The 57,151-nt window shown below is 51.2% G+C and carries 56 protein-coding genes, 1 tRNA gene and 1 pseudogene (1 of these 58 cut by a window edge); 20 read left to right on the forward strand and 38 right to left on the reverse strand.

Annotation, left to right across the window (positions count from 1 at the left end; genetic code table 11):
* Window positions 1-75: 75 nt before the first annotated feature.
* The 13 genes from A7Q09_RS03020 to A7Q09_RS03080 form a co-directional block, all read right to left on the reverse strand.
* A complete protein-coding gene (locus A7Q09_RS03020; RefSeq protein WP_134389836.1) occupies window positions 76-1,305 on the reverse strand; it encodes an SIS domain-containing protein in 1,230 nt (409 codons plus the stop codon).
* Window positions 1,299-2,315, reverse strand: coding sequence for a hydrogenase expression/formation protein HypE (gene hypE / locus A7Q09_RS03025; protein WP_134389837.1), 1,017 nt, complete (start codon window positions 2,313-2,315; stop codon window positions 1,299-1,301). The genes A7Q09_RS03020 and hypE overlap by 7 nt, the downstream gene beginning before the upstream one ends.
* Before the next feature lie 54 nt (window positions 2,316-2,369).
* On the reverse strand, window positions 2,370-3,476 hold the full coding sequence (hypD, locus tag A7Q09_RS03030) for a hydrogenase formation protein HypD (protein ID WP_134389838.1): 1,107 nt from the start codon (window positions 3,474-3,476) through the stop codon (window positions 2,370-2,372).
* Between the two features lie 29 nt (window positions 3,477-3,505).
* A complete protein-coding gene (locus A7Q09_RS03035) occupies window positions 3,506-3,802 on the reverse strand; it encodes a HypC/HybG/HupF family hydrogenase formation chaperone (protein WP_134389839.1) in 297 nt (98 codons plus the stop codon).
* 56 nt (window positions 3,803-3,858) lie between these two features.
* On the reverse strand, window positions 3,859-6,198 hold the full coding sequence (gene hypF / locus A7Q09_RS03040) for a carbamoyltransferase HypF (RefSeq protein WP_134389840.1): 2,340 nt from the start codon (window positions 6,196-6,198) through the stop codon (window positions 3,859-3,861).
* Window positions 6,199-6,252: 54 nt separating this feature from the next.
* The gene (locus A7Q09_RS10875; protein WP_244228481.1) at window positions 6,253-6,690 is read right to left on the reverse strand and encodes a hypothetical protein; all 438 of its coding nucleotides are present in this window, start codon (window positions 6,688-6,690) and stop codon (window positions 6,253-6,255) included.
* Between the two features lie 70 nt (window positions 6,691-6,760).
* The gene (locus A7Q09_RS10880) at window positions 6,761-6,964 is read right to left on the reverse strand and encodes a hypothetical protein (RefSeq protein ID WP_244228482.1); all 204 of its coding nucleotides are present in this window, start codon (window positions 6,962-6,964) and stop codon (window positions 6,761-6,763) included.
* Between the two features lie 44 nt (window positions 6,965-7,008).
* Window positions 7,009-7,794 carry a hydrogenase nickel incorporation protein HypB gene (hypB, locus tag A7Q09_RS03050; RefSeq protein ID WP_134389841.1) on the reverse strand — a complete coding sequence of 262 codons (786 nt, stop codon included), beginning with the start codon at window positions 7,792-7,794 and terminating at the stop codon, window positions 7,009-7,011.
* Window positions 7,795-8,452: 658 nt separating this feature from the next.
* Window positions 8,453-8,782 (reverse strand): hypothetical protein, encoded by a 330-nt coding sequence (locus A7Q09_RS03055; RefSeq protein WP_134389842.1) that lies wholly within the window; start codon window positions 8,780-8,782, stop codon window positions 8,453-8,455.
* A gap of 512 nt (window positions 8,783-9,294) precedes the next feature.
* Window positions 9,295-10,026, reverse strand: a complete 732-nt coding sequence (locus A7Q09_RS03065; protein ID WP_134389843.1) for a TonB-dependent receptor — start codon at window positions 10,024-10,026, stop codon at window positions 9,295-9,297.
* The gene (locus tag A7Q09_RS03070) at window positions 9,935-11,290 is read right to left on the reverse strand and encodes a TonB-dependent receptor domain-containing protein (RefSeq protein WP_134389844.1); all 1,356 of its coding nucleotides are present in this window, start codon (window positions 11,288-11,290) and stop codon (window positions 9,935-9,937) included. Before A7Q09_RS03070 ends, A7Q09_RS03065 begins: the two co-directional genes overlap by 92 nt.
* Window positions 11,291-11,303: 13 nt before the next feature.
* The gene (locus A7Q09_RS03075) at window positions 11,304-11,690 is read right to left on the reverse strand and encodes a Plug domain-containing protein (protein ID WP_134389845.1); all 387 of its coding nucleotides are present in this window, start codon (window positions 11,688-11,690) and stop codon (window positions 11,304-11,306) included.
* Window positions 11,691-11,704: 14 nt separating this feature from the next.
* On the reverse strand, window positions 11,705-12,106 hold the full coding sequence (locus A7Q09_RS03080; protein ID WP_134389846.1) for a HypC/HybG/HupF family hydrogenase formation chaperone: 402 nt from the start codon (window positions 12,104-12,106) through the stop codon (window positions 11,705-11,707).
* Between the two features lie 316 nt (window positions 12,107-12,422).
* Between A7Q09_RS03080 and A7Q09_RS03085 the strand changes: the two genes are divergently transcribed.
* The 8 genes and pseudogenes from A7Q09_RS03085 to A7Q09_RS11425 form a co-directional block, all read left to right on the forward strand.
* The gene (locus A7Q09_RS03085) at window positions 12,423-12,704 is read left to right on the forward strand and encodes a type II toxin-antitoxin system Phd/YefM family antitoxin (RefSeq protein ID WP_134389847.1); all 282 of its coding nucleotides are present in this window, start codon (window positions 12,423-12,425) and stop codon (window positions 12,702-12,704) included.
* Window positions 12,674-13,174 carry a hypothetical protein gene (locus A7Q09_RS03090; protein ID WP_134389848.1) on the forward strand — a complete coding sequence of 167 codons (501 nt, stop codon included), beginning with the start codon at window positions 12,674-12,676 and terminating at the stop codon, window positions 13,172-13,174. Before A7Q09_RS03085 ends, A7Q09_RS03090 begins: the two co-directional genes overlap by 31 nt.
* Window positions 13,175-13,610: 436 nt before the next feature.
* Window positions 13,611-13,865 (forward strand): hypothetical protein, encoded by a 255-nt coding sequence (locus tag A7Q09_RS03095; RefSeq protein WP_134389849.1) that lies wholly within the window; start codon window positions 13,611-13,613, stop codon window positions 13,863-13,865.
* A 101-nt stretch (window positions 13,866-13,966) separates the two neighbouring features.
* Complete coding sequence (locus A7Q09_RS03100) at window positions 13,967-14,602, forward strand: DUF6084 family protein (protein WP_134389850.1); 636 nt, start codon at window positions 13,967-13,969, stop codon at window positions 14,600-14,602.
* A gap of 236 nt (window positions 14,603-14,838) precedes the next feature.
* The gene (locus tag A7Q09_RS03105; RefSeq protein WP_134389851.1) at window positions 14,839-19,992 is read left to right on the forward strand and encodes a DEAD/DEAH box helicase; all 5,154 of its coding nucleotides are present in this window, start codon (window positions 14,839-14,841) and stop codon (window positions 19,990-19,992) included.
* Entirely contained in the window at window positions 19,959-22,802 is a 2,844-nt protein-coding gene (locus A7Q09_RS03110) for a helicase-related protein (protein WP_134389852.1), read from the forward strand. Before A7Q09_RS03105 ends, A7Q09_RS03110 begins: the two co-directional genes overlap by 34 nt.
* 2 nt (window positions 22,803-22,804) lie before the next feature.
* On the forward strand, window positions 22,805-26,905 hold the full coding sequence (locus tag A7Q09_RS11110; RefSeq protein WP_134389853.1) for an Eco57I restriction-modification methylase domain-containing protein: 4,101 nt from the start codon (window positions 22,805-22,807) through the stop codon (window positions 26,903-26,905).
* 742 nt (window positions 26,906-27,647) lie between these two features.
* Window positions 27,648-28,126, forward strand: a pseudogene (locus A7Q09_RS11425) (hypothetical protein); the annotation flags it as partial.
* Window positions 28,127-28,300: 174 nt separating this feature from the next.
* Here A7Q09_RS11425 and A7Q09_RS03125 read toward each other — a convergent pair.
* Window positions 28,301-28,657 carry a DUF4276 family protein gene (locus A7Q09_RS03125; protein ID WP_134389855.1) on the reverse strand — a complete coding sequence of 119 codons (357 nt, stop codon included), beginning with the start codon at window positions 28,655-28,657 and terminating at the stop codon, window positions 28,301-28,303.
* Window positions 28,658-28,693: 36 nt separating this feature from the next.
* Window positions 28,694-29,350, reverse strand: coding sequence for an AAA family ATPase (locus A7Q09_RS03130; protein ID WP_347877496.1), 657 nt, complete (start codon window positions 29,348-29,350; stop codon window positions 28,694-28,696).
* Window positions 29,351-29,373: 23 nt separating this feature from the next.
* Here A7Q09_RS03130 and A7Q09_RS10895 point away from each other — a divergent pair, with 23 nt between their 5' ends.
* Entirely contained in the window at window positions 29,374-29,772 is a 399-nt protein-coding gene (locus A7Q09_RS10895; protein ID WP_244228485.1) for a hypothetical protein, read from the forward strand.
* Here A7Q09_RS10895 and A7Q09_RS11430 read toward each other — a convergent pair.
* Window positions 29,687-29,884: an AAA family ATPase gene (locus A7Q09_RS11430; protein ID WP_134389857.1), complete on the reverse strand. Its 198-nt coding sequence runs from the start codon at window positions 29,882-29,884 to the stop codon at window positions 29,687-29,689. The genes A7Q09_RS10895 and A7Q09_RS11430 overlap by 86 nt on opposite strands.
* 1,392 nt (window positions 29,885-31,276) lie before the next feature.
* Window positions 31,277-31,807, reverse strand: a complete 531-nt coding sequence (locus A7Q09_RS03140) for a hypothetical protein (RefSeq protein WP_134389858.1) — start codon at window positions 31,805-31,807, stop codon at window positions 31,277-31,279.
* 1,810 nt (window positions 31,808-33,617) lie between these two features.
* Here A7Q09_RS03140 and A7Q09_RS03145 point away from each other — a divergent pair.
* Window positions 33,618-33,941, forward strand: coding sequence for a hypothetical protein (locus A7Q09_RS03145; RefSeq protein WP_166791905.1), 324 nt, complete (start codon window positions 33,618-33,620; stop codon window positions 33,939-33,941).
* Window positions 33,934-34,983, forward strand: coding sequence for a hypothetical protein (locus A7Q09_RS03150; protein WP_134389860.1), 1,050 nt, complete (start codon window positions 33,934-33,936; stop codon window positions 34,981-34,983). Before A7Q09_RS03145 ends, A7Q09_RS03150 begins: the two co-directional genes overlap by 8 nt.
* A gap of 284 nt (window positions 34,984-35,267) precedes the next feature.
* On the opposite strand, the gene A7Q09_RS10405 is transcribed toward A7Q09_RS03150, so the two are convergent.
* The 3 genes from A7Q09_RS10405 to A7Q09_RS03160 all read right to left on the reverse strand — a co-directional run bounded on the left by A7Q09_RS10405 (window position 35,268) and on the right by A7Q09_RS03160 (window position 37,000).
* The gene (locus tag A7Q09_RS10405; protein ID WP_166791906.1) at window positions 35,268-35,969 is read right to left on the reverse strand and encodes a hypothetical protein; all 702 of its coding nucleotides are present in this window, start codon (window positions 35,967-35,969) and stop codon (window positions 35,268-35,270) included.
* A 286-nt stretch (window positions 35,970-36,255) separates the two neighbouring features.
* A complete protein-coding gene (locus A7Q09_RS10410; RefSeq protein ID WP_208526665.1) occupies window positions 36,256-36,588 on the reverse strand; it encodes a hypothetical protein in 333 nt (110 codons plus the stop codon).
* Window positions 36,575-37,000, reverse strand: coding sequence for a hypothetical protein (locus A7Q09_RS03160; protein WP_208526666.1), 426 nt, complete (start codon window positions 36,998-37,000; stop codon window positions 36,575-36,577). The genes A7Q09_RS10410 and A7Q09_RS03160 overlap by 14 nt, the downstream gene beginning before the upstream one ends.
* A 34-nt stretch (window positions 37,001-37,034) precedes the next feature.
* Here A7Q09_RS03160 and A7Q09_RS03165 point away from each other — a divergent pair, with 34 nt between their 5' ends.
* From A7Q09_RS03165 to A7Q09_RS10415, 4 genes are all read left to right on the forward strand, one after another.
* Window positions 37,035-38,363, forward strand: a complete 1,329-nt coding sequence (locus A7Q09_RS03165; protein ID WP_134389863.1) for an ATP-binding protein — start codon at window positions 37,035-37,037, stop codon at window positions 38,361-38,363.
* 239 nt (window positions 38,364-38,602) lie between these two features.
* On the forward strand, window positions 38,603-39,352 hold the full coding sequence (locus A7Q09_RS11240) for a tyrosinase family protein (protein ID WP_134389864.1): 750 nt from the start codon (window positions 38,603-38,605) through the stop codon (window positions 39,350-39,352).
* A 137-nt stretch (window positions 39,353-39,489) separates the two neighbouring features.
* Entirely contained in the window at window positions 39,490-39,864 is a 375-nt protein-coding gene (locus tag A7Q09_RS11245) for an FRG domain-containing protein (protein WP_347877497.1), read from the forward strand.
* A 21-nt stretch (window positions 39,865-39,885) separates the two neighbouring features.
* A complete protein-coding gene (locus tag A7Q09_RS10415; RefSeq protein WP_166791909.1) occupies window positions 39,886-40,062 on the forward strand; it encodes a hypothetical protein in 177 nt (58 codons plus the stop codon).
* Window positions 40,063-40,730: 668 nt separating this feature from the next.
* On the opposite strand, the gene A7Q09_RS03180 is transcribed toward A7Q09_RS10415, so the two are convergent.
* The 3 genes from A7Q09_RS03180 to A7Q09_RS03190 all read right to left on the reverse strand — a co-directional run bounded on the left by A7Q09_RS03180 (window position 40,731) and on the right by A7Q09_RS03190 (window position 42,907).
* Window positions 40,731-41,375: a DUF4435 domain-containing protein gene (locus tag A7Q09_RS03180; protein WP_166791911.1), complete on the reverse strand. Its 645-nt coding sequence runs from the start codon at window positions 41,373-41,375 to the stop codon at window positions 40,731-40,733.
* Window positions 41,344-42,468: an ATP/GTP-binding protein gene (locus A7Q09_RS03185; RefSeq protein WP_134389867.1), complete on the reverse strand. Its 1,125-nt coding sequence runs from the start codon at window positions 42,466-42,468 to the stop codon at window positions 41,344-41,346. Before A7Q09_RS03185 ends, A7Q09_RS03180 begins: the two co-directional genes overlap by 32 nt.
* 193 nt (window positions 42,469-42,661) lie before the next feature.
* Window positions 42,662-42,907, reverse strand: a complete 246-nt coding sequence (locus tag A7Q09_RS03190) for a hypothetical protein (protein WP_134389868.1) — start codon at window positions 42,905-42,907, stop codon at window positions 42,662-42,664.
* 874 nt (window positions 42,908-43,781) lie between these two features.
* Here A7Q09_RS03190 and A7Q09_RS03195 point away from each other — a divergent pair.
* Together A7Q09_RS03195 and A7Q09_RS03200 are read left to right on the forward strand one after the other, a co-directional pair.
* A complete protein-coding gene (locus tag A7Q09_RS03195) occupies window positions 43,782-44,258 on the forward strand; it encodes a hypothetical protein (protein WP_208526668.1) in 477 nt (158 codons plus the stop codon).
* A gap of 83 nt (window positions 44,259-44,341) precedes the next feature.
* Window positions 44,342-44,791 (forward strand): hypothetical protein, encoded by a 450-nt coding sequence (locus tag A7Q09_RS03200; RefSeq protein ID WP_134389870.1) that lies wholly within the window; start codon window positions 44,342-44,344, stop codon window positions 44,789-44,791.
* A gap of 1,670 nt (window positions 44,792-46,461) precedes the next feature.
* Here A7Q09_RS03200 and A7Q09_RS03205 read toward each other — a convergent pair.
* Window positions 46,462-46,550 (reverse strand) — tRNA-Ser (locus A7Q09_RS03205).
* A 136-nt stretch (window positions 46,551-46,686) separates the two neighbouring features.
* On the opposite strand from A7Q09_RS03205, the gene A7Q09_RS03210 reads away from it, so the two are divergent.
* The 3 genes from A7Q09_RS03210 to A7Q09_RS03220 all read left to right on the forward strand — a co-directional run bounded on the left by A7Q09_RS03210 (window position 46,687) and on the right by A7Q09_RS03220 (window position 50,386).
* Window positions 46,687-47,319 carry a 2OG-Fe(II) oxygenase gene (locus A7Q09_RS03210; protein ID WP_134389871.1) on the forward strand — a complete coding sequence of 211 codons (633 nt, stop codon included), beginning with the start codon at window positions 46,687-46,689 and terminating at the stop codon, window positions 47,317-47,319.
* A gap of 107 nt (window positions 47,320-47,426) precedes the next feature.
* Window positions 47,427-49,397, forward strand: a complete 1,971-nt coding sequence (locus A7Q09_RS03215; RefSeq protein WP_134389872.1) for a GNA1162 family protein — start codon at window positions 47,427-47,429, stop codon at window positions 49,395-49,397.
* 41 nt (window positions 49,398-49,438) lie between these two features.
* Window positions 49,439-50,386, forward strand: coding sequence for an HlyD family secretion protein (locus A7Q09_RS03220; protein WP_244228483.1), 948 nt, complete (start codon window positions 49,439-49,441; stop codon window positions 50,384-50,386).
* Here the strand turns inward: A7Q09_RS03220 and secY are convergent.
* From secY to rpsC, 14 genes are all read right to left on the reverse strand, one after another.
* Window positions 50,376-51,866, reverse strand: a complete 1,491-nt coding sequence (gene secY, locus A7Q09_RS03225; protein ID WP_134389873.1) for a preprotein translocase subunit SecY — start codon at window positions 51,864-51,866, stop codon at window positions 50,376-50,378. The two genes, A7Q09_RS03220 and secY, sit on opposite strands and share 11 nt — an antisense overlap.
* 117 nt (window positions 51,867-51,983) lie before the next feature.
* The gene (gene rplO, locus A7Q09_RS03230; RefSeq protein WP_134389874.1) at window positions 51,984-52,427 is read right to left on the reverse strand and encodes a 50S ribosomal protein L15; all 444 of its coding nucleotides are present in this window, start codon (window positions 52,425-52,427) and stop codon (window positions 51,984-51,986) included.
* Window positions 52,428-52,470: 43 nt separating this feature from the next.
* A complete protein-coding gene (gene rpsE, locus A7Q09_RS03235; protein ID WP_134389875.1) occupies window positions 52,471-53,109 on the reverse strand; it encodes a 30S ribosomal protein S5 in 639 nt (212 codons plus the stop codon).
* A gap of 4 nt (window positions 53,110-53,113) precedes the next feature.
* Window positions 53,114-53,467, reverse strand: coding sequence for a 50S ribosomal protein L18 (gene rplR / locus A7Q09_RS03240; protein WP_134389876.1), 354 nt, complete (start codon window positions 53,465-53,467; stop codon window positions 53,114-53,116).
* Window positions 53,468-53,482: 15 nt separating this feature from the next.
* Window positions 53,483-54,022, reverse strand: coding sequence for a 50S ribosomal protein L6 (rplF, locus tag A7Q09_RS03245; RefSeq protein WP_134389877.1), 540 nt, complete (start codon window positions 54,020-54,022; stop codon window positions 53,483-53,485).
* Window positions 54,023-54,035: 13 nt separating this feature from the next.
* A complete protein-coding gene (rpsH, locus tag A7Q09_RS03250; RefSeq protein WP_134389878.1) occupies window positions 54,036-54,422 on the reverse strand; it encodes a 30S ribosomal protein S8 in 387 nt (128 codons plus the stop codon).
* A gap of 15 nt (window positions 54,423-54,437) precedes the next feature.
* A complete protein-coding gene (locus A7Q09_RS03255) occupies window positions 54,438-54,623 on the reverse strand; it encodes a type Z 30S ribosomal protein S14 (protein WP_134389879.1) in 186 nt (61 codons plus the stop codon).
* 29 nt (window positions 54,624-54,652) lie between these two features.
* Window positions 54,653-55,243, reverse strand: coding sequence for a 50S ribosomal protein L5 (rplE, locus tag A7Q09_RS03260; RefSeq protein WP_347877495.1), 591 nt, complete (start codon window positions 55,241-55,243; stop codon window positions 54,653-54,655).
* A gap of 64 nt (window positions 55,244-55,307) precedes the next feature.
* Complete coding sequence (gene rplX / locus A7Q09_RS03265) at window positions 55,308-55,622, reverse strand: 50S ribosomal protein L24 (RefSeq protein WP_134389880.1); 315 nt, start codon at window positions 55,620-55,622, stop codon at window positions 55,308-55,310.
* On the reverse strand, window positions 55,619-55,984 hold the full coding sequence (gene rplN, locus A7Q09_RS03270) for a 50S ribosomal protein L14 (RefSeq protein WP_134389881.1): 366 nt from the start codon (window positions 55,982-55,984) through the stop codon (window positions 55,619-55,621). Before rplN ends, rplX begins: the two co-directional genes overlap by 4 nt.
* 22 nt (window positions 55,985-56,006) lie before the next feature.
* Window positions 56,007-56,300: a 30S ribosomal protein S17 gene (rpsQ, locus tag A7Q09_RS03275; RefSeq protein ID WP_134389882.1), complete on the reverse strand. Its 294-nt coding sequence runs from the start codon at window positions 56,298-56,300 to the stop codon at window positions 56,007-56,009.
* Between the two features lie 15 nt (window positions 56,301-56,315).
* Window positions 56,316-56,528 (reverse strand): 50S ribosomal protein L29, encoded by a 213-nt coding sequence (rpmC, locus tag A7Q09_RS03280; protein WP_134389883.1) that lies wholly within the window; start codon window positions 56,526-56,528, stop codon window positions 56,316-56,318.
* The gene (gene rplP / locus A7Q09_RS03285; RefSeq protein ID WP_009061269.1) at window positions 56,525-56,950 is read right to left on the reverse strand and encodes a 50S ribosomal protein L16; all 426 of its coding nucleotides are present in this window, start codon (window positions 56,948-56,950) and stop codon (window positions 56,525-56,527) included. The genes rpmC and rplP overlap by 4 nt, the downstream gene beginning before the upstream one ends.
* 22 nt (window positions 56,951-56,972) lie before the next feature.
* Window positions 56,973-57,151, reverse strand: partial view of a 30S ribosomal protein S3 gene (rpsC, locus tag A7Q09_RS03290; protein WP_134389884.1) — the final stretch only. Its footprint extends 469 nt past the window's final position; the window shows 179 of its 648 coding nt (coding positions 470-648); its start codon lies off the right edge, out of view; its stop codon occupies window positions 56,973-56,975.

A 57,151-nucleotide genomic window follows, 5' to 3' on the forward strand; every position in this document is an offset into this window, starting at 1 on the left:
GCCGATGAGAGTGTCAGGGTCTATCAAAACCTCAACACCCTCATCGGAGAGCTTGCCCTGGCTAAATCTGGTCAGTTATCTCCAGGAATCCCCTGCCTTTAGGCATGGGGAGGATGTCAATGGTTCCTTTTCCATTAAAAGCTCACAGATCAAATGGTAAACGGTAGCCTGCACTTCTTGGATTCGAGGAATGTAATCAGAACGAACGATAATGGATAGGTCAGCAAGCCCCCTGCGAACGATCTCCCCTCCATCGTATCCCAAAATGGCAATAGTAGAAAGCCCCTTTTTCCTTGCTTCCTCAAAACAGGCCAAAACATTGCGTGATCCCCCACTGGTCGAAATTCCAATGACTACATCCCCAGATTCCAAATGGGCCATCAATTGACGCGAAAAAATGACTTCTGCTCCCACATCATTTGCCAGGGCAGAGAGCACCGCTGGTTCTATAGATAATGAATAGGCAGTTAAAGGTTTGGGCCATTCTAGAGAGATATTCAGTAGGTCTAAAGCAAAGTCATTGGCATCCGTAGCTGATCCTCCATTGCCAAAGAGAATAATTTTAGCCCCCTGTTGACCTTTTTCTTTAAGTAGTTTTGCTGCCTGAAGAATCTTTTCGCCCTCTTCTTCTACCAACTTTAATCTTAATCTTTCATCTTCTTTGGCTTTTTCTTGTATTGACCAACTTACTTCCTCAATAATCCCTGCCTCTGGCTGTCCATCCATACCCAAAAAGGGATAGAGAAACTGTGCTTCTCCTCCTGATTGTCCCAACTGACGGTGTTCAAAAAAAAGATGCACTGTTTCCCATAAGGTGTGATAAAGGATTTCGACGATCTCTTGAAATATAAAAGGATCTTCAGAAGGATTCTCTATAAAATAACTTCCTTTCTTTCCAGGGAGCGCTAAAGTCAAAGCCCCCCTTCCCATTGCTAGATCAATGGCCTTTTCAACTAAAACATCTCCTTCAATTCCACTGAATCCAAAAACAATATCATTAGCCTTGCAGATGGCCTTAAGCCAATTAAAAAAATCCGCTGAGATATCTAAAGCCGGCAGCGCTCGTTTGCCAACGATTACAGGATGGACAAACTCTACCGAAACATGCTGTGCATCCGTTTGAGAAGAGCCTCGACCAAAAGCCAAAATTCTACCTCCATTCAAAAACCGGCTAGCAATCTGCTGGCAGATTGTAGCCAATGATAAAGCTTCTTTTTGGAAAAACAGGGTTGAGAGCCCGTTCCGCTTCTCAACCCGTTGCCTTATCCAATTAAGCTCTTTTGTTATTTTTTCTTTCCTTAACATATCCTTGGCAAGGGATCTCCTACAAGCATATCAACCATCCGACTCCCGCCATATGCAGAAAGAGTAACCACTTTCCCAGAAGGTTTGTCCGAAATTACCCCAATAATTCTGGCTTCTTCTCCTCCAGGAATGTCATTTAGCAGCTTTTGAAAATCAACGGCCTTCTTCTGATCCACAACAGCAACAAATTGCCCTTCAGAAGCTATGTGCAGAGGATCCAGACCCAAGATCTCACAAGCTCCCCGAACTTCTTGACGAATTGGGATCAACTCCTCTTCGATCATAACGCCAAAGCCAATGTCATGGGCAAGTTCATTAAGGACGGAAGCCAAGCCTCCCCTTGTCGGATCCCGCATCCACTTGATAGCCGAAGGCTCCAATCTAATCATGGGTTCAATCATTGGCCAAAGAGGGCGGCTATCTGTTTTAAGAGTTGCTTCCAGTTCTATTTCTCCCCTGGCTAAAAGAACTGTAATCCCATGGTCACCGATAGGACCTGAAAGTAAAATTTTATCTCCAACTTCCACTCTATGAGGATCTAAATTCACCCCTGGTTCCACAAGCCCATACCCAGTCGTTGTAATATAAAGCCCGTCTCCTTTTCCGTGCTCAACGACTTTTGTATCCCCACCAGCAATAATAACCGAGGCAGCTTTTGCAGCCCGAGCCATGGCTTTGACTTCCCGTTGAAAAACCTCCATCGACAGCCCTGCTTCCAGAATCCAACTGGATAAAATAACAAGCGGCTTTGCTCCCGAAACGGCCAAGTCATTCACAGTCCCGTTGACCGCAAGTTCACCAATGGACCCACCCGGAAAGGCTAAGGGGCTGACCACATAACTGTCTGTTGTGAGCGCATACCTGGTTTTATCCCATTCGATAATCGCAGCGTCAGCAAGAGGCTCTAAAAGTGGGTTCCTGCATTCAGCCAATATCACCTGTTCAATTAACCTCCTACTCGATTTACCTCCCGCTCCATGAGCCAGTTCTATGCACTGTTCCAGTTTCATTTTCCAATTCTAAGGCAAAACCTAATTAACTTGAAAGCCCACTTGTCCCTCTGCCTAGAGCTCTGTTTTCTGATAGACGTGATGGAAGTAGGCTGCACACGCTCCTTCAGAAGAGACCATCAAGGCTCCTACTGGATGTTCTGGATTGCAGCTTCTTCCAAAAAGCTTACACTGATAAGGCTTAAGCACTCCTTTAAGGACTTCTCCACACTGTGCTGCTTTTGGATCAGTAAGAGTAATGCCTTGAGTGCCAAAACGCAGTTCAGCATCCCAATAAGAAAATTCCTTTTTAATTTTAAGGGCTGACTGAGCTATGAATCCCAGTCCGCGCCATTCGAAATACGAACGAAGCTCAAAAACCCGTTCAAGCAGCTTCAACGCTGTGCGATTACCTTCCCAAGGAACAACGCGGCCATACTGATTTTCCACCTCGCTCTTTTTTTCTTTTAACTGGCGCAAGATTCGTAGAATGGATTCTAAAATATCTAAAGGTTCAAAACCTGAAATCACTATTGGTTTCTTATAATTTTGAGCAACAAATGCATATGGCCGACACCCAATCACTGTAGACACATGACCAGGACCAATAAACCCATCAAGTCGCATATCTGGCGAATCTAGAATCGCTCGAATGGCAGGCAGAATCAACACATGGTTACAAAATACAGAAAAGTTTTTTATTCCCCATTCCTGTGCCTTTAAAAGCGTTAGAGCCGTTGCAGGAGCTGTAGTTTCAAAACCAATTGCAAAAAAAACAACCTCTTTTTTAGGATGTTCTTTAGCCAGCTTCAGGCTGTCTAATGGGGAATACACCATTCGAATGTCTCTGCCTTTTGCTTTCAGGACCAAAGGACTGCCTGTTTGACCTGGCACTCGCATCATATCCCCAAAAGCGGTTAAAATCACTTTTGGATCTTCAGCAATTCTCAGCCCCTCGTCAATTCTTCCCATCGGCAATACACATACAGGACATCCTGGACCATGGATCAATTCAACATTTGAAGGAATAAGAGCATGTAGGCCAAATCGGTAAATAGAAAAAGTATGGCCCCCGCAGACTTCCATGATCCGGTAATGTACCGTAGGATCAGCTAGCTGTTGAATCGTTTCTATTGTCTTTTTAATAAGTCGACTGTCCCGAAATTCATCTACATATTGCATCTAAATCAGATCCTTCAAAGAAGTATCTTTTATGTTTTTTTTTCTTCTTCCATAGAATAACCTTGAAGCTCTTCCATTGCCTGTTTATCTTCTCCAAGCATGGAAAGAATCCGCAACTGATCCTGAGCTTCACGTTCAGATATTTTCGCCAATGCAAATCCGACATGAATTAATACCCAATCCCCTGGTTTCGGCTCTTCGTCCTTTATTAATTCAATGTTGATCCTCCTCCTCACTGAAGAAACCTCAACAAGAGCTGTTTGAATAAAAGGCATTTGATCATAAGGATCCATTTCAACTATTTTTCCAGGAATTGCTAAACACATATCCTTTTGTAGGCTATTCTTTTTCTCATTGATGTCAATGCCAAGTAAAGAAGGCTTCAGAGCTTTTTCTTTATCCAGTGATTTTCATAAGCAAGGGCAATGAGCTGACCAAAACTGATATTTTCGTCATTGGGACAGAGAGCCGTATGAAAATAGAGTTCAAATTTGTCTCCCCACAAAAGCTTCAAAAGGTCAACTAATAAGCCATTTTGAAAGACTCCGCCAGAAAAAGCTATTTTCCGCACTCTAAACTCGTTGGCTAGTCTTCCGACCAGCAGGGCTAGCCAATAGTGTAGTCCAAAAGCGATCTCCTCCTTCGGTCTTTTATCTTCTGCCATCTGCCTCATCCATCGGATCAACTGACCTAGTTGAACCACACTGTTATAAAGCTTAGCCTCAGGAACTTTCCAATTTTTTATTGCCTGCATGTTGTTCCAAAGACCTGCAGATAAAGCGTACCGGGTAGCTTGTTTTTGCAACTCCATGGCTGCTTGACCTTCAAAAGTAGTATAATCGCAAAGACCAAGTATCGAGGCTACTCCATCAAAAATTCTGCCAACACTTGAACTTAAAACATATTTTCTTGCTTCAATCATCTTCAGATAGGTTCTCCATTCAAGAGCTGAAAACTTCGGTCTTAAAAAATTCAGTTCATCTAATGTTCCAACCTGTGATGACCACAAGCCAAGAGCAGAAATACGCGGTTCTTTAATGCCCTTGTCGGCTAAGAGAAGAGGGAAATATTCGAAATGAGCTAGCCTCTTCATTTCTTGATCCCTTTGAAAAAGAAAAAATTCTCCCCCCCAAATTCTTCCGTCTTCCCCATATCCAGTCCCATCCCACACGACACCCAATACAGGCTGCTGTTGCCAAAGAAGGTCGTTTTCGGCTAAAACCGCCCAAAAATGGGCTTTATGATGCTGTATAAAAACAGGGTTGAGTTTATAATTCTTTGAAATCTCCAACCCCAATTCAGTCGAATGATACCGAGGATGAAGGTCCACAGCGAGAGCTGTGGGTATAAAATCAAAAAGTTTTGTAAAATGAGACAGGACTTTCTGATAAGTTTCATAAGCATTCCAGTTGCCCAGATCACCTAAATATTGAGAAACATACAGGTTTGATTCGTGACAAAGACTGAAAGTAGCTTTGAGATCCGATCCCAAAGCCAACAGAGAAGCTGACTGTGAAATTTCGTAAGAGTCTAAACTATAAAAAGGAGCAAAAGAACGACTTCTTCGGAGCAAAATCGGCGTCTTCGTCACAGGGGAACATGCCATGACGGAATCATCCTGAGGAACAGCAATGTCTCTGTTATGACTAAGAACTTTATCAACTACCCCTTGGAGTTGAGAGAATACTTCTTCCTCTGTAGTTAGTATGGGAGAGCCGGAAATGTTCGCGCTGGTTGCTACCACTGGATGTTGGATGAGATCAAGAAGCAAAACGTACAAGGGAGCATAAGCAAGCATGATCCCAAGAGTATCTTGCAAAGGTGCAATGTGCTCAGAAAGGACCAAAGAGAGGTTTATTTTTTTCCTTAGGAGCATAATTGGCTTTTGACGGGATGTCAGCCACCTTTCTTCTTCATCGGAAATTTCAGTATGTTCTTTGACAGTCTTAAGGTCTTGAAACATTAAGGCAAAAGGTTTATGAGCCCTTTTTTTGCTTTCTCTCAGGCGCAAGACAGTCCGATCGCTGTAGCCGTCTGCAATAAGTAAAAAGCCTCCGATACCCTTCACAGCGACAATTTCTCCTGCTAAGATTGCCTTTGCCGCTTCGTCAAGCGCAGCCTGATTGCAGCCCAATTCATTTCTTTGTTTATCATAAAGTCTTAGGGTTATCCCGCAGTCTTTGCATGAATTGGTTTGAGAATAAAATCGGCGATCCAGTGGCTCCTCATATTCCCTTTGGCATTCATAACACATCTTAAAAGAAACCATCGTCGTTCTCTGCCTGTCATACGGTAACGAAAGGGTGATGGAGAAACGTGGCCCGCATTGCGTACAGGTTATGAAAGGATAACCAAAGCGCCGATTGGTTGGAGAACGAAGCTCCACCAGGCAATCCTCACAAAGATCAAGATCAGGCAAAAGAAGGACCGATGGTTTACCTTCTTCTTGACTTTGTTCGATGGTAAAATACTCATAATTTTTGATTTCTGTTTGTTCGAAGACCGACGAACTGATAAATGCAATAGACGGAGCTTGATCGATGAGATCACGACAAAAAGTTTCAACATTTTCTTGAGGCCCCTCGACATGGATGTGGACTCCACTTGTCGTATTGTTGACCCAGCCTTGCAGTGCAAGTCTTTGAGCAAGCCTGTAAACAAAAGGCCGAAAACCAACTCCTTGAACTTTGCCTTTTAAATGAATGCGTAAGGCTTTTTTCATTACAGGTGCTTTGACATCAGCTAGGTCGTAAACGAAAGGCTGAGCTTTTTAGCTTCATTCTCCTCCTCCAAACAACCAGAACAAACCCACTCCTATAGCCAAACTGCCAAAACAGATATTTAACCATTTCCCTTTCCTTTGCGTATCTAATAGTCGACTAAAAACCATCCTGGATAAAAAGAATGAAAAAACGATCATTCCCAATATAGCTCCTACCCCAAATCCTAAAACATAAAGGGCTGCAAGTGTTTGAGTGGGAAATGCCAAAACGGGAAGGGCACCGAGAAAATGGTTGGATCCCGCAACACCATGCAACAACCCTATCCCTAGGGATGCATGGGTATGATAATGTGGACTATGCTCGTGTACGAGGGAAGTAGAGGAGACAGACGGAGTTTCCTCGTGGTAGTGAATATGACAATGTTCTATCCCCTCATGATGATGGCTATGGATATGAATTTTCTTTTGAAAGACTCGGCGAATGGTCCACATCCCTATCCCAATCAAGACAATCCCAACCGCTTTTTCCGACCACCGAGAAAGCTGAGCGATCGGGAAGAGATTACGAAAAAAAAAATAAAATAACCGCTAAAATCCAGATTCCTCCGCTATGTCCTAGGCCCCAGAACAAACCAATTTTCCAGGCTGCCTTCCTGCTTTCAATAGCCAAGGGAGCAATGGCGCTCAAATGATCCGGTCCTGTTAAAGCATGAATGAATCCAGCAACTAGGCCAGTAATCAACACAAGTTCTGGGGATAAATCCACAAAACGCCTCTAATCAAGTTGGTAAAAATTCAACAACTAGATCCTTATCCTCTAATAGTGGCCAATTGTTGATTAACCCAATGAAACCACTTTTCTATTCCTTCTCCTGTTTTTGCTGATAAGGCAACGACTTCCATTCCTGGCCGAATCCTTCGAAGACCATCCATACATTTTTCCACTGAAAAGTCGACATAAGGGAGCAAGTCGATTTTGGTCAAAACCAATAAATCAGCTCCGTAAAAAGCTTCAGGATATTTAAGGGGTTTATCATCCCCTTCAGCTACAGACAAAAGCAACACTCTCTTTGTTTCACCTAAATCAAAAAGAGCAGGACAAATCAAATTACCCACATTTTCAATCCATACGATCCCCTCCGAAGGTAAAGGGATCTCTTCTAGAGCATGACCAATGGTATGGGCATCCAAATGACATCCTTTGCCTGTTTGGATTTGTACCGCTTCAACACCAGTCTGCCGAATTCTTTGGGCATCTATTTCACTCTGCTGATCCCCTTCGATGACCGCTTGAGGGAATTTCCCCTGAAAAGCCTCAATGGTTTTCACTAAAAGAGAGGTTTTCCCTGAACCTGGGCTTGAAATTACATTTAGAGCCAAAATTTTTCGGGCAGAAAACAAAGAGCGGTTCGCCTTTGCAAATCGGCTGTTTTTTTCAAGAACATCCATTTGAAGTTTCACCTGCTCTCTTGGTTTCTCAGCCTTCTTCTCATTGTGATCATTATGATCATGGTGAGAATGAAGTAATTCCGGATGGTGGTTTGCTGACTGAGCTGATTGATGAGAAGCAGGCTGACAACCGCAATGTTCGCACATAAGTCTATCCTCCCCACAATAAACAATGGTTGTTTAGAATATGAGTATAAAGTATAGGTCATTTTCTTTTTTTCTAAAGTGAAATTTGTGGCTATGGAGATTTTGTCGACCACACTCAAGCTTTCTATCCTTTTAAGGATTCAGGGCATAAGCTAAAAAAATAAGTGGAAAAGACCTAGATCGGCTTTTTAGCTTCTTTCAAACTAATTGTCGAAGAGCAGCTTACCTTCTAAACTCATTCAGTTTCACTTATTTGCTTCAGTTTTTGGAAAACAGGTTTTCCATCATTCTGAAAGTGTTGCTCCTCATACATAGGTAACAGCAAGCTAAAAAAATATACCTTTAAACCTCATTCAACCGGTCTTGAAGATCACATTGCCAATGGCACTTTTTGTCGCAATATTTTGCCTCAAGCGATGGATAAGTGAAGACATGGGAAATCAAAGTCCAAATAAAACTAATGTCTTTGACTTTTTGCTAGTGTAATTTCATTACGCCATCAGAAGACCATGTTCCAGTCACTACACCATCAATGTATTATGGAAGATTAGCTTCAAGATTGTTAAAAACAGTTCTAAAAGCTTTTAGGCATTCTTAAGAAAAACTAGTTACTCCCTATAGAGCATATTCGAGGAACCATAATAAAGAAAAAACGGCATTAATTAGCCGCTGGCGATTCGTTCTCCCTGGAAGGACCATTGGGAGTCTCTGATGATGTCTTGGAATCCGTTTCTTGACTATCTTTAATTATTATGTTCCATAATTGATGAAGAATATAATAAAAGAAACCGATTCGGATCATTTTGGAAAGTATCCACCGGAGAGAATATAAGAGAAGACCTATAATAATTCCAATGATCAAACTGATCCAAAGGAGGTTTTCATTAGGTAAGTTTTTACTAACCCGCTTTAAAGATTCCAAGAAGCGGGCTTGAGCTTCTTCTAGCCTTAATTTAAAATCTTGTGAGCTATTTTTCGTATTATCCATAAAAAAAATCCAGACAATAACATTAAGAAGGCGCCACAGAGAAATGCTCCTCCAATTTTTCCTATTCCTGCACTAAAAAGAAGATAAAGACCCCATATTCCATAAAAAAACCCAATAAGAAAAGAAATTGCCGAAAATATAATAAAAATTAAACTGATTAAGAGAAGAATAAGAAAAGCCCAAGCCTTGCTACCAAGATAATTTAGCTCCGATTCCAAAAATTCGAAAAAGTGGAGAACTAGCTGGCCAATTCCCCAAAATGGCTCTTTTCTTCCTGAAGTCTCGCCTTCTTTGTTTGCCATCAAAATCTTGATCAATTGAGAAGTATATTACAGAAAAAAAAACTGAATTTAAAGAATCATTTCAGGAAACACACTCATAATTTTGGGTATCTACAGATAATTTTTGAAATAAATGATAAAGTCAGACTCCCGTATTCAACCAGAGTGCCCAAATTTTTTTTCTAGAAAGGACAATGATTTATTAAAAAAAGATTTGCAATGTTGCCTGAATCAAAAAGGCATTTGCAAAGCGGCATAATCGTAATCTAAACTTGCAGCTGGAGTAAATCCAGCTCCTCCTGCCAGCAAATAATGGTTGTTGGTCAGATTATAAATCCAAAGACTGGCTTCCCATCTTCTTGCTGTATAAAACAATCTACCATTCAGCGTATACCATGAAGGGGTGCGCAAAGCATAATTAAATCCCAACCACTGACCTGTCTCCGCAATGGCCCATAGCGAAATACCAAATCCATTATCCATTTTGTATGTTGCTATCCAATTAGCATAGTTGGAAGGAAATCCCGGGAAAGGATACAGGCCAGGAGCCAGAGAAACAATAGGATCAACAGGCAAATGGTACAATGCTGCCACACGGGTCGAATAAGGTTGGTTAACTGTTGGCCCGATAGGATCCGAAGACCAGTTTTCAAAGCCATCAATTAGGTTGTATCCAAAGTTGATCCACAACTGTTTACAGGGTTGGTAACTTCCTTGGATCTGAAAGCCTCTGACCGTAGCTGAAACTGTTGGAGTTATCCCGCTAGGTAAAACAAAAGCAGGTACAAAACCCGTCTGATTATAGACAGAAAGAGCTAAGAAAAATCGATTGTTCAATAAATTGCATTTGACACCAATTTCCTCTAACTCATTAAGCTGATGGTAATAAGACCCCAGTGAATTCTGGAGCAAAAGCTCCAAATTGAGATTGAGCAGTAGTCTGCCCAAAAAAGCCTGTTGCATAAAGACTCATCCACGGATAAGGTCTGTACGAAGAGCTGAATGTTAACTGCGGTAATATGGCTGTTAGTTGAGTACGGTCATAGGGTTCAAAAGGTTCAAGAAGAATGGCTGGCGTTCCATCTGGAGGACTAGCATCAACATGGTAAAAATCCATCCTTCCACCAAAAAGCAAAGAAAGCTTGGTGCCAATCTGAATTTGATCTTGAAAAAAAGGAGAAATTTCAAAAAAACGACATTGAGTAGAAAGAAAATTATCAACGTTAAAAAAACCTCCAGGAAATCCAGGAATAGGAACGTCTGTTAAAAATGGATTGCCATAGGCAACCGCTGTATCATAAGAAACAGGAGAAGGATCATCCTGTCCTCCACTAAAAGGCTTGGTCATATCCACCTGATTTGCAGGGCCATGCCATGTTCCAAAGTATTCCAAATCGGATAAAAATCTAAAAGCCATCCCAGAATCAATCAGTTGTTTGATTTTATTGTCTTCCAAGGTAGTTATGACTTCGAGACGATCGGCTACATTATAGCCATAAGGCAGAAAAGCCCAGGTGTCCATGGGCACCGGTTGGCCAATTTCCGTTCGAAAATATTCTATCATAAGGTTATTAACAATCCGCAGCCGATCATCAATCTCCAACCGGATAATCGGTTGAAAAACTCCATAGGTTTGAAGTGTGAAATTCAAAGGACTATTGAAGATGTTGTTTCTGCGGCTAATTGGAACTTCAGGCCCAAAATCTATCACGTATCCTCCCGAAGGAGGCGGGGTAACATGACCAGGAATAAAAGCTCCTGTAGGACCTATTGATCCAATCCAACTCCCTGTCTGGTAAAGTCCGTCATGGATAAGAGCAGCATTAGGTCGATTAAGTCCTGCGTAAGGAACAAAATTGTTGAGATCCACTTCTCCATTCCAGTCGATCCAAAGATTTTCCCATGGATGGGCACTAAAAGCCAAATAGAAGGCCTCCCTTTGCATATATGCCCCATCGTAGTAATTAAAGGGTGCATAACCAGCCTGCCCAAAATAATCTATTCTGAAAGCGGCTTTTTTGGTTTTCCCGACTGGTCCTCCTAAATCTACATTCCAAAAGCTATCCCCATACATGCCAAAAGTATAGGCAGCATTTCCATGAAACCGGTCGAAATAAGGCTGTTTAGTTAGCTCATTAACGTAACCCCCAGCAAATTCTTGAGGGCCGAATATAATACTTACTGGACCAGTCACTATATCCATAGAATCATAAGCCATCATGTTCATTAAAGGACCCCAATTACCCCCCACTTGAAAAGCCCACTAACATTCCATTACGAAACACTGTTCCTGGCAGGCCCCGGATGATAGGTTCACTAACAATATTACCAGTCGCTTGAGTGGGATTTATCGAAGGGCTAAATGCAGCTAAATCATTTACAGTTAAAGCCATGACCGTTTGCATCTCCTCTTGACTTACAGGACGAATGTCGCGAGGAATTTCTAGGATGTTCATTTCAGGACCATAAGAAGAAATCTGTCGGCTGGTAGGCAAAATAGTAGGCTCGGAAGAAACAGTCTGAGCACTAACGGTAACTTCAGGTAGAGAAATGGTCGGAATGCTTCCTGGAGGTTTATTTGAATCTTTTGAATGCTTTTCTATGGCCCCATCGATTGGATCATCCATTACTTGTGCCCAAGCTACAGATTCAAAATAAATTTCCAGCTTAAAGAAAAGAGAAAGATTAAAAAAACCAGGCAAAAAAACAAAGGAGGAAGAGGATCCAAAGAGAAAGATCCGTAACAACAAGCTTCAGCTTCAATCCAAGGTCCTTCATGTAAAAAAGTCGCTAATTCTTTAAGCAAAAGAATTTCATATGCAGAAAACTTAGCAAAATCGACTTTGGTTTTGGCAAAACCAAACTGCACAATAACCCAATCATCTACCTGGATTTCGGGTATAAAAGAAAAGCTAATCCTGCTTTTTCTACCTCCACACTGCACCCAGCCAACCAGATCTTTTTGCATAGGATCATAAGTAATGGAGAGAACTTGAGCAAAAAAAGGACAATTTCCAGGATAAAATTCTTTTATAAATCTCATTTTCCGGTAGAATAATACTTTAAAAGAATATCAATATAGTAAACCAAAAGAAAAAAAATTAAACTAACCAACAGTGCACTCGCAGCAGCCGGTCTTTATGGGTGATGACCAGCGGCCAAACTAGCCTTTAATCGCCTACAGCAGCCTTTCTTGTTGGAGTTTATACCAAAACCAATCTCAGCAACCAGCTCGAACGTCCAGCCCTTATGGGGCAATAGAGTTCCAGCACCTGCTTTTGCTGCTCTAGAGCACATTTCTTGACATTCTCATAAAGAGTAGCTACTATATTTTGGAAATAGCTACTTAGAGGCAAATCATGGAAGGAATCAAGATAATGACGGCTAAAGAATTAAAGAACAAAACAGGTAGCGCTTTACGATATGTGGCTAAAGGTGGAAAGATATTGATAACCTTGAGGGGAAAACCCATAGCGATCATATCTCCCCCGAATCTTGAAGGATCACTACAACAACCCCTGTTACGCTCCTTTGAGGAAGCGTGGAGAGACATAGAGGAAACTTTGGAAAAGACAGAACCCTTCTTTATAAACTGGAAGGAGGCTGAGAGTTGGTCAAGAAGAAAAGAAAAAAAGAGGTAATCTTTGTAGATAGCAATGTTTTTATAATAGACTTGCGATATAAAAAGGATAAAGATTATAAGATCAACAAGAGTTTTTTGGATTACTTGTATGAGAAAAAGACAGGAATTACAAGTGTATTCAACCTCCTGGAAATATGTGGGATCCTTTCCTTCAACCTAAACGAAAGGCAGATTGTAGAGCTTTATCATTACTTCCCGGATAAATATAATGTTGAAATAATACCTTCCCCACTACTGGAGTTATCCTTGCCCCAACTTGCCATAAGAAAGGTTTTTGAAGTTATAAACAGAAAAGTTAGCTTCGGGGATGCATTAATTATATCTCTAGTTGAAAGCTATATTCCCCATATCACTCATTTTCTTTCTTGGAATGCGATTCATTTTAAAAAGAAAATTTCAGTGGAAGCATCACTAAAAGTCTTAACACCCAGGGAATTTTTAACTCCTCCGGGAAATCCCCTTCCATAAGGTAGCATTGGGAGAGGCGAAGGTTTTTAGAGATGTTTTGAAGAAGTATGGAGAGGAGCAAGGAAAATGAGAGTCTCTTATAGATTCAGGGCACATAACCTTCTAAGACTACCCAACAGATTCTTGAGGAATATCTTGAGGCGTGTAGGTAGCTTTATGACAGGTTGCTTGATGAGATAAAGAGGGCTAGAGAAGAGAGCAAGAAGATTTCTCGGGAAGAGACTCAAAAGTTCATTGTAAGGTTTATAGAAGAGAAACCAGAGCTTAAGGGTGTTTATTCCAGGCTACTTCAGATGATGAACTAAGTAATCATTCAAAAGAATTCTAGAAAAATGGTTAAACCAAAATCTGAGTATCGGTAATGTAGTCAGAAGGATGGAATATGTTGAAGCAAAGGATGAATTGCACTACGTAAAACAAAAAGAACAGTTCAAAGGTGCTGAAAAAGCCTGTAAAGATGCTTGAAGAATTAGCAAAAGATGAAAAAAGTCATGCTTCTACCTTACGTAATCTCCTTGAAGAAAGTCCCTTACCTAAAAATAGAATAGAAAGCATTTTGATTAGAGAAAAATGGCATGGCAAAGGAAGAAACTGGATAACTGACTCCATTTATTGTATAAATAATGGGTTAGGAGCTGTTTTTGGCAAAGATGCTTGGGTAACTGGCGCTACTGTAAGGGACAGAACTTGAGCAAAAAAGGACAATTTCCAGGATAAAATTCTTGTATAAATCTCAACTATTTTGAAAGAATATCAATATAGTAAACCAAAAAAAAATTAAACTAACCAACAGTGCACCTTAATTTTGAAATCCTAAAAGCCCTTCCCAAAACGCAATGTTTGTCTCCTACTCTAAATTTTTTAGTCCAAGTCCATTATCTTGGAAAAGAATGTCTTGATTCGGCTCTTCTGCAAGTACGGGTTATGATAGAGCCGAAAATCAAAGATTACAGCTTATCGGAACTAAAAAGGATAGAGCGTCGTTTTGGTCCACCCGAATCTCTCAATAGTATTTTGTGGTGTGAAAAGATGCTGCTTTTAAATCGAATCAATTCGATCCAGACCGTAGATCTACCCATTGAGATTAGAGATGATCATGAATCGGCTATGTGGTATTATTTTTCCTCGTTAGAAGGAGGAGAAATCTTTTTAAAATTTTTTTTCAGTGGAATTTGTTATCTTTTAGCTGAAGACAAAATAACAGTCCGATCTATTCCTTGGAGTTCTGAATGCAGCTATCTGATGCCTTACGAAATCTGGAAAGAAACACTTTTTCGATACTATCCTGATTCCCTTTGGATCCGATTGGATCATAGCCTCTATGAAAGACCTCAGGATTATCAATTATCCCATAGACTTCCTTCGCTGCAAACGGCCTTAGAAAGGCTATTAGATAAAGAGCAAACTGAAACAAGGAGAATAGGTTGACAATAGAACAAGCCCGTCTTTTATCTCAATCTCTTCTCTACGAAGGCTATATTCTATGGCCTTATCGAGCCAACGCTTTAAAGAATAACCCGGCAACCCGATTTCAATTTGGGGTTCTGATGCCACAACTCTCTGATCCTCAATTCCAACAGGAACCATATTCTGCCTCTTACGGGTGTGGATCCTTCCGCTCCTGCCATCGTCTGTTTGGAAACGTGGTCCGGATGGGGAAACCCATGGACGTTTTTCGTCTGAGAGACCGCCTGGTCAAGGAGTACAGCGACTTCGTCAGGAGCTTCCTGACCGTTCGCGACGAGCGAATCTGCCAGCTCGTCGAGGATGAGCTCGAGCAGGGCCTCCTCTGGCCGGAGGCTCTGGTCCAACTGAACCCGGGATTCGAGATGGCGGAGACCATCGACGAGCTCGTTGACCAAGGGATGCTCCACGAAACCTGCCGACAAATCTTCCGGATCAAGAGCGAGGCCGACCCATATGGGCGTCCCCTGCGGCTGTACCGGCATCAGGCGGACGCGATCCGGGTGGCACGGACGGGCGCGAGCTACGTGCTGACGAGCGGCACGGGATCAGGGAAGAGTCTTGCTTACCTCGTTCCCATTGTGGACGCCGTGCTGCGCGAGGGGCCCGGGAAGGGCATCCGGGCCATCGTCGTCTACCCCATGAACGCCCTCGCCAACAGCCAGGCTAGCGAGCTCCGCAAGTTTCTGGAGCTGGGGTTCCCCAACGGGCGAGGCCCCGTCCGTTTCCGCCGCTACACCGGTCAAGAAACGGACGCCGAAAGGCAAGAGATCGTCAAGAATCCCCCGGACATCCTGCTCACTAACTACGTCATGCTCGAGCTCATCCTCACCAGGCCCATCGAGCGGGGCCTGGTTGAAGCAGCTCGGGGTCTCCGCTTCCTGGTACTGGACGAGCTTCACACCTACCGCGGCCGCCAGGGATCCGACGTGGCGATGTTGGTTCGTCGGGTCCGGGAGGCCTGCCAGGCACGGGAACTCCAGTGCGTGGGCACCTCTGCCACCCTTGCGGGGGTCGAGGACCTGAGCAAGCAACGCGCCCGCATCGCTGAGGTCGCCACTTTGCTGTTCGGTACGGAGGTGCGTCGCGGGGCGGTCATCGTGGAGACGCTCCGGCGCGTGACCGATGCGTGGGACGCATCCGACCCTGCCTTCCGCCAGGAGCTCCGGCGTCGGGTGGAGGACGGGGCGGTCCCCGAGAGCGTCGACGCCTTCCGACGGGATCCCCTGGCCCGCTGGATCGAGAGCGCCCTCGGCATCGAAGAAGTGGGCCACGAAAGGCGGCGGGCACGGCCGCGGCCCATCCGGGGCGAGGACGGTCTCGCCCGGAAGCTGGCCACACCGACCGCGCTTTCGGAGGACCGGTGCGCGGAAGCTATCCAGCGGACGCTTTTGGCGGGCTGCACGCTGCGTGACCCTGAGACCGACGCGCCTCTGTTCGCGTTCCGCGTGCACCAGTTCTTCACCCGGGGGGATACGGTCTACGCGTCGCTGGAGCCGCCTGAGGCTCGCTACCTCACCTTGCGTGAGCAGCAGTACGTCCCCGGAGATCGGACGCGATGGCTCATTCCCCTAGTCTTTTGTCGAGAGTGCGGACAGGAATACTACGCGGTACGAGAGATCCGCGACGATGGAGGGCGCACGGTTTTTGAACCCCGAGAGCCATGGGAGCGAGAGGAGGGAAGTGCATACCTCTACCTTGCCCCGGATGATCCCTGGCCTGAGGAGCCTGAGGCCGTCTTGGAGCGCATCCCCGGCGATTGGTTCGACGCGTCAGGACAGCTTCGGAATTCCCGCCGGGACTGGCTCCCTCGCCCGGTGCGCATCGGCACGGATGGTCGGGAGACACCTGACGGGTCCACGTTCCTGCTTATTCGCGCTCCCCTCCCCTTTTGTATGCGTTGCGGGGTCTCCTACGAGGGTCGAGAGCGGCGCGACTACGCGCGATTGGCCACCGTGGGCGAGGGGGGCCGCGCCACCTCGACAACGATCCTCGTCGCCGAAGCGATCCGGAGGCTCGCCGAGGACGAGGAGCTACCTGCGACCGCGCGCAATATTTTGAGCTTCACCGACAACCGGCAGGACGCCTCGCTCCAGGCCGGTCACTTCAACGATTTCGTGGAGGTGGGACTCCTCCGTGCTGCGCTGTACCGCGCAACCCAGCAGGCCGCCGCCCCAGGAATCCGTCACGACGAGCTCACGCAGCGTGTCTTCGAAGCACTGGCGCTCCCCATCGAGGGCTACGCGCGCGACCCCTCGGTCCGGTTCGCGTTCCGCGAGGAGACGGACAGGGCCCTCCGAGACGTCCTCGGCTACCGCCTCTATCGGGATCTGGAGCGCGGGTGGCGCCTGACAGCCCCCAATCTCGAGCAGTGCGACCTCCTCAGGATCGAGTACCTCTCCCTCGACGAGGTGTGCGCAGCGGAGGACATCTGGCGCGGCCTGCATCCTGTCCTGACCGGAGCCAGGCCCGAGGAGCGGCAAGAGGCGGCTCGAACGCTCCTGGATTTGCTACGCCGCGAGCTGGCCATCAAGGTGGACTACCTCGACCCTGTCTACCAGGACGGACTCCGCCAACGCTCCAGCCAGTACCTCGCCCCGCCATGGGCCTTCGACGAGGACGAACGGCTTGTGAGCGCGGCTGTCGCCTACCCGCGCCCGCGCCGCAAGGAGGACTACGGGGGACATCTCTTTGTTTCCCCCAGGAGCCTGTTTGGTCAGTACCTCCGCCGCCCGAGCACCTTCCCTGGAAACCGGACTCAGCTTCGGCTTGAGGATACCGAGCGGATCATCCGCGATCTCTTCGCGGCCTTGAGAGAGGGCGGCCTGGTGGCGGCGGTCGACCAGCCGCTCCGCGACGTCCCCGGGTACCAGTTGCTGGCAGCCTGCATGATCTGGAAAGCAGGTGACGGGAGCAGGCCCTACCAGGACCCCCTGCGGCGGGTCACGGTCCGCGCCGCGACGGGCCGCCAGGCGAACCCGTATTTCGTTGACCTCTACACCGGGGTGGCGGGGACCATGGTCGGCGTCGAGGCCCGGGAGCACACCGCCCAAGTTCAGGCGGAGGTCCGCGAGCAGCGCGAGAAGGACTTCCGGGAGGGCCGGTTGCCTATTCTGTTCTGCTCCCCCACGATGGAGCTCGGCATCGACATCGCCGATCTCAACGTGGTGAACCTGCGGAACGTCCCTCCGACACCCGCCAACTACGCCCAGCGGAGCGGGCGCGCGGGCCGGAGCGGCCAGCCGGCCCTCGTGTTCACGTACTGTGCCGCCAAAAGCTCCCACGATCAGTACTTCTTCCGCCGTCCCGAGGAGATGGTGTCGGGCCAGGTCCAGCCGCCCCAGCTCGACCTCACCAACGAAGATCTTCTCCGAGCCCACGTCCACGCCGTCTGGCTTGCCGAGACCGGGGTGGACCTGCGTTCGTCCCTCGCCGATGTCCTCGACACCGAGGGCGAAAATCCCACGCTGCAGATCCGCCCCTCCCTGCGTGACGCGCTTGCCAGACCCGAGGCGCGTGAGCGCGCCCACGAGCGGTGCCGCCGCATCCTCCGTAGCATCCGCGGACTCGAGGAAGCCGACTGGTACCACCCGGACTGGCTTGACCGGGTCCTCGACGGGGCCCTCGGGGCCTTTGACCAGTCCTGTAACCGATGGCGTACCCTGTATCGAGCGGCCCTCAAGACCCGCGAGGAGCAGAATCGGGTCATCGGAGATGCCTCCCGGAGTCCCAAGGACCGCGACCGCGCCAAGCGCCTGCGGGCCGAGGCCGAGTCGCAGCTTGAGCTCCTCCGGGCCGACGTCGAGGGCGCCCGGCCCTACCAGTCGGACTTCTACAGCTACCGGTACTTCGCGAGCGAGGGGTTCCTGCCTGGCTACAACTTCCCGCGCCTGCCGCTCTCGGCCTTCATCCCGGGTCGCCGGGGCACCAGGGGTCGCGACGAGTTTCTCTCGCGCCCCCGCTTCCTGGCGATCTCCGAGTTCGGGCCTCGCGGGATCGTCTACCACGAGGGATCGCGGTACGTGATCCACCGCGTGCTGCTGCCGCCCGAGCGGACGGGCGAAGGGCGGCTCGTGACCCACACCGCAAAGCAGTGCGGGGCATGCGGCTACCTCCACCCTATCCTCGAGTCCCCCGGGCCCGACCTCTGCGAGCGCTGCGGCGCGGTGCTCCCCGCTCCCGTCGAGCGCCTCTTCCGCCTCCAGAACGTCTCCACCAGGCGGCGAGACCGCATCAGCTCCGACGAGGAAGAGCGGCTGCGCATCGGCTACGAGATCCGCACGGGGGTGCGCTTTGCCGAGGAGAACGGCAGGCCACGCGCCAGGTCTGCCCGCGTCGTTCTCGACGGCGAGCCCCTGGCTACTCTGACCTACAGCGGTGCGGCCACCCTGTGGCGGATCAATCTGGGCTGGGCCCGGCGGAGCAACCCTGACCGCCTGGGCTTCCTCCTCGACACGGAGCGGGGGATCTGGCAGCAGCACGAGGCCAAGGAGCCGACCGAGGACGAGGATGCCGCCACAGCGACAGAGCGGGTCGTCCCCTTCGTGGAGGACCGCCGCAACGCGCTGCTCTTCGAACCTGCCAGCGAGCTCTCGGAGGAAACCATGGCCTCTCTGGGTGCTGCCCTCATGAAGGCCATCCAGGTCGAATTCCAACTGGAGGAGCAGGAGCTGGCCGTCGAGCCCCTGCCCACCCCTGAGCGCCGCCGGCTGCTGCTCTTCTACGAGGCCGCCGAGGGCGGGGCCGGGGTACTCCGGAGGCTCGTCACAGAACCCGAGGCCCTGCCCCGGGTCGCTCGGGCCGCGCTCGCGCTCTGCCACTTCGACCCCGAGACCGGCGAGGACCGCCGCCGCGCCCCGCGGGCCCGCGAGGACTGTGAGGCCGCCTGCTACGACTGCCTGATGAGCTACACCAACCAGCCGGACCACCGGCTTTTGGACCGTCGCCTCGTACGGGATGTCCTCATGAAGATCGCCCGGGCTCGCTGTGAGCCGTCGCCCGGCCCTGGCCCCCGCGCCGACCACCTGGAGGCGCTGCTTCGTTCCTGTCAGACGGAGCTCGAGCGGCGGTGGCTCCGGTTCCTCGACGCTAGGGGCCTTTTGCTCCCTTCGCGGGCCCAGGTGCTCATCCAAGACGCCCGCGCGCGCCCGGATTTCGTCTACGACGCCGACCGGGTAGCGGTCTTTGTCGACGGACCCGTCCACGATTACCCGGACGTGGCTATCCGCGACGCGCGGGCCGCCGAGCGCCTGGAGGACCTCGGCTACACCGTGATCCGCTTTGGTCCCAACGAGGCCGCCTGGGAGGAGGTGATCGACCAATGGCCCAGCCTTTTCGGGAAGCCTTCCCGGTAGGCTCACTGGTGCGGGCGCGGGGCCGGGATTGGGTCGTGCTCCCCCGGTCCGACCCCGAGGTCCTCGTCGTCCGGCCCCTAGGCGGCACCGAGGACGAGGTCACCGGGATCTACCTTCTGTTGGAGCATGTCGAGCCGGCCACCTTCCTCCCGCCTGACCCCTCGGACCTCGGAGACTTCCTCTCCGCGCGCCTGCTGCACGACGCGCTCCGCTTGGGCTTCCGCGAGACCACCACGCCACTGCGCTGTCTCGCCCGTATTGCCGTAGAACCTCGGCCTTACCAGCTTGTCCCGCTTCTCATGGCCCTTAAACTCGACCCCGTCCGTCTGCTTATCGCCGACGACGTCGGAGTGGGAAAGACCGTCGAGGCGGCCCTCGTGGCGCGAGAGCTTCTGGACCGCGGGGAGGTGCAGCGGCTTGCCGTCCTCTGCCCCCCGCACCTGGCCGAGCAGTGGCGGCGGGAGCTTAAGGAGAAGTTCCACATCGCGGCCGAGGCGGTCCTGGCCGGCACTACGACGGGCCTGGAGCGAAGTCTTGGGCTCGGCGAGAGCCTGTTCGAGCACTATCCCTTCGTCGTGGTCTCCACGGACTTCATCAAGTCCGAGCGGCGCTGGCAGGAGTTCGTTCGGACCTGCCCCGATCTGGTCATCGTTGACGAGGCCCACGAGTGCGCCGACCAGTCGGGAGGACGCGGCGCCCACCTGCGGTACCGCCTCGTCGCGAAGATCGCCGAGGACCCCCGCCGCCACCTGATCCTCGTGACGGCCACGCCCCACTCGGGGAAGCAAGACGCTTTCCGGAACCTCCTCAGCTTCCTCGACCGCTCGCTGGCCACCATCCCGGAGGACCTCTCCCCCGAGGCCCGGCGGGCAGAGCGGCAGCGCCTGGCCCGCCACTTCGTCCAGCGCAGGCGCGCCGACGTCGAGCACTACCTCACCACCGAAACTCCGTTTCCGAATCGGGAGGCTAGGGAGGAGACCTATACCCTCTCGGCCGAGTACAAGGACTTCTTCCAGCGGGTGCTGCGCTGGTGCCGCGAGAGGGTCCGCGACCCCTCAGGCGGTGCCCACCGTCAGCGGGTGCGCTGGTGGGCGGCCCTCGGCTTGCTCCGGGCGGTGGGGTCGAGCCCGGCGGCGGCCGCTGGCACCCTGCGCGAGCGGGCCCAGGGGTCACACACCTCTACCCCCGAGGAGGCCGACGAACTTGGCCGCCGCACGGTCATGGATCTCACCGATGAAACCGCCGAGGCGACGGACGTCACCCCGGGAGCCGACGCAGAGGACGAGGCCCCGACGTCACCGGAGAGGCGCCGCTTGCTGGAGCTGGCCCGCGCCGCGGACGCCCTGCGAAGGCAGGCCGACCGAAAGCTCGCTAAGGGCATTGAGCTCGTCCGCGGCCTCCGCGAGGACGGCTTCTACCCCGTCGTCTTCTGCAAGTTCATCGAGACGGCCGAGTACGTAGCAGCGGCCCTGCGCGAGGCGCTCCCCGGGGTGGAGGTGGAGGCCGTGACGGGCCGGCTCCCTCACACCGACCGCGAGCAGCGTGTGACCGAGCTCGCTACGCATCCCCGGCGGGTGCTCGTCGCCACCGACTGCCTGTCGGAGGGGATTAACCTCCAGGACCACTTCGACGCTGTCCTCCACTACGACCTCGCCTGGAACCCCACTCGTCACGAGCAGCGGGAAGGCCGCGTGGACCGATTCGGCCAGCGGCGCCGGCTAGTCCGCACGGTGATGGTCTATGGGGCGGACAACCCCGTCGACGGGATCGTTCTTGACGTGCTCCTGCGCAAGCACCGGGAGATCCGCAGGAGCCTCGGCGTGAGCGTGCCCGTCCCGGAGAGCGAAAGCGTCCTGGAGGCTATTCTCGAAGGTCTACTCCTCCGAGGCAGGCCGGACGATGTCATCGAGGCCAAGCTGCAGCTTTTCGAGACGGAGGTCATCGCGCCCAAGCGGACCGAGTTCCACCGACGCTGGGATCGGGCCGCCGAGCGGGAGCGGCGCTCCCGCTCGATCTTCGCCCAGGAGGGGATCAAGGCCGACGAGGTGGCCGCCGAGCTCCAGGCTCACCGCCGCACCCTGGGCGGACCCGAGGACGTGGCCCGCTTCACCCAGGACGCCCTCCACGCCCTCGGGGCTGCCGTCGCCATCCGCGACGGGGCGCTTGAAGCCGAGCTGCGCGAGACTCCCCAGGCGCTGCGCGACGTGCTCGGGCTCGACCGCGACACCATCCGAGGCCGCTTCGACCTCCGCGTGGGGGATGGCGAGTTCCACCTCTCCCGCACCCACCCGGTGGTTGAGGGCCTCACATCGTTCGTTCTCGACACCGCCCTCGACCCGCATGCACCCGAGGAAGTCCGGGTCGCCCGGCGGGCGGGCGTGGTGCGCACCCGGGGAGTGGAGCGGCGCACCACCCTGCTGCTCGTGCGGCTGCGCTTCGACCTCATGACCCGCAGGCCCGACGGCACAGAGCATCGCCAGCTCGCTGAGGAGGCCTCGCTCGTGGCCTTCGAAGGTCCCTCCGACGATCCCAGCTGGCTCTCCGACGAGGACGCCGAGCGGGTGCTGGCCATCACGCCCGACGCAAACATTACCCCCGAGCAGGCCCGCTACCACTTGAGCCGCGTGCTCGAGGGGATGTCCGCACTCCAGCCTGCCCTGGACAAACGCGCCCGCCGCCGGGCCGAGGCTATCCGCGAGGTCCACCAGCGCCTCGCCGCCGGCGCGCGCCTGCGCGGACTACGCATCACGGTCGAGCCGAAACTCCCGCCAGACGTCCTCGGCGTCTACGTCTACCTGCCGGTAAGCTAGCCATGCGCGCACGCCAAGAACGCTTCACCACCGTCCGCACCGAGGGCGGGGTCCTCCCGCCAGACCTCCTTGCCAGGGTGGCGGCCGGCGATCCGGGCCTCCCCGACCTTAAGCCCGAGGCCTACCACCTGGACCGCGGCGACCGCCTTAACGAGGCCATCACCCGCTCCTGGAACCGCCTCCTCGGCACCTGGCGGACGTTCCAGGAACAGCTGGCCCGGCTCCCGGAAGCGGACCGCGCCACCGGCCTCACCCGCGAGCGCTGGCTCCTGCCGCTCTTCGCAGAGCTCGGCTACGGCCGACTCGCCCCAGCCCGCGCCGTGGAGCTGGACGGCAAAAGCTACGCTGTCTCCCACGCCTGGGGGAAGGTCCCCATCCACCTCCTTGGATGGAGAACCGATCTTGACCGGCGGGAGCGGGGTGTGGCGGGGGCCGCCGCCCAGAGCCCCCACGGACTCCTCCAGGAGCTCCTCAACCACTCCGAGGAGCGGCTCTACGGCTTCGTCTCCAACGGGCGCGTCCTGCGCCTGCTGCGGGACAACACCTCCCTCACTCGCCAGGCCTACGTCGAGTTCGACCTCGAGGCCATGTTCTCGGGCGAGGTCTACGCCGACTTCGCTGTCCTTTGGCTCGTCTGCCACGTCTCGCGCCTCGAGGGCGAGCCACCCGAGACCTGCATCCTGGAGCGCTGGCGCGAGGTCGCCCGGGAGCAGGGGGTGCGGGCCCTCAAGGCCCTCCGGGGCGGGGTGGAGCGGGCCCTCGAGGCTCTCGGCGCGGGCTTCCTCGCCCACCCCGCCAACGCGGTCCTGCGCGAGGACCTCCGATCCGGCGCCCTCGACCGCCAGGATTACTACCGGGAGCTCCTGCGCCTCGTGTACCGGCTCATCTTCCTCTTCGTGGCCGAGGATCGAAAGGTGCTCTTTGACCCCGGGGCCCCAGCCAAGGCCCGCGACCGCTACCTCTGCTATTACTCTACCGAACGCCTGCGGCGCCTCGCGGCCCGCCGTCGCGACACCCGACACGGGGACCTCTGGGAGGGCCTTAAGGTCGTGATGCGGGCCTTGGCTGCCGGCGCCGGCGCGCCCGGCCTGGCTCTTCCCGCCCTTGGGAGCTTCCTCTGGTCGTCTCAGGCCATCCCGCACTTAGAGGGCGCGCAGCTTGCGAACAAATACCTGCTGGCTGCCGTGCGGGCGCTCTCGGAGGTGACCGAGGGCGGGATTCGCCGGGCTGTGGACTACCGGAACCTCGGCACCGAGGAGCTGGGGAGTGTGTACGAGTCCCTCCTTGAGCTCCACCCCGAGGTGAACGTGGACGCCGCCACCTTCGGGCTCAAGGTGGAGGCCGGCCACGAGCGCAAGACCACCGGCAGCTACTACACCCCGTCCCAGCTCGTCCAGTGCCTCCTCAACACGACGCTGGAACCAGTCCTCGTCGAACGCACCCGCGCCCCTGACCCCGAGGCTGCCATCCTCTCCTTGAAGGTTCTGGACCCCGCCTCGGGCTCTGGCCACTTCCTGGTGGCCGCGGCCCACCGCATCGCCCGGCGCCTGGCGGCGGTGCGCACCGGGGACGTCGAGCCCTCCCCGGAGGCGGTCCGCCAGGCCCTCCGCGACGTGGTCTCCCGCTGCCTGTACGCCGTCGACGTAAACGAGATGGCCGTCGAGCTCTGCAAGGTGTCGCTCTGGCTCGAGACGCTCGACCCAGGCCGGCCGCTTTCCTTCCTAGACGCCCACATAAGGCGAGGCAACAGCCTGCTTGGGGTGACCCCGGCCATGCTCGCATGCGGCATCCCCGACGCCGCGTACAAGGAGGCCCACGCCCTCGAAGACAAGGAGGCCTGCCGGGCTCTGGGGAGGCGCAACCGCGAGGAGAGAAGGCGCCTGGAGCAGGGGACGGTGCAGCTCACGTTGGAGGAGGCGGCGGCGGAGCGGGCCCGGGAGCTGGACGAGGCCGCAAGGCGTCTCGCCGAGGCCCCTGACGACACCTCCGAGGCCCTCGCCGCGAAGGAGGAGGACTTTCGCAAGCTGGTGGCAAGCGACGCCTACCGGCAGGCCAAGCTCGCCGCCGACGCGTGGTGCGCCGCGTTCTTCCTGCCCAAGCGGAAGGGATCCGACGGCATCACTACCGACACCGTCCGCCGACTCCTGGAAAGCCCCGACTCCGTCCCCGAGGCGTTGAGGCATGAGGTCGAGCGGGTCGCCTCGGAGCTCGCCTTCTTCCACTGGCACCTGGAGTTCCCCGAGGTGTTCCGGGTGGGTCAGGGAGTGCCGGAGAACCCAGAGGCCGGCTGGTCGAGCGGGTTCGATGTGGTGCTCGGCAACCCGCCGTGGGAGCAAGCGCAGCTGAGCGAGAAGGAGTTCTTCGCTACACGTGATCCCGACATTGCCGCCGCGGCGGGAGCGGAACGCAAGCGCTGGATCCAACGCCTGCGCGACGACGACCCTGCCCTCTACCGCGCCTTCCTAGCGGCGACGCACCAAAGCGAGGCGTTCAGGGAGTTCCTAGCCCAGGCCGGCCGCTACCCTCTCACGGGGCGCGGCAAGATCAACACCTACGCGGTCTTCGCAGAGACCTTCCGGACACTCCTTGCGCCCTCAGGCAAGGCCGGGATGGTGGTCCCCACTGGCATCGCCACCGACGCCACCACCCAGCGTTTCTTCGCCGACGTGGTGGAGCGTCGGCAGCTCGCGAGTCTATACGACTTCGAGAACCGGAAGGGGCTCTTCCCGGGTGTGCACCGCAGCTACAAGTTCTGCCTCCTCACCCTCACCGGCGCCCTCCGACCGGCCCGCGCCGCGGAGTTCGCCTTCTTCTGCCACGACGCAGCCGACCTCACGCATCCCGAGCGCCGCTTCACCCTTTCGCCCGAGGACCTGCGCCTGGTCAACCCCAACACCCGCACCGCGCCCATCTTCCGCTCCGCCCGCGACGCCGAGCTCACCCGCCACATCTACCGCCGCATCCCGGTGCTGGTGGAGGAGGCCAAAGGCGAGGCGGGCAATCCGTGGGGCGTGTCGTTTTCGCAGGGCCTGTTCAACATGACGAGCGATTCGCATCTCTTCCGCACCCGGGATCAGCTCGAGGCCGAGGGCTATCGTCTCGAAGGGAACGTCTTCTTGCGCGGACCTGAACGGTATTTCCCGTTGTATGAAGCCAAGATGGTCCACCAGTTCGACCACCGGTTTGGTGACTACGCGGACCAGCCCCCCCGCTCCAAGGACACCCAGCTCCCTGAGGTACCATTGGAGCGCCTGGCCGATCCGGCCTACCGGGTGCTGCCCCGCTACTGGGTGCACGAGCGTGAGGTGGAGGCGCGGCTCCGAGGCCGGTGGGACCGGGGCTGGCTGCTGGGCTGGCGGGAAATCACCAACGTTACGAACGAGCGTACTGTCATCGCCGCTGTCATCCCGCGGGTGGGGGTGGGACACAAGTACCTCCTCATGCTTCCCACTCCGCCCGAGAACGCCACGCTACTTCTGACGGCGCTCGATTCGTTGCCGTTCGACTATTGCGCGAGGCAAAAGGTCGGGGGAACGAGCCTGACGTATTTCACCATGAAACAGCTTCCGGTCCATCCGCCCGAGGCGTTCGACCATCCTTGCCCTTGGTCGCCGGGGGAGAATCTGGCAGACTGGATCCGGCCCCGGGTGCTGGAACTCACCTACATCGCCTGGGACCTTGAGCCTTTCGCCCGCGACCTGGGATACTCTGGTCCTCCTTTCCGCTACGACCCATTGCGCCGGGCGTTGCTCCGCGCCGAGCTCGACGCCTGTTTCTTCCACCTCTACCTGGGGAGCGCCGACGCCTGGGCCCGCGAGGCCACCGACGACCTCCGCCGCCTCTTTTCCACCCCCCGCGACGCCGTGGCCTACATCCTCGACCAGTTCCCCATCCTCAAGCAGCGCGACGAGAAACGCTACGGCGAGTACCGCACCGCCCGCCTTGCGCTGGAGGCCTACAACCGGATGAGCGAGACCGCCACCGGTACCGCCTACCGGACCATCCTCGCACCGCCTCCCGCCGACTCCTTGGTCGCCCACCCGACGGGGGCAGCGAGGCCTGGGGCCGGAATCGCGCACTGGCAGCAAACTGGTGAACGGTAGGATGGGAGAAAGACGTGGAGAACCCGAGGGCAGCAGCCGTTTCCGTGACACAAACGATGAGTTACAGCGCTCGATCGCGGAACGGATTCCGCAATCCCGGAGTCTTGACTACAAGGAGCAGCTGGAGCTCGATACCGATAGCCAGAAGCGCGAGCTCCTCACAGACCTCACCGGAACGGAGAACGGTGGTGGGGGTAAGATCATACATCGTATGCGGGAGGCTGCTGATCGATCTGGCCGTCCTGTCGAACTCATGCCCCTCACGGATCCAGCTCCGCCCGGCCGCCGCTCATCATGGAACTGCAACGGATCAAAGTGAACACCCATGAAACGGCGGAAACCTGTCTTCCGCAGCATAATAGACGAAATCATGACGAACCCGCCTTTAATTAAGGCGACGCGGGATTTGGCTCTGTTTCTCGGTACAAGACTCCAGAATCCTGTCTTGTCTCTAGAGATTAGCCGGCATCCCGACGATGACGGCACATACGTGGTTTTATATGCACGGTTTAACAATTATGACGACACGGTAATGAAAAGGCTGCGTGCCGTTCGAGAAGAGTTTCTGTCAGGCTTGGGGAATCAGAGCGAATGGCCCTTGCTGACGACGGACTTCCGCAGCCCCTAGGAAGGGGTGCTTATCTTACGGTGGTGGGTCGAATTGGGTTTCCGTGGCCGACGTTTCCCTCGCAGGAGGGTTGCCGCTTCGACGTCCGCCGGCGGATCCGGCTCAACCTCAAGGACGTCGGAGGTCCTCTTCTGCACCGTTACGTCCTTGCGTAGGCACCACCAAAAGCCACATCAGCCACGTGGTGCTCGACGCACCCGGATAGGAACATAGCGTAGCCTACCAGCTTGAGCAGATGCCGGAGGTCATTGCCTATGCCCGAAACCATCACCTGGACTTTACGATCCCCTACGAATGGCAGGGTTTCCAACATGAATACCGGCCCCGATTATCTAATCCGGTGGCGGAGCGCAGACGGGTTGGACATAAAGGTCGTCCTAGAGGTCAAGGGCTTGGAGATGGAGCAGGACCGCCAGAAAGAAGTTGCAGCCGGGCGCTGGGTGCGGGCGGTAAACCGCCACGGTGAGTTCGGCTGGTGGGTTTACGTTGTGTGCAAGGACGCGCTTCAGGTGCAAAGCGCCACCACTAAAGTGATGCCTCCTGAGCTTGATCCCTCGCAAAAGCATGCAACCGTCTCAAAGTACCTTCCATAAAACACCGCCGCCGCGTTTGCGTCCATCTAGAACACTTGCTGCCGGCTTTTACTTCTAGCAATAACAAGCTTTGACATACCCTTTCTTCTGCGCACATTCATTTAGAGCGCTGTTACCCATCCACATACTGGCGAGAATAAAGCACTGTACGGGTTTTTTAGACAATAGCTTCGCCTATAAAAGTGTGTCTTTAAACGTCTTAAAGGACTGGCAGCGGTTTAAAACCTTTTCAACATCGAGTCCTTCTGCTAGCATCTCAGCTATCTTTGGTATGTAATTAATGCCTTTGCTGCGCAAGCGCCTTTTAAGCTCCTCCTTAGGGTTCAAAACGTCCTCTGGGTTTTCGTAGTCCGATCGGCAAACCTTTGGATGTGCAAGCAGCCACGCTTCGATGGCACGGACTGGGATCACCACACGAACTGAAGGAAGGGAACCCATGCGATTTTGAACCGTATTTCTTAGGTCGGAAGGAAGAGCGCGCACGATTGCCTCGTCATAATCGCCCTCAACAACGATTCCGATACCAGACATTGGCTCGATGGTTTGCCCCAGGGCTAGCCGAGCTCCTCATCTTGCGGGCAAACTATCCTCGTCAAGAGCTCCTGAGTAAACAAGGTCGCTAACCGAAAGCTCACGCCGAGAAAGAAGCTCCCTGGCTTTATCTTTGGAATCCGCTGGCTCTAGCTGCGTAGCTCCGTTCATTTTTCGTACGAGGAAGACGTCTTCGAGCTCCAGAAAATTCAATAGCTCTGTGGAATGGGTTGTCGCGAACAACTGAGGGGAGCGCGGCTCCTTAGCTCTCTGTTCTTGGGTTAGGAGCTCCACCAGGACTTCCAAAAGGGCCGGGTGGAGATGATTTTCAGGTTCCTCGATAAGGAAGACCGCATCCTGGGGATTCATCAAAGGACCAAAGAGAAGCGAAAGAAAAGCCAACAAGCAAAGGACGCCGTTAGCCACGTGCTCCATGGGAATAGGCCTGCTATAGTCGCGCTCGAAGAGGGACAGCGCCGAAAACCCCACCTGGTGCCTTGGGGGAAAAAGGATTCGGTCCACAGGCAGAAGGTCTTGGATGACCTTTAAGATTCTTTCGTAGCTTTGCGGATATCGGTTCTGCAGGTTGAAAAGCCATTGCGTGAGGTTCTCTCCCCTTGGGCTGAGCCAGGGGCTTGGAGCAAGGGGGGTTGGATTCCGCATAAGCTGGGGGTCTAGGTGGTATAAGTACATTCCTTGTGTTAGGAGGCGTTTAAATGTCAGCCCTTCCCAGTTTGGCACCTCATATTCGAGCAGGGATTTTCCCTTGTGATCTTTTGGGATTGCAAAGGCCTGACTCCCATCCACCCGATAGGCGGATCCGCCTTCTTCTGACCGGCAAGCAAGTATTAGTTCCTTGTTCTCCTGAAGAAGGAGAAGGCGTTCCTCAAGAATCGTTGCGTCCCATTCCTGCAATCGGAACCGGAGGGTATATCTGTAGCATATTTCCCCCTTATCCGATTGTTCAAGCGGTTCCGCCAGTCTCCAATCAAGCTCAAAGCAAGCCTCCCGGGAAAAGCTCTCCCCTTTTCAGAAGCATTCTTCTCCTCCAAACTGCAAAAGCGACTGAGAAAGACCTCGGCTTGCCATGGAAGAAAGAAAGAGGATGGCTTTAAGGAGGTTGCTTTTGCCCGACATGTTGGGACCTACCAACACTGTCCGAATGCGAGGGGAAACGCAGAGATCTTTAAAGCTTAGAAAATTGCAGATTCGAAGGTGCGTAATCATGCGCAAGTCAAAGGTAAAAACAGAAGGAGGGTTTTGCAAGGAAAAGGGCCCCTGGGCCAAGACGGCGAAGGCTTTTGTGGATCATCTTGTTTGTGCGGCTTGGCGGAATCCTTTTTCCCTTGGCTTCCTGTAATACGGCTCGAGGCTGGGTGACACTCCCAGTCCCCTAAAGGGGACAGGCTTCTAGGCAACTTTCGCAGTGTAGCCTGCCTCTTGCGAGACTCTGGCGCAGAGCAAGCCTGCGGCAGGTGGTTGACCTGCGAACTTCTCATCCCGACCCTCTAAAGAGGGTGGGGATTCCCGCGCTGTTCTCTAAAGAAGGCCTTTTTCGCGGAGTTTATCTCACCAAAAATGCCGCCGCCCGTCCGTCAAAGGGTCCGCCGAGGCCCCAAAAACGGAGCTTCTCCCGAAGAGAGCGTTGTAGCGCTTAACGGCTACGCTGCGGCCAGGGAAGGGAAGCGGCAACGCTTTGCCGCACCCGCGGTCGCCCTCTGGCTGTACCCAGAGGCTGGGACTGAGTTTCGCGGAGAAGGTGCAGGGAATAGTTTTGCGAGGTCCGGAGGAAGGGAAAAGCGTTCCCATGCACAAGAACTGGCGAAAAACCCGCGCAGCAAACCGGTCCGTGCGTCTTAACCTAACCTCCGTCGTCGTTCCATGAGGCCCTAGTCGGTAGAGCTTTGCGGTGCCAACCTCTCTGGCAACAGCCGGACCCAAGCAAAGCCGACACTGTCTCGGTCTTGGAGATCCACCGGTCGCACGCGGCAGGGTTTGCCCGGCCGAAAACGGAGTACCGTGCTTCGGTTCATCTTCCGAGTGACACCCTCCAAGGCGTTTACTCGCTGGGTTGTTGCCTCTTTTGCCCAGCCTAGCTCGGCCTACCTGCCCCGAAAACGGGCCAGTAAGCAAAAGCTTCCGCCTGACGAAGATGCTCCAGGATCTCTCCAGTATTCCGCCGCCCCGCCGCCTGGAGCTCCACCGAAGGCCCCCTCCCCATGGCTCTTAGACGGAGCCCGGATTGGCTGTACTCATGATCCCTCGGTGCCAAACAAAGACTGCCCGGCCCTGGGCCAAAACGCTTGTCTTAAAGTCCTTGTTTACTAACAAAAATCGCCTTCTTTTCTGGAGCACCATCAAACTCAGGCTATTTTTACCAAACACGGGCTAGGAAAACCCTGCATCTTAAGCCCTCCGGTCCTCCTTCGAAACGGCATCCTACATTGCACCCAGCACCCCTTAAGCCCAGGGCTAAAGAGGGCAAAATCCCCACGTTTTCCACTCTCCCACATGCGGCCTGGCTTTCCCAATAAAGCTATCCAGATATACTGGCTACAGTTTACTATATCCTTGGAAAGACCTCGCCGGTTAGTTTCGTTTTGTAGACGAGGCAGCGATTTAATCGTCTTCACCAGTCATCCGGCGTTCTCTTTCAAGTTCGCTTCTCCTTTCTTGAATCCAAGAAGATACTTTGCTCTCCAATTCCCGACGGAGCTCAACAATGGCCCGATGAACCTGCATCTGCTGCAGCCTTAAATAATCCCTGAGTGTTTGTAAAAACAGATTGCGATCTCCGCGAAACGCTTGCGCATATGGCGCTAGGGGAATCTCAATCTTTTGACCCATTAGCTTGCCCACCAGCGGTACCCTGTCGAAATGGCTTATCGGAAAATACTTGCCAGTATCCCAATCCAAGTAAAGCTCGGCGCCGCGAAACTTAATGACCACCTGCCCCTCCTGGACTTCGACGTTATCGAGATCGAAGGCCAGAGGCTCTGGCAATCTACGTTGTAGCAGCTCTTGACAAAGCTCCGCGTCCGTATGCTGGTTTAATTGTTCCCACGTAAGAGAAGGGACGTCATCATTAAAAAGTTTCTGCCGAATCTCCAGAAACTCATCCTGTATCGGCTTGCTTGCAAAAAGTTTCATAGCAGTCTACCACACCTCCTTTCAGTTTTCATAAGTTAAGCCAGTCAATGTTTTCGTCAATAGTAATCAGAAGATCTGATCGCCTTTTACGCTGTTTCTATCTTTGGGAAGGCTCGAGGCTTTTGTGACCGGCAGGATGATGTCCTTCAAAAAGCCGGTACTTAAGTTTCTCCTGGATCGGTTCCTCTTAAAGCTCACTCTAAAAATGCCTTTCGTAATCAGCCTTTTGCCACCCTTCTTACCTACACTTTACCAGCCGAAGCACCAGCACCTCTCCCCTCCGGATGTACACAAGGTAAACGCCCACGGAAGATTTGGTAGTGGATCTAAACGTTCCCCAATTATAGGTTTGGGTGGAGCCAAACCCTGAGTAGCCGGCAACTTCCCTTTGTTCGGTTATGATCCATACAGCGTTTCCCCCAAGTTTCTGCACCTCCTCCATCCATTGATGAATAAGTATTGAATGGGCCAAGGGACGGGGGCCTCGCTTGGCCACGTGAAGAACCCAAGGATCCGATAGGGACGGTCCGGTTCGTAGTAGTAGACAGGGATTCCTTCCACCTGCTCGACAAAAGCTCCCCTTCGATTCTCCGGATGCACAGCTGCCGAACCCGAGTAGGGTGTAAACCGTGTTGCAACCCCGACACAACCGCCAAAAGAAAGCACTGCCAGACAAAGAAGGAGCCCTGGGAGAAGCGCCAACGCCCAGCCGAAACAGCTCCTCCTTAAGTCCGCGCCGTTTTGAGAGAGGAACTCCCCCAGGCCCAGCCCCCAAAGCTTGCTCCTTCTTGAGTTGCAACGAAGTTTCCGGAAGACCGGTTTAGGCCCAGCGACGTTTTTGCCTGCCGGCAAGAAGGATCGTTGTGCGGAAGAAACACCGAGGCATGCCACCAAAGCCGGCCGCACCACCGCGGTATGATTTTCCAGAGGCACATGCTCGCTAACCAAGGCTTCTTGCGTCCAACACCGCTCGTCAAAGCCGTCAAGGAGAAAAAAGCGGCCGCGAAAGCCTGCAGGGGACACTTGCGGGCGCTGAAACACCCCTGGAGCCCTGTCAGGAAATCTCAGGGCAATGCCCCGCGGCTCCATAAAGAGGCCCCAGCTCTCCAAAAGGCACCAAGGCCTTGGCCCTTCTTCCCATCTCACGGGAGAGGCCCCTATGACCGTCGCCGGCAAACCGTCGGGTCCGTTCTCTGTGGCTGCCACGGCCAACCGGATCCAGTGGGCCCTTCCTACCAGCAACCTGTTCCTCCGCCGGCAAGCCATACAGCTCCTTTGTTAAAAATCCGGCCCTCACCATATCCCACCCGGTAGGACAAATACGGTCCCACCAAAAAATTTTTGCCGCTCGACGAGCTGTTTTCCCTCCGAAGGCTTTTGGTCTAGAAAACCGCACCCTGCCGACTCTATACGCGTGCTTTTGGTTCCCCGCGGCGCTTGAGTACCTGTGTTAGCCCATGCTCAAAATTTGGGCTCGCCCTTCAAGCACGGGGGCCCCTTCTTCTTTCCGATAGGTGGAACGGCGACCGAAGGCTTTTCCAGGTGCGCCTGGGGCGCATAGTTCGGGCACAAAACGCCGTTTGAAAACATCGCAGCCCGCCCGCCAGTAGACATCACAACCTTCGCGCGCACTCCCCTTCTTGCCCGCAAGAGCCAAAGGCAGCTAGCCCATGTTTCGTGGAAGTTTCGTAAGTCGTTGAATTTCCATGCTCATTTTTCTAAGGCCCTAAAGGGCCAACTTGGAGGGCGGAAAAGAATTCCGATCATAAGGTAAATTCTCGACTCGCCGGTCGATAGCCTCTAGAAACTTGTGGTCGGCATGATCGCGCAAACGCCTAACGTTGGAATTGCAGAAGTTCGCTTCACCAAGTCCGGTGCCCTTGAGAGCCCGTTCGACAAAGGAAAGCTTTCAGACTGCCAGCACGTCTTTCTCCTTAGCCACGGGTGGCTTAACGACCCCCAGTCCGCTCGTCAGGAGCTCTACGAGCCCCTCGTTGGCTCAATCGAAAAGGTAAAGAACCAATTGTTCCAAGGAAAGTTTGGCAAAATCGAGTTTCTTTTTGCCTACTGGCGCGCCAAGGAGTTTCCTCCAGGAGGAGACCCTTTTCCGGCTCGCGGAGGTGCACATGCCTAAAAAGGAGGAAGGCATAAGAGCGCTAGAAACGCTCTTATCAGGTTATTACTCTCCCGTTTTATTCGCCGGGCTGTCCTCTCTTATTACAGATTCCCCAGAATTTGTGCATGAATTCAAGGATCAGCTCTTGTGGGTCCTGGAATTGTATGCCGAAAAGCTCGAGGGTGATCGCCGCCTAAGAGAATTCCTTTGGGCGAAAATGGCCAAACCCCTTGTAGAAAAAGAACCACGACGGGTTTGCCTGGCTGCGATCAAAGCGTGTAAAGGACACCCCTATTCTTTTCGTCCAGACATAAAGCCCCGTATTTTCCCATTGGTCCCTCTACTCGAACGCCTCTGGAACGATCCACAGGCTCGCGAGCTCCTCATAGAGGCAGCTCAAACCGGTCAGGGCGGGTTTTTGTTGTTAAGCTGGGTCAAACACAAGATGCCAACGGAGGAAGCTCCGATCCAGGGGGAGGCGCGTGGACAGAAGAAGCAGCAAGAGGAAGGCATTCTCTGCTGCCTTTTTGACTACCTGGGCTGCCGCCCCACCCGAATGAGCATGGGCGAATCTCCGGATTGTGTCGCAGAAATTGCAGGAAAACGGATTGGGATCGAGGTAACGATTCTACACCCGGCAGAGAAAGAAACCGGCGGCAGTCCTCTGCGCCGCCAAGAGGAGGAGACAGTTCGCCGTATCGGCCTACAACCATACCCAATGTGGGCATCGCTCGACTGGAAACGAGCCTTACAAAGACTAACCAAGCAAAAAGTTCGGGCCGCTAGCCGGTTCAATCGGTCCTCCATTGATAAACTGTGGCTGGTTGTTGTCGCCGCATCGGCGCCCATCTGGGGAGCAGCTGTCTCAACCTGGGTGCCCGCGTTCGACGTCACGGCGGAGAAACTGTGTAACCTTACTGCCGGCGTCCTGGAGGAGTCTGCTTACGATCTTGTCTTTTTTTACATCATCATGCAGAAGAAGCTCTTCCGTTGGAAAAAAGGCAGCTCCTGGAAGGAAATGAGGCAACGACGGAACCTGAGTACGGGCGAACTCGCGTAGCAATGTAACCGGTCAAAGAAAGCCGAGGCAGACCTCGGAGGCACCAAACACCGTGGGTCACTGCAGGAAAGGGAGCAGGCGCGTCACAATCCTTTCCGCCCTCTAAGTCGGCTCCTTAGAGCCTTGGAAAAAGAAGAAATAGCTCCGAAACCGGCCACATCGTGACACATGAAAAAAAAATAGGCATGGATAATCAACACCTTACGAAACTTCTACCAAACATGGGGCAGGAGATCTTCCATCGCCCCTCGAGAAGGTAGCCAGCCACTCGCTGCACGCTTGCTTTAGGCCCCCGAACCGGCCGGTTGGGGCGGGGAGGGGACGGCCTGCGGAACCTGGACAGCCAGCTTCACGTAGGCCCGACCTAGGTGGTTTTCCACGATCTTAACGGCGGGACCCTGGAAGGTGTGCATCGTCGCATGGTGCACGCTGAGGACGGCGTCTTCGAGCTCCCGATCGTCTTCGAGGTTAAGGACCATAACACCTTTCTCCCTGGCTGAGTCGCGGTCGATTCCGAGGGAGTGAGACCGGTGCAGGGTATAGTCGCCGAAGAAATCGGCGATTTCCGCCGCCTTCCTCTCACGCTCTGTCTCCGCACAGGCAGCCAGCATCCACCTGGTCAGCCACTCTCTGGTGAGTCTCTTCGCCAACACCTCTGCGTCTTCGCACTGGCTTAAGAGGCCTGGGCCGTACTGCTGGAGGATGGGAAACCAGGCGGCTAGGAGCGCGGGATCGAAGCACTCGGCCTTGGCCTTCTCGAACTGCTCGATGATGGCGCGGGCCGGGACGTAGCGGTACACAACATGCTGACCTACCGCCACCGGGACGGCGATCTGCGGATCGATGGGCCCGAGCTGGGAGTGCTTGCCCATCACAATCTCGTTGGCTGCCAGGGCCCACATCGTCCCCGCCGACATGGCAGCCACTGGCACAAAGGCGCGGATGTGCTGAAAGCTCTTGCGTAAGTACCGGACGACTGAATCCACGGCCTCGGGACTTCCGCCGGCGTGTGAAGGATAAGATCCAGCATTCCAGACCTGAGGTCCTTGCAGACCTCCATTATAGCCTGGATGTCCTCGAGGGTGATAGAGGTGTGGATCTGATTCCCCGAGAGCCAGTCCGTGTAGTAGATGATGATGTCGCGGCAAGTGCGTGCGTGAAGCTCGGCCAAGTACTTGCGCCGGACGCCGTCGAAATCGGGCGCACCTCCCCGCGCCTGTGCTGACTGGCGAAGCTCCGCGAGGATCTCGCCCCAGGTGGGCATCGGCCTGGCTAGCTGTTGGCTCCGACCGCGTACCGGATCGCGGGCTTGACGGGCTCGGTCTTGACCCGAGGGATCCGGGCCACAAGCTCCTCCAGGTCGCTGACGCCCGAAAGCTGTATCGCGCGCTGGAGCATGTCCTCCAGCTCTCGCTGCGGGGTGTGGAGTGCATCGGGAGGCTCCTCGATCTTTCGAACTGGCTCGATCACTTCAGTCACCTCCTCGTCTCCAGTCCTACCGGTCTGCCACACTACGTCGATTTCCTCTGACCGGTTGGATGAACCGAGCGAATTTTTCCTTGAACATAGCAGAAGCTCTGGAGAGGTATGATTAGTTGTCGTCATCGTCATCTATCTCTTCTGAATATGAAGAATCCATATCTTCGTCATATCCACCAATCATCCATTCATTCCCATTGTTCAGCCAAATATTCTCTTCCCCAATTCGACCGACAGTCATAGTCGTTCCAAAAGTAGGTTCATAGAAGAATATGTTTTCCTTTCCCACATGACCTAAGCCAACTGGACCGACTTGATTGATCCAGAAGTTTTCTCCATTGAACTGACCAAAAGCAGTAGTGCCTACCTGGTTCAGAATCAAGTTCCCACCGGCATATGAAGTGGAACACATGACGAACAACATCAGCTGACGCTCCCTAGAATTTGGGCACATTGCCATTTGCCCATAACATTCCCATTTGCCACTTACCACTCGCTGCCCGGCTGTCTCCTTGTGGCAAGGACAATTCTCGCGCATTATCTCCTTGTCATAAGGACACGAATTTAGTAATATGGCCTTCATGGCACTACACCCAGTGCTTCAAGAAGAGCTCGTCGCAGGGTTCGAGCCGGTGGTTCTGGAAGGCCTCACCCAGCGGGATACGCGGCTTCCTGCCATCAAGAACAAGGTCCATGCAGTGCTCGGCATGCGGCGGGTCGGCAAAACCACCTTCTTGCGCCAAGTGCAGCAGGAACAGCAGCAAGCGCTTGCCCCAGAACGGGCGGTGTACGTGAGCTTCGATGACGATCGCCTGGCGGACCTGCCGCTTTCGCAGCTCGATGCGCTCTTGGAAGAGTACTACCGCACCTTCCCACAGTTCCGTGGCCGCGAGCTCGTGTGGTGGTTCTTCGATGAGATACAGGTGATTTCAGGCTGGGAGCGATTCATCCGCCGCTTGATGGACACGGAGAAGGCCGCGGTGGTTGTCTCTGGTTCCTCAGCTCGTCTTCTCTCCCGCGAGGTCCATACTTCCTTGCGTGGCCGCGGATTCGAGACGGTTCTACGCCCCTTTAGCTTCCGCGAATTCCTTCGTCACCGGAATGAGGAGCCGACCAAACCCGTCGCCCGACTGAGTGCGGCCGAGCGCTCGCTCATCGAGAAGCGCTTGCTCGAATATCTGCAGGTTGGTGGTTTCCCCGAGGCTCAGGGGCTGGATATGCGCCTGCGCATTCAATTGCTCCAGAGTTATGTGGACACGCTGCTTCTGCGCGATGTGGTCGAGCGCTACCAGGTGAGCCAGATCGCTGCCCTTCGCTCGATTACTCGGACTTGTCTGCGCAACCCTGCCGCGCTCCTCAGTGCGCACGCTATCTACCGCGATCTCAAATCCCAGGGATATGCCGTTTCCAAAGACACGGTACACGCCCTTCTCGGATACCTGGTGGATGCCTTTTTGCTGACGCTCGTGCCGCTGGCTACGGACTATGAACGGCAGCGTAATGCCAATCCGCGCAAAATCTATCCTGCTGACCCAGGGCTGATTCATGCGTTCGATACGAGCGGTCGCGCTAACCTGGGGCGTCCCTTGGAAACAGCGGTGCTGAACGCCCTAGTCTCACGAGGGACGAAGGTGGGCTACGTGAAGACTGATGAAGGATTCGAGGTAGATTTTCTCGCGCGCGCCCCCAGCAAGAGGGAACTACTCATCCAGGTATGCGCGGACCCGACCCAGCCAGAGGTTCTCGAACGCGAATTGCGTGCACTCGACGCAGCGGCTCGCACCCATCCTCGCGCCAAGCGGATTCTGATTGTGCTGACGCGAGACCAAGCAATTCAGGTGTCAGCTGACACCATTCGGGTGTGTGCAGCATACCAATGGTTTCTGGAGGAAGATCTATGAACACTATTTTTGATCTTCATGGCAGTGTACCTCCTCCTTTCTTCTCTCAACATTTTCCTCTTAGAAGGGCGGATACACCGCCTTGCGCGAATTTCCAGAGCTTTTGATGTTACCTCTCCCCCCAAAAAAGCTTGTGGTTTCTTTTCTTGCCTTTGAGGCATTAGCCCGCGCACGGGTTTGCGCACCTTCTGGCAGAGGCAGAAATCCCCGGGGAGAGCTTTCCGGCGTATTCGCGGGGTATGCCAGACGGGGATGGCTCATCCAACGGAGGTCTCAAGCGGCCCTTAGCCCAAGGGAGCAGGAACGCTTTCTTTGCGCCTACCGCACGCTTTCTTGGCAAGGCGTGCTTGGCCGCTTTGTGGACATCCACGCCGAAATCACGCACCACATGCACACGATGCCAGCGTCGGGGGACCCAAGCGGTCAAGCTCGGCAGAGAGCGCTTTCTTCCATGGCACCGGATCTACCTCTTTCTTTTTGAAAAGGCTTTGCAAGACCTAGACCCAAGCCTTGCTATCCCCTACTGGGATTGGAAAAGTACGAGCCAACAGGATTTACCGCACTGGGTAAGCGGGTTCACCGATCCGGTTAAGACTCCGCTCCAAGCTGAAATCCCAATGTGGGTTGCGCCGGGGGATCCTAAGGAGCTTAACGCGATCGCCCAGACAATCCCTACAGTCTTGCAGCATAGCGCCTACACGGAGCTTACCCGCTCTCCAGAGATCGCCCGCAACCTTGTGCACCTATGGGTTGACGGAATCATGGCCCAGATCCCCACAGCGCCTGTGCACCCGATTTTTTGGATGCATCAGGCCAATCTTGACCGGCTGTGGTGGACATGGCAGGAGAGCAGGGTTGGCCAGGGGAAACATCCAAACTTACCCGGAGGCCGTGCAGTGCTGGACCCATGGGGCTACCGCGAGGAAGACACCCGTGATATCCTCCAACTGGGCTACCAGTATGTTGGAGCTCCTTTTCCCTCGCAATAGATCCTGCGGCCAAAAGAAAGTCGCTTCTTGTGCACCCCTCCCTTAGAGGGAAAAAGGATAGGCCAGGATTCTTAGGAGACTTCCAGGCAAGGCCATGAAGGCGCACCGAGACCCCGTGACAAGCTTACCCCGAGTTCCTGGAGGTACTTGAAGAGACCCGCTCCTCCTGGGCCCTAAAGGAGGAGGATGAGCTTTGGTTCCGTGGCGAAGACAAGGAATACCCCACCCGGCTCATGCCGAAGGCCTGGAGACATCCTAATGCTCACCGATTTGAGGAAGTCCTTAAGGAAGAAAACCGCATCTATGAGGAGTTCTGCAGTCGCGTCTTACCTGTGCGACCTCACTACTGCGACGCGGAGGAGTGGGAATGGGACGCCTATCTTCTCATGCAGCAGCACGGCGCTCCCACGCGAATCCTAGACTGGACGGACTCTGCGCTCGTTGCCTTACACTTCGCTGTCCGCGGTCCAGGAGCAGGCTCCGACGGCCAGAACGCCTTTGTTTACGTATGAAACCTAAAAAAGGCAACGGACTTGCTTGAGGATGAGCACGATCAAATCGAAAAGCGCTGGAAGGAAGCCTGCTGCAAGCAGTGGGATGAGCAGGAGGATCGCCACAAGTGGGAGAACGCTTGGCTGCCGGCGCCGGAAGCAGATCGAAAAGACTTTGAAATCCCTAAGGCGCGATTTTTCTTCTTCCCTTCCATGTGAGCCACAGGATGGCGGGCCAAGGATGGCAACCGATGATTTTCGGGACCGACCGGGAGTAGCTCATACGGAAGGTGGAGGGAGAAGAAGGGGAAAGCCCGATCCTTCAGGCAATCCCGATCGCCGGCGAAGCTGTGAAAAAGATCCGCTGGGAACTGCGCTGGGTTGGTGTAACGGACTTCCTAATCTTTCCCGATCTTGACGGACTGGGCAGAGAGTTTGCCCAAAGATGGGAGGATCTTTTTGGAATGCGTTAACCCATGTTTGGTGAAAATTTCGTAAGTTATTGATTATCAATGGTCCTTTTTTCAATGTGTCACGATCTAGGGGGTTTTGGAGGTTCTTTTTTTCGGTTTCCAAGGCTCCAAGGAACTGATTTTGGAGGGCGGAAAAGATCTGACGGCCTGCTCGCTTTCCAGCAGTGACCCCGCGGTGTTTGGCGCCTCCGATGTCTGCCTCGAACGTCTTTGGACGGTGAGCAAGTGGGCTAGGGTCTCTTAGGTGGGAAAAGAGAGCTTGGCCTGCCTGCCTCGAAAACCGGTTGATAGGCGAGCTGCCTTTAACCCTTTTAAGAGTAGCCCCAAGCAAAACAGTCAAGGCGACAACAAAGGGACCAATCGAGATCCTACCATCCCGAAAAGTCAAGAGTCACGACCTTGGGGGTAGACGTATTAACGTATTTCCAGCAGAAAGCTCCTAACCTTTTCAAACGCTTCCGAATCCAGCCGGATCTCGCTCGCCTCGGCAGCCTCCCCGAGCCGAAGCCCAGGCTTCTGCCGGGACGCCAAAAAAACCTGGAGCTTAACTTTTCCCAATTTTGAAGATAACTGAACGTTCTTTTTTCGCAGGCAATCGAGGTACTGGTCAACACATTCTAACGCTGCCTTCTCATGCTCGGCCACCGCACGGATGCAAAGATCCTCCAGTTCACCCTGCTCAGAGCAGTCGGGTAGTACGAACACGCCCGTCCGTGGCCGGCCTCCCTCTGTCCAGACACCGGGCTGCTGTGGAGCTTCCCAACCTACCCTTATCAAAGTGTCTCTCACGCTTTGAAATCTGGCTGAAGCGTTCTTGTCTGCGTCCACAATGATGCCCAAGGTCTCCAGATCGAATCGAACGCTAGATTCGCCCCTGATTAACTGAAGGGTACCACCCAAATTGTTGCGCCCATTAAGGGGAATGATCTGGATTCTCTGCAGTTCCAGTTGCCTCACCAACGCAGAAAAAAAACGCTTATCGTCCTCTCCTTCTACAAGAAGCAAGTTGGGTTGAGAGATTTGAGCTCTACACTTCTCCATCAGCTCCGACGTCGCCATTGCGAACCTCAAGATTCGTCTCTATTGCCGCCGCTAAAGCTTCGCGGCCCAAAACAGCAGCAACGATATCCCCGTCACGGCGACCCAGTTTGTGAACCGCAAAATCGTATTGCCCCTCTTCCGGCGAGGATTCTTTCGACGAAAACGCCTCATGCGCGGACGTCACACACTCCCAGCTGTGGGTAGTCGCAAAGACTTGGACGTCAAACAGAACAGCGGCTTTCTTTATGGTTCGCCACATCTTTTTTAAAGCGGAGTAATGTATGCCGTTTTCAATTTCGTCTATCAATACCACCCCTCCGGAGGCGTCCACAATTGCAAGGACTATGCTCGCCAAGCGTGCAGCACCGTCGCTTATCATCGTCAGCGGGAGCCAATGCGCCGCCCCGATGTCGGCAAAAATGGCAAGCGAATCGCCTAAGAGGCCTATCCGGACATCTTTAAGACGCGGCTCGATGATTTGTAGCGCTTTTAAGAGGTCAACTTCCCTTTTATCTAGGACAAGCCGTGAAAACCGCTGAACGTCTTCGGCTACAGGGACGCGGTTCCTGGCACCGATGAATATCCCTGGGAACGGCGGTGAGGGTAGTGGGGTCGGCTGAACGGAGACACCCGCTGGCGTAACCACAAAATAGGATACCTTATCCTCCTTGCCTGATTGCTTATATCGAAACTCAAGCGCGTGCACGTCGCTTGCCACTGCAAGGGAACCAGGTCGTGACTGCGTCTGCCATGATATCGGAAAAAGGGACAGCTCCGGCTTCTGCGGCTCTTGAACCTGCACAATGTGTGTCTGCTCCTTCTCATCGGTCGCGATCAGCTCAATCTTCTGGGAAAGATTGCAGTCGAAAAAAAGCCATCGCCAAGGTACTTCCGCCCGGGGACTAAACTCAACCTTGACCTCCACTCCGCGAAAGGCGTTGACCCGCACGCCTAGCTCCGCGTTATAGGCACCGGAGTGCAGAAAGATGGCCTCAAGAAGGGCCGTCTTACCTACTCCATTGCGTCCTATAAATAAGTTAATCCGCTCCAGGCCTGTGAGTTTGGTAGCCTTGAAGCACCGAAAGTTCCTTATTTCGAAGGTCCGGTACATGCAGCCTCCAGGTAAACAATTCCCCACTCAGGGCAAGTTAGTACGCTGGCTCCCCCTGTGTCAAGATTAAACAACCGATAGCCGAGCTTAGCGTCGTAGCGTCTTTCCCCGAAAGACTTCGAGATCACCCGGGAGATCTGTGCAGGAGAGCCGCGCGGTTTAGTTCGTGGCTCCCACGCCCACCCCCTCAAGGCTAGCAGAAAGTCACACGAGGATCACTCGTCTTTGTCGTCCTCGTCGTTGGGATCGTGGAAGGTTCAGACATGGTCATCGCCGATCCAGCCGGAATCCAAGCCCAACCCGTGGTCAATGAAGACGTGCTCGTCACCAATCCATAAACACGGCTTAAGGAAAAAGTGACCGTAAGCACCTGCCGATCGGCTTGTCCCCAAAACCCTTGCGCAACTCCGCATCTGCGTGACACACCGTGGATGGTCACGTCCCGCGTATTACAGAACTGGTTTTCGGTTCTTTAAACGTTGCCTTTCCGGGGCAATCGCTGCTACAAAGAAGCCCACAAGCTCAAGGTGACCTCTGTTCGAAGCCTTGCCTTGGCCGTCTATCTTGCCGGTGGCGTTTCTGTTCCCGCGACGGCGGCCGCTGTGGCCCCGACACACTTCAAGCAACTGCTCCCTAGCGAACTCCAGCAGGGCTTGACCCTTGCTGAGCGGAAACTCCTTCAATGTGTCGAACAAGGTAAGGAGGCAGACTTCTCATCGGCCGACGCCAGCGAAAACGATCCGCAGCAATGGTCCCGGTGGGGGCCTGAGCGTATGATCCGAGGACGGCTACTTTGTTGGCTCTGCACGGACCGGACTGTAGCTCGATATGTTTCTCCAAAAGGGATTTGCGTCCGGGGCGCAAAGATTGCCGGCTCCATTGAGTGTGAAGGAGCTGAGGTTCTGTATCCACTTGCGTTACGCCACTTTGCACTTCCTGAGGGAATCATCCTCACCAGGGCACGGGCAAAAACGATGGACTTTTCTGGATCCTATGTTCGAGGGCTCTGGGCAAACTGGACTGTGCTCGAGGGCGACCTTGTCCTTTCCGGAGCCACCTATCTCGGCGAGCTTCAGCTCCGTAGCGCGACGATCAGAGGAGACTTAAATTGCTCCGGTGCCCGGTTCGAAAACCCGAGTGGCTACATCCTTCTGGCTCCCGGAGCTAGCATTACAGGAAACGTGGACCTGCGGTGGCTTCGCGGATGGGGATGTGAGTCGCTAATGGGAGCCAATATCCAGGGAAATCTACTTTGCATGTGAGCTGAGATATCAAACCCAAACGATGCTGCATTTGTTGGGAACGGAATGATCGTGCAAGGGGATGTCGATTTTGCTGACGCGTTTCGAACCCAGGGCATGGTATCGTTGTTCGGAGCCCGAATCGATGGCGCATTGATATGTATAGGAGCCCAACTGGAGAACCCCGGAGGACTAGCTCTCAACGCCGATGGAGCCACAATCAAGCGGGGCGCTTTCTTTACTAGAGGCTTTCGTGCCGAGGGAGTTGTTGCGCTTGATGGTGCCAACATCGGATCTGTACTACTCTTCGAAGATGCCCACGTAGAAAACCCTACCTCGATTGCATTGCAAGCAAGCAAGATGGCCGTGCAAGGCAATGTCTCCTTTTCGAATGGGACGTTTAAGGGGTCTATATGGCTCTTAGGGGCCAAGATTGGCGGGAGTCTACGCTTATCGACGACGATGTTGCGAGCTGGCCGAAGCCAGGCCAGCTCTGGCTCGATGGACTCGAGTATCACGGCTTTGGCGGCGATCTTGTCCCCAACGTGAAAGTAAGGCTCCAGTGGGTCCGCCGGCAGCTACCCAGGTTCCGCACCCAACCTTACGACCAGCTTGCGAAGGTCTTTCGTCAGATGGCACGTGAAAAAGATGCCATTGAGGTAATGCTTGCCAAAGGGGATGATTTTACACAGTACGGCTGGTTAAGCTTTTTTGGGAAGGTGCGGCAGGTGATATCCCGATGGACTATCGGGTACGGCTACCGTCCATGGCAGTCGCTTTGGTGGATTTTGGGCTCGGTCAGCACAAGCACTTTTCTATTCCAACGGGCCCGGAGGAGGGGCTTAATCGTACCGGCAGATCCGAGCAAAAACCCCCCACATGCCGTGTTTCAACCTCTTGCGTATGCCTTGGAGACGTTCATACCCCTCCTTGATTTTGAACAAAAGAAATTTTGGGTTCCTGATGCGACTAAGCCCATGGAGAGGTATCTTCGAAGGTATCTCTGGGTCTATAAGTCCCTAGGGTGGATTCTTTTTACCCTCTTTGCTGCCGGCGTGAGCGGACTGGTTCAGAAGCTGTAATGGTGGGCGGGTCAGGAGACTGCTCGGCGGATTCTGGGATGCGAGAGTCCCGCCACAGGGCCGATTTATACGAATGTACAACCCAAGCGGGAGGTCTAGCCACCTCTTAATGTGCGGGGTCAGGAGCCGTTCACTTTCCAGTGTACCCTGGAAGGGTCTTGTCAAGTCTGTTGAAGTCCCGCGATGTCCGTGAAGCCAGTGTCGGAGTGGTCAGTTTTTGTTGGTCGGCGCAGGCCGGTGGTTGTGTCGCGTCGTGCGAGGGTGAGGTTAGCCCTATCAGAGCGATGCAGGTGGGGTGGATTGAATTCCTTCTCAGGTTGGATGCGGCCAGTTGCCCTATTAGCCGGGGTGCACTGCCGACGGCGCAAGCTAAGCCCCTACGCCCAGCACTTTTGAGCATCTGACACAAAGCCAAAGGAGCGGTCATTAGTTCCATCTGTTTTTTTCACCATTGCAAACGGGGACAATTTTTGCTCAGACTGGCTGACTTCGCTGGTTAAGTGGGCTTCTGGGGGTGAGCAGAGGCAGTTTTTTTCGATCCCTACATTCACTTTTGCAGTCGGAGCACCAACACCTCCCCGCTTGTAGCATAGTTGGGATAAGCATGGATGGACGATTAGGTTGTGGAACTATACCCCCCAACTGTACGTGCTGGCCAAGCCATGCCAAGTATAGCCCACAACTTTTGTTCGTTCAGAGACGAGCCACACAGCGTTACCCCCGACTTTCCACACTTCATGCATCCATTGACCGGTAAGTCTTGAATGGGCCAAAGGACGCGGGCCTAGCTTGCCTACATGAAGAACTCCCAGGACTCGATAAGGGCGGTCCGGTTCCGAGTAATACACTGGTATCCCCCCCACTAACTCAACAAAGGCCCTTGCCGGCTGCCTGGGTGTACAGCCATTGAACTGGAATAGGGGGTAAAGTAGTAGAAACGCATCCAGCCAAAGAAAGGCATGCCATAAGAAGCCGGAGACCCCGAAGGAAGCGGCTCGCTGTTGATCGGGAGCATCTTAGTTCTTGATTATCAAGGCGGTTTTTCAATGTCTCGCTACGTTGGGGTTCTGGGGGCTATCTTGCCCTATCTTGACATATCACTATCTCAAGAGGGGTCTTGTGGCAAGAAAATTTCCCTCAAAAAAAACAACAAGGCCGTGTCGCCATTTTGGTTTTCCGGGATATGAACGTGCTGCCGGTTTTCAATGGTCCAGTGGCACCAGCCGGGGTGGAAAAACTTTTTGGAAAAAGACAAGACGGGATGCGCTTATTAAGAGGCGGGAGAGAGATAGGGAGCATCCCACCCGCGCGCGTCTGCCTAAGGCGGATCGTCCTACAAACCAAGTTTGTCACAGCAAACGCCGGCCACCCCTAGATCGGACGCAAACCAAAGACAAGACCCGCACCGAAATTCGAGCACCCCACTCTCCTGGCACGGGTGAGGAGAGCTCTGCCTGGACATCCTCCAATCGGCAGCTTTGGGGCACCTTGCCCCGCTTCGGCTAGCCAGCCCTCCCCATTCCCAGTGTCGTTGGTTTGTCGTCAACTTTGTTGTGCATTTATGCACACGTGTGTTAACGTCTACGCAATGCCTTCCAGAGGAAAAATCCCGTGATTCAATATAGAATGAGGATACTTGGCTAAGATTTGGTCTCCTACCAGAGGAAAATCGGAGCCGGAGGGATTCGAACCCTCGAAGGGATTTTGGTCCCTTAACGGTTTAGCAAACCGCTGCCTTCAGCCACTCGGCCACAGCTCCAATTTTATCCATAAACTATATTTTAAGCTTTTAGACTACAAACAAATATCTTAAACTTTAAAAAAATTTCGAAAAAGAATGAAGCATTAATTAGGTAAAAAATTTAACTTTAAAAGAAACAAGGAAAATGCAGCCTATGAAATACCTTCTATTAGAAAAGCTATCGTCGGCACCAGTGATTATGGATCCTTTTGAATATATTATCGTCAAAGGGTTCGTTAATACCGAGATCAAAGCAGCTTTGCTTTCAGATTTTCCGAAAATCCAAAAACCTGGTGTTTTCCCTCTCTCTGAGTTAAATTATGGTCCCGCCTTTGCTTCGTTTATAGAAGAACTGGAAAGCCCGCAACTCACTGAAATCATTCAAGAAAAATTTAGAATAGACCTTCAAAATAGACCCATTTTAACAACAGTACGAGGTTGGTGTTCAAAAGACAGAGATGGCAATATCCATACGGATTCTGAATGGAAACTCGTGACGCTACTTATTTATTTGAATGAGGAATGGGAACCTCAAGGAGGGAGATTACGCCTTTTAAGAAGTAAAAATATCAATGATTTTGCAGCTGAAGTGCCTCCAGATTGGGGATCTCTGATTATCTTCAAAAGATCCGATAATTCGTATCATGGCCATTTGCCATTTGAAGGAGAAAGAAGAGTGGTTATGCTCAATTGGGTAACCGATCAAGAGAAATTGAAAAAGGAATTAGAAAGACACAATTTTTCCAGTTTGTTTAAAAAACTAGTGCCTTTTACAATTAAACGTTAAAGTCTTTTTTCTTTAAGTAGTATTTTGAATTGCGCTAGCAAGAGCCATTTGTTCTTTGTTCTTGCTTTTCAATAAGTTAATGTCAAAATTATTCGACTTTTCCAACTATGCGCAATTCCATTTGCATCCTTGCTGTTTTTTTTCTTCTTTTTGGATGCTCTGGTATTCGAACTCCTCCTGAAGAACAAAAACTTTTTTTAAAAGAACCATCCATTTCCAATCATGGGAGAAAAACTCTTTACGATCATGTTGTCGATATAGATCCTGGACGTATAAAAAGCAGAACAAGTAGCTTATTTTACGAACTTCCTCCCAAATCGATTGCTGTTCTACCTTTTGTCAACAAAGATAGTGGGAATTTTTATTTAGACAAAGTTGCCCTGACTAATCGAAATCCTCAATGGAAAGAACAATATCGGTGGACAAGAGCGCAAAGAGTTAGAAAACTAATCTACGGCAATCTGGCTCAAAGAGAATATTATCCCATTAAGTTAGAAAAGGTCGATACGGTATTAAAAGAACATGGAATCAAAAATAGCACAGATCTTTCGAAGATATCTCCTGAAGTTTTAGGCGCATGGCTTAATGCAGATGCAGTGATATACGGAATAGTCAAAAATTATGAAAGTTATTATGCGGGAATTATTTGTGGTTACAGTATTGCTACAGATGTACAAATGATCTCAACAAAAACGGGTGATCAGCTCTTTTATTCTTCAGCCTCTAGAAACCAAGTGGGATTTGATTTTGGATTGAACCCAACTGATTTAGCTATAAATATGATTGCCAATGGGACCTATTTAAGAGATGTGGTCTTGAGAAGAGCAGAAGAAGATATTTCAAGAGAAATTGTTTTAAGAATTCCAACTAGAAGGCCATTGCCCTATTTTCCTCAAACGGAAAAAACAAAGCTTTCTGAAAATCAACCTAAAGCAAAAATAAAGAAAAAAGAATCTCTCAACCATTCTCTAAATTTCCAAAGTCAATTGTTGGCCAATAAAAAAAATGAGCAGCAACCCATTATGAGACATTCTGTTGGAAATATTCCACAGAATGATGTTATAGCCTTTAATCATCCTACCTTTTCTGCTCATTTATTCAGAAAAGAAAAAGAAACTAAAAATGAAATAAAAGAAAAAGAACAAATTAGAAAAGCAGATTTCGCCCTAGCACCAATAGAAGAAGCAAGGGGGGACCATAACAAGAAGGAACTAGCCTTGCCACCAAACCTTCTCAATTCTGTCTCTCAACAAAGTTTTTTCCTGCCCGAAATTGCTGAAAAACAACATGGAAAAAAAACCATGTTTGATCGGTTAATTGAAATGGACATTCAAAAACCTGAGGTAATTGTTCATCCCAGTTATTCCAGTAAAAAGTGCGGTACAATTGCTATCCTTCCTTTTTCAGATCAAGCAACCGGAGGCAACTTACTGATAAATCACATACCACTTTTCCCAAAAACAAAGGAACAAAAGCAAAATTGGAGATGGACAGTAGGAAATAGAATACGCAAAGCAATTGCGTGCTATCTTGCACAAAGGGATTTTGACATCCTTAACATTGGCCAAACAGACACGATTTTAAAATCTCATGGTCTATCCACTATGAAGGATCTACTTAGGGTTCCTCCAAAAACACTAGGCAGATGGCTATCAGTAGACAGTCTAATTTATGGGGAAGTCACGACCTATGAAGGATTCTATTCTATCGTATGGGCAGCATGGCGGGTTGGGGCAAAGCTTAATCTTGTCTCTACCCATTCGGGGATCACACTTTTAACTACACAAGCAACAAGAACCTCTAATCGTTTCATTCCAGCCATTACTCCTATTGATCTAGCTATAGCAGGAGTAACTACCATGACCACTATGATGCGCGATTACAAATTACGACAGGCTGAAGAAGAATTATCACGGGAATTGGTTTTGAGTTTTCCAAAGGAAGATAATCTTTCTGAAGCAAAAGAGCCAGGAAAGATCCCTAGAAGAACAGCCCATAAAATTTCATTTCTAGAAAATTCCTCAAGCAAAAGAAAAGATCCATTTTTGGCTTTAAATGATAACAAAAACGAATTTTAGTTAATGAGTCGTTTGATAGTACAGTAAGCAATTACTTACTTATGAAATTAACAAAAAAATATCCATTGTTCATTCTCATGGCTTTCATTCTTTTAGAAGGGATAGTATTCATTTTTTGGAAATATTTCTTGGAGAGGGGGTGTTATCAAAAAACGAAGGATGCGTATATAGCAGCCCATGTTCTTCGCATTGCCACTAAGGTTTCTGGTTACATTGAAACACTCCTTGTTCAGGATAATTGGGAGGTAAAAAAAGGCGAACTTTTAGTAAAAATTGATAGTAGAGATTATATGTCCAGAGTAGCTGTGGCCGATGCCATAAGAAAACTTGCTCAAACTGAATGGTTAAGAATCCGCCAACTAAGCGTGATCAATGCGTTAAGTGCTTTCAATTACGATCTAGCCTTAGCCACTAACGTAATTACTCGTTCTATTTTGCGACTAGAGAGCCTCTCACTGGGTTATACCAATATCTATAGCCCAATAGAAGGAAAAATCACAGCCCGAAGTATTGAAGAAGGAGAATATGTAAGGGAGGGCCAGTATCTTTTGTCCATTATTTCTGGAAACTACTACTGGATCATTGGTAATTTTAAGGAGAACCAATTAGAGAACATTCGTCCTGGGCAACTGGCCAAAGTCAGAATCGACGCCTATCCTAAGAAATGGTTCAGAGCTCATGTTGATAGTGTACAAAGAGGGACCAAAGGAGCTTTTAGCCCTTATCCTTTGGAAGATCTTTCCCTTAATTATGTGAAAACTACGCAACGAATCCCAGTCAAAATCCTTTTCGATGACAATCAAAAATTCGATACTTCTAATATTGGCCCTTGGATGACCGCAACAGTAGAGGTAAAAACAAAAGACTGCAAAGCCGTTTATATATTAAGTGTAGTATATTCTTTTATAACTCTTATTGCTTTTGTTATCCTTGGTAAGATTATGAGAAAGAATATTTTCAAAAACTCACTCCCAACCACTACTTTTTAAACAGAGACACAGTGATGCCAGCAATTACAAGAATACCAATAAAAGTATAAATCCACACCAACGTTCCTTCTTTTGTAACATTTGCCACCACTGGGCTTCCAGCCACTTTCCCAACCTTTTTCTTTCTAAGAAAACCATCGTAATTTCTTTGAAGTAAATAGGTTTCTGCTTGTCGCATTGTATCCAATATTACTCCCACAACAATGAGCAAACTTGTCCCGCCAAAAAATTGTGCTGTGATAGCAGGAATGCCCAGAAGAGTTTGAACTACCATAGGTAAGACAGCTAAAATAGATAAAAAAATAGCTCCCGCTAAGGTCAATCTTGTCATCGAGTAATCAAGGAACTCAGCGGTTGGCGCTCCCGGTCTAATTCCAGGAATAAAGCCACCATGTTTTTTTAAATCATCAGCAATCTGAACAGGATTGAATTGGGTCGCCACCCAAAAATAAGAAAAGAAGAAAATCAACACCACTGAAAGGGCATAATAGAGGCCTCCAGCAGATAAAGAATTAGCAATCCTGGCGGCAACGGCAGAATTGGGGACTACAAATCCTATTATAGTCGAGGGGAATAACAGAATGGCTTGAGCAAAAATGATAGGCATCACCCCTGCATAATTCACTTTCAGAGGCAAAAAAGAAGTCTGTCCGCCATAGACCCTATTCCCTCGTACCTGCTTAGCATAATGAATAGTGATTTTTCGCATAGCCTGAGTCATTGCCACCGTTGCCGCAATGACACCAAACAAAAAGAGGAGAAGTAGGGCAATTAAAAAGGGACTTGATGCGGTGATGCTTGAGGGGGATATCAGTTTTGACCATCCTTGAACCAGTCCTGCAGGCAATCTGGCCAGAATCCCTATGGTGATAATCAAAGAAACCCCATTACCAATTCCTTTGTCGGATATTTGTTCCCCTAGCCACATGAGCAATAACGTCCCTGTGGTCAAACTGATCATAGTTATAAGTCTAAAGCTCCAACCCGGTTCAGGAACCAGTGGACTCCCCAGTTTTTCTATTATCCCGTGTATCCCATGAAGCAAAGGTATACTTTCAGGATTTTCAAAACCTATGGCAAGTAAATATCCTTGGAAAAGACATAGTAGAACGGTTAAAAGCCTGGAATATTGGGTTAATTTCTGCCTACCCCCTTCTTCTCTTGCAAGCTTGCCAAGAGTCGGAACAACGGTAGTCAACAGTTGCATCATAATGCTTGCACTTATATAAGGCATGACACTTAAAGAAAAAATGGCACAATTTTCAAGTGCTCCACCACTGAAAAGATTCAGCATCCCCACCACCGAACCCTGAGCTTGTTGGTCAACAACGGTCCGGAAAAATTCTCCTAGGACATTAGGATTGACCCCTGGACAAGGTATAGCTGAACCAAGCCTTATAATTATGATAACTCCCAAAGTAAATAGGATTCTAGATCTTAGTTCAGGAATTTTAAAAATATTGACAAAGGCATTAAGCATGGACTTATCATCAATATAATTTTAAAGAATTTTACAATTCCACAGTTTTTTATTCATTCTACCCAGAGAACATTCTAGACAATTACTCCAGATTATAGATAAAAATGGAATAAAAACCTATTGAATCAATACAATCTTGCCGCCTACTTTTTCGATTTTTTCTTTTGCAGAAGTACTCACGGCATGGACTTTAAAAACATAGGCTCTACTGATTTCTCCTTTTCCTAATATCTTTATCCCCTCGACTCTTCCTTTGACTAATCCCAATTTCCTTAACAAGTTTTCGTCTATTATCTCCTCAGTAATTCCCTCGATGGAGCTAAGATTAACAGGTGCATACTGAATATGAAAGCGCTTATTATTAAATCCTCTTTTGGGGATTCTTCGGATAAGTGGCATTTGACCGCCTTCAAAACCTATTCGTATCGATCCCCCAGAGCGTGCTTTCTGTCCTTTATGCCCTCTGCCACTAGTTTTGCCATGACCTGAACTTTCTCCACAGCCAACCCTTTTTTTTCTCTTCTTGGCTCCTATTGCAGGTTTGATATCATTAAGCATCATAACTGGTTCCTTATAAAATCATTCTCATTGTCAGCTTACATTGTTATTTTTTAGAGGAAAGATTTATTTCTTTTCCTCTTCTCTGAAAAACTTCGTCTCGAGATTTCAATTGAGCTAATGCTTTAAAAGTAGCTTTAGCCACATTGTAGGGATTCTTTGAACCTAACGATTTCGTTAAAACATCCTTGATACCTGCTGCTTCCAATATAGAACGAACCGTAACCCCGGCAATAATCCCAGTGCCTGGAGAAGCAGGCTTTAACAACACTTTTCCTCCACTAAATTCTCCTATCACCTCATGTGGAATGGTATCACCGTTTCTCATTATCTGTTCCATATTTTTTCGAGCATTTTCTGTAGCCTTCTTGACAGCGTCAGTTACTTCATTTGCCTTTCCAAAACCTAATCCAATCTGTCCAGCCCTATCGCCTACAACTACTAAGGCCCCAAAACTATACCGTCTACCACCCTTTACTACCTTTGCACACCGGTTCACATAGATGACCCTATCCATCAACTCTTCATGGAAAGACTCATCCTGTCTAAGATCTTTCTTTTCAAAATGACGCCGAATCCTTTTTTTAGAGCCTTTAGGCTCTATAGCCCCTTCCTCTTCTTTTGAAATATAGGAAGACTTTTCCTCTAAAATTGCAGGTGAGATAGAATTTTCTTTTGAATTCATTCTTTTAAAACTCCAATCCTTTTGCTCTTGCAGAATCTGCTAAGGCTTTGACTTTCCCATGATATAAGAATCCCCCTCGATCAAAAACTACTTTACTTATTTTCTTTTCTTGCGCCCGTATAGCAATGGCTTCTCCCAATTTTGCTGCCCCATTGATATTTGGTTTTAGTTCGGAAAATGCTTTTTCTCTAGTCGATGCACTAACAAGAGTTTTTCCTTCTTCATCATTTATTATTTGGAGATAGATATGTTTGTTAGAAATATGAACACTTAACCGCGGTCTTTGCGATGTGCCAAAAACTTTTTTCCTTATTCTCAGATGACGAATCTTTCTTGCTTCCAATCTATTTTTTCTCATAGCCAATTTCCCTTCCTATTTTTGAGCTGTCTTCCCCGCTTTTCTTCGGATTTGTTCATCCGCATATCTTATCCCTTTTCCCTTATAGGGCTCCGGAGGATAAAACCCTCGAATATCCGCTGCCACCGCCCCTACTAAACATTTATCAATCCCTTCTACCGTCAACTTTGTATTGTCTTGGACTTTTACCGTTACTCCTTCGGGGATTTCATAAACAACAGGATGAGAAAAGCCTAATTGCATCACTAACTTTCTTCCTTCAACCGAAGCTTTAAAGCCAATGCCGTGTATTTCCAATTTTTTTTGAAAACCCTCCTGAACCCCTACAAGGGCATTATACAGTAGGGATCTATGCAATCCATGCATCGCCTTGGCCTGGCGACTTTCGGATACATTTTCCACCACTAAAGTATTATCACGCTTATGAACTTTCAAAAAGTCGGGCAATGAATGAGAAAGCTTTCCCTTTTTCCCCACAAAAGTTACAACATTCTTATCGATAGTCAGTTGTAACCCATCCGGCAATTTAATAGGCATCTTTCCAATTCTTGACATGTTTCAACCCCTCTTAATAAATCGATAACAAAAGTTCTCCCCCCACTCGCATTTTCTTTGCTTTATGCCCTGCCATTATTCCTTTCGATGTAGAAAGGATGCAAATTCCTAAACCTCTTAATACATTGGGAATTTCTTTAAATCCAACATATTGCCGTAATCCAGGCTTACTTATCCTTTTTATTTTGGTTATAAGAGCCGGATCTTTGATAGTTAGCTTCAATACAAATATATTTTTACCAATGGCTATTTTTTCAGATTTTTCTAAATACCCCTCATCCAGCATCACTTTAGCGATTTGCTCTTTAATCCGAGAATAAGGAACAGTTAATTCTTTTTTCTTCGCATATGCAGCATTTTGCAATGCAGAACAGAAATCAGCAATAGGATCCGTTGTCATATTTCCTTTCCCTGTTTACCAACTAGCTTTAATTACCCCCGGAATTTCTCCCCATGAAGCTAATTCTCTAAATTGAATCCTACTAAGCCCAAATTTCCTCATATAAGCCCTCCGCCTCCCGGAGATTTGGCATCGGTTATACTTTCTTGTACTAAATTTCGGTTTTCTCTTTTGCTTTGCTATCCACGCTTTGGTAGCCATATTATACCTCCCCTTACTCTTAGCTCTCTTTAAGCAGATACAGCAGATAAAACGAGCGGTTTATTCTTTTCTCCAATGAACGGAAAACCCATCGCCGAAAGAAGATCGATTGCCTCTTTCTTTGTCTTCGCAGTGGTGACAATCGTCAGGTCAAATCCTAGATTCCTCTTAATGTTTTCAATATCTACTTCAGGAAAAATTGTATGATCTTTAATACCTATTGTATAATTACCTTGGGAATCAAAAGAACGAGTAGGAAGACCCCTAAAATCCCTGACCCTGGGTAAAGCCGCCCAGACAAATCTTTCCAAAAACTCATACATTCTCGCTCCCCTTAATGTGACCATACAGCCAATCTCTTGACCTTTTCTTAACTTAAAATTGGAAATACTTTTTTTCGCTCTCGTCTTTACTGGCTTCTGCCCTGTTATTAATGCAAGCTCCTTGACTGCTTCCTCTAAGGCTACTTTTATATCCCCAGAGGAACCCACACAGCAATTAATGGTGATTTTTACTATTTTGGGCACCTCATGGATGTTCCTATAGTTATTTAAAGCCATCAGATGAGGAACCACTATTTCCTTGTAGGCTTTCCAAAAGGTGGGCATATCACTTTTCATTTTCTTTGGGTACTTCCTTTATATTAGCCAACATGCCATCAAACCCTTTTGCAAGGGTTATCTTTTATGCTTCGGTTGTTGAAGTGCTCTTCTTTTTTTTCTGTCTTTCTTCCCATCTTGAAAAAAGCATAACGTTTGAAATTGAAATGGGCATTTCTTTTTCAATAATACCTCCTTGTGGATTTTCTTGGGTAGGCCGTACCGCTTTTTTCATCATCCTAATTCCTTCCACTATGACTTTACTTTTTTGTCTGAGAACCTGCAAGACTTTCCCCTTTTTGCCACGTTCACTGCCCGATATAACGATGACCTCATCGCCCCGTTTTACAGGAAATTTTTTTAATGGAATAATGCACTTTTTTTCTCCCCTTTTCTTCATACTACCTCCGGCGCAAGGGAAAGAATTTTTATAAAATTCTTTTCGCGCAATTCTCGAGCTACAGGACCAAATATTCGAGTTCCTTTAGGATTAGATTCTTTATCGATGATGACGATAGCATTATTATCAAATTTAAGATAGGAGCCATCACTTCTCCTAATCGGGCTTCTAGTCCGTACCACCACCGCTCTTACCACCTCTCCCTTTTTTACCGATCCATTAGGAATGGCATCTTTGACCGAAGCAGTAATAATATCCCCCACTTTTGCAACCAATGTTTTTCTACCAATCACTCCGATCATGGTCGCTTTTTTTGCTCCTGTATTATCGGCGACCTCTAACCAACTACGTATCTGAAGCATTTCTTGACCCCCTTCCCATTTACTATGATTTTAAAACCTCTACCACTTTCCACCTCTTCAAGCGACTCAATGGGCGACACTCTTGAATTCGAACTTTATCTCCTTCTTTGGCAATACCTTCTTCATCATGTGCATAAAACTTTTTTCTCACCAAAACAACCTTTTTATATAAAGGATGGGACTTATGCCTAGATACAAGGACGACAGCAGTTTTCGCCATTTTCGTCGATACCACCGTGCCTATCTTCTCCTTCGGTTTTCTTTTAGATAGGGCTTTCTCATTGGCAACAGTTTTGAGTTCCATATTCTCTTCCATCTTAATCCCCCCCTTTTACTTACCTTCTTCTGCGAACTTTTGCTTGGATATCGTTTTAATCCGTGCTATCAGCTTTTTCAATTCCTTGATGCGCGATGGCTTTTCCAGCTGAGCCGTTGATTTTTGCATTCGCAACCGAAAAAGTTCCTCCCGGCATTCCTGTTCTTTAACTAAAAGCTCCTGCTTTCCTAGCGATCTTAATTCAGTGAGCAGATTTTTGCTTTTCATACTTTAATCAACCTCTCCCTAGTTATAAAACGGGTGTGAATCGGAAGCTTTGCGGCAGCAAGCCTCATTGCCTCCTTAGCCACTGATTCTGGTAGTCCATCCAGTTCAAAAAGTACTCTACCCGGTAGGACAACAGCAACCCAAAATGCAGGTTGGCCTTTACCTTTACCCATACGAGTTTCTGGAGGTCGCGCCGTTACAGATTTATCAGGAAAAATTCTAATCCATAACCTACCTTTCCTTTTTACATTGCGCATGATAGCAACACGCGCTGCTTCTATTTGGGTATTAGTGATCCAGGCTCTCTCCAAAGCCTGCATTCCATAAGATCCAAAAGCCAATTCAGTTCCTCGCGTCGCGTTCCCTTTTCGGCTGCCACGCTGACTTTTCCTATATTTTACTCTTCGAGGCAATAGGGGCATATAGAAATCTCCTGCTAAACTATTAAACGACCGCCGTCGCTATATCTTCCTTTCTACAAATCCATACTTTCACTCCAATTTTTCCAGCTACCGTCAGAGCTTCTGCAAACCCATAATCAATATCTGCTCTGAGAGAATGAAGTGGAACTTTGCCTTCATGATACCGCTCAGCCCTAGCAATCTCCGCTCCACCTAACCTTC

It is taken from the genome of Methylacidiphilum sp. Yel (assembly GCF_004421185.1).
Classification (GTDB): Bacteria; Verrucomicrobiota; Verrucomicrobiia; order Methylacidiphilales; family Methylacidiphilaceae; genus Methylacidiphilum.

Coding starts and splice junctions, on each gene's coding strand:
- A7Q09_RS03020 (WP_134389836.1), bottom strand. CDS start 1,305: ATGTTAAGGAAAGAAAAAATAACAAAAGAGCTTAATTGGATAAGGCAA.
- hypE (WP_134389837.1), bottom strand. CDS start 2,315: ATGAAACTGGAACAGTGCATAGAACTGGCTCATGGAGCGGGAGGTAAA.
- hypD (WP_134389838.1), bottom strand. CDS start 3,476: ATGCAATATGTAGATGAATTTCGGGACAGTCGACTTATTAAAAAGACA.
- A7Q09_RS03035 (WP_134389839.1), bottom strand. CDS start 3,802: ATGTGTTTAGCAATTCCTGGAAAAATAGTTGAAATGGATCCTTATGAT.
- hypF (WP_134389840.1), bottom strand. CDS start 6,198: ATGAAAAAAGCCTTACGCATTCATTTAAAAGGCAAAGTTCAAGGAGTT.
- A7Q09_RS10875 (WP_244228481.1), bottom strand. CDS start 6,690: ATGTGGACCATTCGCCGAGTCTTTCAAAAGAAAATTCATATCCATAGC.
- hypB (WP_134389841.1), bottom strand. CDS start 7,794: ATGTGCGAACATTGCGGTTGTCAGCCTGCTTCTCATCAATCAGCTCAG.
- A7Q09_RS03055 (WP_134389842.1), bottom strand. CDS start 8,782: ATGGATAATACGAAAAATAGCTCACAAGATTTTAAATTAAGGCTAGAA.
- A7Q09_RS03065 (WP_134389843.1), bottom strand. CDS start 10,026: ATGCAACAGGCTTTTTTGGGCAGACTACTGCTCAATCTCAATTTGGAG.
- A7Q09_RS03070 (WP_134389844.1), bottom strand. CDS start 11,290: ATGAACATGATGGCTTATGATTCTATGGATATAGTGACTGGTCCAGTA.
- A7Q09_RS03075 (WP_134389845.1), bottom strand. CDS start 11,690: ATGGATGATCCAATCGATGGGGCCATAGAAAAGCATTCAAAAGATTCA.
- A7Q09_RS03080 (WP_134389846.1), bottom strand. CDS start 12,106: ATGAGATTTATAAAAGAATTTTATCCTGGAAATTGTCCTTTTTTTGCT.
- A7Q09_RS03085 (WP_134389847.1), top strand. CDS start 12,423: ATGGAAGGAATCAAGATAATGACGGCTAAAGAATTAAAGAACAAAACA.
- A7Q09_RS03105 (WP_134389851.1), top strand. CDS start 14,839: ATGGACGTTTTTCGTCTGAGAGACCGCCTGGTCAAGGAGTACAGCGAC.
- A7Q09_RS03110 (WP_134389852.1), top strand. CDS start 19,959: ATGGCCCAGCCTTTTCGGGAAGCCTTCCCGGTAGGCTCACTGGTGCGG.
- A7Q09_RS11110 (WP_134389853.1), top strand. CDS start 22,805: ATGCGCGCACGCCAAGAACGCTTCACCACCGTCCGCACCGAGGGCGGG.
- A7Q09_RS03125 (WP_134389855.1), bottom strand. CDS start 28,657: ATGTCTGGTATCGGAATCGTTGTTGAGGGCGATTATGACGAGGCAATC.
- A7Q09_RS03130 (WP_347877496.1), bottom strand. CDS start 29,350: ATGTACTTATACCACCTAGACCCCCAGCTTATGCGGAATCCAACCCCC.
- A7Q09_RS10895 (WP_244228485.1), top strand. CDS start 29,374: ATGTCAGCCCTTCCCAGTTTGGCACCTCATATTCGAGCAGGGATTTTC.
- A7Q09_RS11430 (WP_134389857.1), bottom strand. CDS start 29,884: ATGATTACGCACCTTCGAATCTGCAATTTTCTAAGCTTTAAAGATCTC.
- A7Q09_RS03140 (WP_134389858.1), bottom strand. CDS start 31,807: ATGAAACTTTTTGCAAGCAAGCCGATACAGGATGAGTTTCTGGAGATT.
- A7Q09_RS03150 (WP_134389860.1), top strand. CDS start 33,934: ATGCCTAAAAAGGAGGAAGGCATAAGAGCGCTAGAAACGCTCTTATCA.
- A7Q09_RS10410 (WP_208526665.1), bottom strand. CDS start 36,588: ATGACGACAACTAATCATACCTCTCCAGAGCTTCTGCTATGTTCAAGG.
- A7Q09_RS03160 (WP_208526666.1), bottom strand. CDS start 37,000: ATGCGCGAGAATTGTCCTTGCCACAAGGAGACAGCCGGGCAGCGAGTG.
- A7Q09_RS03165 (WP_134389863.1), top strand. CDS start 37,035: ATGGCCTTCATGGCACTACACCCAGTGCTTCAAGAAGAGCTCGTCGCA.
- A7Q09_RS11240 (WP_134389864.1), top strand. CDS start 38,603: ATGCCAGACGGGGATGGCTCATCCAACGGAGGTCTCAAGCGGCCCTTA.
- A7Q09_RS03180 (WP_166791911.1), bottom strand. CDS start 41,375: ATGGCGACGTCGGAGCTGATGGAGAAGTGTAGAGCTCAAATCTCTCAA.
- A7Q09_RS03185 (WP_134389867.1), bottom strand. CDS start 42,468: ATGTACCGGACCTTCGAAATAAGGAACTTTCGGTGCTTCAAGGCTACC.
- A7Q09_RS03200 (WP_134389870.1), top strand. CDS start 44,342: ATGGCACGTGAAAAAGATGCCATTGAGGTAATGCTTGCCAAAGGGGAT.
- A7Q09_RS03210 (WP_134389871.1), top strand. CDS start 46,687: ATGAAATACCTTCTATTAGAAAAGCTATCGTCGGCACCAGTGATTATG.
- A7Q09_RS03215 (WP_134389872.1), top strand. CDS start 47,427: ATGCGCAATTCCATTTGCATCCTTGCTGTTTTTTTTCTTCTTTTTGGA.
- A7Q09_RS03220 (WP_244228483.1), top strand. CDS start 49,439: ATGAAATTAACAAAAAAATATCCATTGTTCATTCTCATGGCTTTCATT.
- secY (WP_134389873.1), bottom strand. CDS start 51,866: ATGCTTAATGCCTTTGTCAATATTTTTAAAATTCCTGAACTAAGATCT.
- rplO (WP_134389874.1), bottom strand. CDS start 52,427: ATGATGCTTAATGATATCAAACCTGCAATAGGAGCCAAGAAGAGAAAA.
- rpsE (WP_134389875.1), bottom strand. CDS start 53,109: ATGAATTCAAAAGAAAATTCTATCTCACCTGCAATTTTAGAGGAAAAG.
- rplR (WP_134389876.1), bottom strand. CDS start 53,467: ATGAGAAAAAATAGATTGGAAGCAAGAAAGATTCGTCATCTGAGAATA.
- rplF (WP_134389877.1), bottom strand. CDS start 54,022: ATGTCAAGAATTGGAAAGATGCCTATTAAATTGCCGGATGGGTTACAA.
- rpsH (WP_134389878.1), bottom strand. CDS start 54,422: ATGACAACGGATCCTATTGCTGATTTCTGTTCTGCATTGCAAAATGCT.
- A7Q09_RS03255 (WP_134389879.1), bottom strand. CDS start 54,623: ATGGCTACCAAAGCGTGGATAGCAAAGCAAAAGAGAAAACCGAAATTT.
- rplE (WP_347877495.1), bottom strand. CDS start 55,243: ATGAAAAGTGATATGCCCACCTTTTGGAAAGCCTACAAGGAAATAGTG.
- rplX (WP_134389880.1), bottom strand. CDS start 55,622: ATGAAGAAAAGGGGAGAAAAAAAGTGCATTATTCCATTAAAAAAATTT.
- rplN (WP_134389881.1), bottom strand. CDS start 55,984: ATGCTTCAGATACGTAGTTGGTTAGAGGTCGCCGATAATACAGGAGCA.
- rpsQ (WP_134389882.1), bottom strand. CDS start 56,300: ATGGAAGAGAATATGGAACTCAAAACTGTTGCCAATGAGAAAGCCCTA.
- rpmC (WP_134389883.1), bottom strand. CDS start 56,528: ATGAAAAGCAAAAATCTGCTCACTGAATTAAGATCGCTAGGAAAGCAG.
- rplP (WP_009061269.1), bottom strand. CDS start 56,950: ATGCCCCTATTGCCTCGAAGAGTAAAATATAGGAAAAGTCAGCGTGGC.